Genomic DNA, 52,625 nt, shown 5'->3' with positions numbered 1-52,625 from the left:
TCGGCTCGAACGTGCCCGGCCACCCTCGCCCGCGCACCCCGCCGAGACCACACGGGTAAAACCGATGGCTGCGGCGCGATCCTCCTCGCCGTGAAGCGGTGGACTGCCTTAGTGACGCTTGAAATACTGCACCTCGCGTTCGTGCTTTTCTGCCGCTTCGCGGGACTTGAAGGTGCCCAGGTTGCGGCGCTTGCCGGTTCTGGGATCGACTTTGCGCGAATAGAGCCGGTATTCACCAGATTTCAGCTTGCGGATCATGGCGGGTCTCCTTGTGAACCAGGACTCTAATCCGCCTGAGGCCTTCGCGGTTCCGAGCAGGGCCATGCCGCCCGGTCGCGGCCCGCCGGCAAAAAAGCGCTGCTGTCGGTGAACCATTTCACGGACGCAAACGACCCAATGTCGGAAGCGACACCGTAACGACACGATTGAGTCGGATTATTTGTATTCAAATGACTTTCGCGACGTTATGCGGATGTCGCTGAAGTGCCGGATCTGAGGAGGGTGAGATGGTTACGGCGAAGCTTCACGGCGTTGAACTCGTCAGGGGCCAGAAGTGGACGGTGCGCGTCACCGCCTACGGCACAACGCTCATCTTTCCATTCGAAGCCGAGCAATATGCGCGCTCCTATGCCGATGGCCAGGCCTTCCGCCTCGGCGTAGAGGTTGTCGAACTCAAGGATTGCGCCTGAGGGGCCGAGCCGGCCATCGCTGAATGGCCTCAAGACCCGCACAGCTATAGAATAGGCGCATGTCGGCTATCGACTCGGCAAAGCAATGGGCGCGAGGGATCAAGCGCGATGTGGTGGCGCTGTGGATTGCGGCCCGCGATCCGCGTGTCCCCTGGTATGCAAAAGCCACCGCGGGTGCGGTTGCGGCCTATGCGCTGAGCCCCGTCGACCTTATCCCGGACTTCATCCCCATCATCGGCTACCTGGACGACTTGGTGATCGTACCTGTCGGCATCATGCTCGCGGTCAAGCTGGTCTCGGCCGATTTGATGCAGGAATTCCGCGAAGAGGCGGTGCGACGCGAGAAGCCGGTGAGCAAGGCCGGGCTCGCCTTCATGATCGCGCTCTGGGTACTGGCGGCGCTGGCGCTCACTTGGCTGTTCTGGCCAAAGCCGGCCTGAATGCTTGGGGCCCGACCAGACGGCCTCGATTGCATCGGCCTGTCGCGGCCATCTTTAGATTAGCGACATCTTGTATTTGTTGTAAATCAGGCTCATGCTTTTGGCGCGCGCGAAGCCACATGCGCAGTGTGCAGGTCAAAAAGGGCCAGGCGTGATGCAATTCGCAGTTTGCTACGACCACAGCGGGTTCGATCTGGCGCGGTCGATCCTCCTCGATGTCACGGCGTTCTTTGCGCTGATGGCGCCATTGGCGATCGCGCGACTGATCGAGATATCCCGACAGGACGCCGCCCGGCTACAGCCCGCCTGAAGCCTGAAAGGCACGGAATTCCTAACCGTCGCCGGCGACCTTTCGGATCGGCAGGTCGCCGAGCAATGCCGAACAGTCGATCACCTCCTGGAAGTGAGCCTGCGGATCGAGCACGAGCCATGAAGCGTGGGTGCGAAGATCCTTCAGCCTGGCATTCTTTTGCGCACGCGCCAGGCGCTCCGCCTCGGAAGCCTGAAAAGGGCTTTCGGCCTTGTGATGGTGAGGAGTCCTCGACATCGCGGCGGAAAACGCGCCGACTCCCCTTTTCGTTCCGCGAAAGCGGATGACCCTCTGCGCATTGCAATGACCCGTGGGGCCAGGCTGGCGGCACCGCGCAACGCTGCTACCGATGCGACAAACGAGCGGAAAGTGCCGGACCGGCGGTTGGGGTAGCCCGGCTTGCCTTGGCGGTAAAAGAGTACGGCTCTTTGACTGGCAAGCCGGGCTGAAGCGCCGACCTTTGGGTTTCCTTGGGGGGAGCCGGCGCAGGGATAGAGTGTCGGTTTCCCGCTGCGCCCGCAATTGTTGCTGAGGTCCTACGCGCCGGCGCAATGGTCCGACCGGTTGGAAGCCGCGGTGCCGCAATTCCAAGGCTGAAAACCGCGCAGACCTTCCTGGAATTGCTTCAGGCGCCCGAGCGCTCAAACTCGTGTAAGACGGCCGTCTTCTTGAAGCGCTCTTTTGACGAAAAGCTCGGCGTGTTGCGCCCATTCCGCTTCCGCGACGTCATTCTCGCGAACGGACTGCCTGAAAGCTTCCCGCAGTGCCTCGAGCTCAAAAATCGACAACCGCTGGTTTCTTTTTTGCTTTTTTTCGCCGACGTCCATACTGCGTTGCCAACAGCGTGATGAAGCCCATTGTATATGCGGCGGTTGTTCGACCCATCAACAGCTTGATCCTGACTTCTTTTGGGGGCAAATTTTTGCCGCGACGTCCGCAGTTCATGTCGGGAAAGAGGGCCCGCCCGCCGATATGGACGGGTTGCAAGCCGGGCCGCCCGCGAGAGGTCGCCGCTATATGTCTACATCCACAACGATCGATGAAGAGACCGCGCCAGGCCAAGGCATCAGCGGTGTGGCGCTTTATCCCGCGGGGCATATGCCGTTGGTCCGGAGCCGGGGCTTGATTGGTGGTTGCGGCATTGCAAAAGAACCCGCGATTTCAGGTGGCAGCCGGCCCGCGTCTTCTCCGTCAACAGGAATGGCGCTGGCCTTGCCGCCCGGCAGAGCAAGCAGCCTTCTTGCTTGCGAATCAAAGCCCGCCCGTCGGCGTGCGCCCAAACCTGCTCTACCATTAACCTTCCCCACGGGCACGGACCAAGGTCTGTGTCGCAATTGCCTCCCCTCACCTATACTGTCGCGGACGGGTGGGTGAATGGTGCCGATGTTTGGGAGGTATTTAACACGACCTGCACGAATCTGGAGCGGGCTCTCGCTGGCCTGGCAGTTCGTGATCGCGGGCGGTATCGGCCTTCTGGCGGTGATGCTCGTGGTCGGGCTGTGGGTGACATCGCAGATCCGTGACGGGGTCCTGCACAATTCCGCCGCCACCACCGCGCTCTATGTCGACAGCGTGATCGCACCCTTGCTGCCCGATATGCGCAAGAGCCAGGAACTCGACGACACCGTCAAGCGCGCGCTGGACGAGACGCTGGGCCAGGGCGCGCTCGGGAAAAGGCTGGTCTCGTTCAAGCTGTGGCGGCGCGACGGAACGATCCTCTACTCCAAGGATGCCAGCCTGATCGGCAAGCAGATCAGGCCCAACGCCAACCTCATCGCCGCTTTCGCCGGCAACGTCATGGTCAAATACAACAGGCTCGAGGACGAGGAAGACGACAAGGAGCGGTCGATGGGCGTTCCGCTCCTCGAAATCTACAACCCGGTGCGCGAGCCGTGGTCCGGCGACGTCGTGGCGGTCAGCGAATTCTACGAATTATCCGGCGACTTCGAGGAATCGCTCCACTCAGCTCTGCTGTGGACGTGGTTGGTGGTGGCGGCCGCCACCGCCGCGGCGCTCGCCCTGCTCTCCGGCATCGTTTTCCGCGGCAGCCGCACCATCGTCACGCAGCAGGCTGCGCTCGAGGCCAAGGTTTCCGAATTGCAGACGGCCCTGGCGCAGAACTCGTCGCTGCGCCAGCGCGTTCAACGCGCCTCGCGCCGCGCCACAGCGATCAACGAGCGGTATCTGAGGCGCATCGGCGCCGACCTGCATGACGGACCGGCGCAACTGGTGGCGCTTGCCGCGCTGAGGATGGACAGCCCGGCGCTGGTCGACCCGGCCACGTCGAGCACGCTGCGCGAAGCCGAGATCGCCGGCATACACAAGACGCTCGGCGAAGCGATGCGCGAGATACGCGGCATCTGCAACGGGCTGGTGCTGCCGCAGATCGAGGCGCAGGCCATCGCCGACATTTTGCGGCTGGCGGTAGCCGAGCATGAGCGCCGCACCAGCACCAAGGTGTTGCTAACCCTGCCTGAGCGCTTGCCGGAACTCGGCACCTCGGAAAAGATAAGCGTCTATCGCTTCGTGCAGGAAGGCCTGAACAACGCCTTCCGGCATGGCAAGGGCAAGGGCCAGCAGGTCAGAGCCACGACGAAAGGCGGCAAGCTTTTGGTCGAGGTGATGGATTCCGGTCCCGGCTTTGACCCGGCCCGAAGCGAGGGCCTTGGGCTTGCGGGTCTCAGGGAACGCATCGAAAGCATAGGCGGGCAGTTCGAGACGCTGTCCGGCCCGGAAGGAACAAGACTGGTGATTGCCTTGTCTGTCGAGGAGCAACCGTGAGCACATCCATCCGCATCGCAATAGTGGACGACCACCCCCTGTTTCGCGAGGGCGTGGCGCGCAGCCTCGGCGAAATCGGCGGCTTCGAGCTTGTCGGCGAAGGCGCCAGCGCCGAGGACGCCGAAAGGCTGGCGCGCGCCAGCGCGCCCGATATTCTCCTGCTCGACATCAGCATGCCAGGCGGCGGTCTCAACGCGCTCGCCAGTATCCTTTCAGCGATGCCCGAACAGAAGATCGTCATGCTCACGGTATCGGAGACCAATGCCGATGTCGCCCAGGCGCTGAAGGCCGGCGCGCGCGGCTATGTACTGAAAGGCGTGGGCTCCAAGGCGCTGGCCGAGATCCTGCGCGATGTCGCCAACGGCCAGAGCTACGTATCGCCGAGCCTTTCGGCCAGGCTGCTCTCCGACCTTTTGCAGCCCACCGGCAGCAAGCCCGATCCGCTCAGTCAGCTCACCGGCCGCGAGGCCGAGATCCTGAAACTGGTCGCCGAAGGGCTGAGCAACAAGGAGGTAGCCGCCCGGCTGTCGCTGCAGGAGAAGACGGTCAAGCATCACATGACCAGGGTGCTCGCCAAGCTCAACGTGCGCAACCGCACCGAGGCGGCGCTGCTGATGCATGAGGCGAGGGAAAGGCACTAAGGTACTGGGGAATTTAAGAATTGATGAATTGAGGAATTGAGGAATCGGGGGAACTGGATAAGAGAGGACTCTTCAGTTCTTCAGTTCTTCAATTCCCCAGTTCTTCAACTCTCAACGCTCACAAGTTCAGCAGGCGCGACAGGTCCTCCTCCGTCGCCTGCCGTTCGATGATGGTGCGGCCTTGCGCATCCGTCATCTCGAAACGGCCGTTCTGGACCTGCTCCTTCATACCGTTGCGATGAATGACGGTGACCTTATCGCCGTCGATCGAAAGCGTGTCGCCGGTCGCGGCATTGGTGTAGCTATTCTTGCCGCCGGGATTGGTATTGCCCTTGCCGCTGTTGTTGCCCGGCCCGGCATTGGGGTTGCTCGCGCCGGCATTGCTATTGCCGTTGTCGCCCTGGCCATTGCTGTTGCCGTTGTCGCCACTATTGCCGGAATTCGAGCCGCCGGCGGAACCCGAATTGCCGCCACTGCCATTGCCGCCGTTCCCGCCTCCATTGCCATTGCCGTTGCCGGCATAGGCCGTGGCGGCGACGATCCCGGGCACGCCACCAAAGGTGACATGCCATGGCGCAAGCACCAGCGCCAGCGCGCTCGAAGCGCGCAGGAAAAACCAGACCATCCTGAATGACCTGGTCGCCTTCATGGCCTAGTTGGGCGCGATCAAAGGCGCAACGGCGCCGTCGTCGTTTTCGCCCTGATCATCATTGTCATCACCCTGATCGTCGGCGGTTTCGCCATGATCATGTTCGCCGTGGTCGTCGCCATCGCCATCATGGTCGCCACCCTGGCCATCATGGTCGCCGCCGTCGCCACCACCGTCATGGCCGCCGTCGCCGCCACCGTCATGGCCGCCATCGCCGCCACCGTCATGGCCGCCATCGCCGCCACCACCATGGCCACCTTCGCCACCGCCACCTTCGCCCTCTGCGTAAGCCGCTGACGGGACCAGCTTGGCGCCGTCGAGCGCCAGGTGATAGGGCGCCACGGTCAGCGCCAGTGCGGTCGAAGCGCGCAAGGCGAACCAGACGAGCTTTCCGAAGGGAAGGTTTTGCATCTTTTCTCCTCGTTCCGGTTCCGCCTCGGCATGCCGAAATTCCGCTCGCGGCATGCCGAGGCGGAACCGGTGTGTTGATCCGGCGAGAATTCACATTCCGGCGGGGCGACGAAAGCGGCCCACGACCCTTGCCCCCACCCGTCGGACCATTTCGGGCGCCATAGCTGACCAATGTCGCAACGGACAGGCTTTGCCGGCGCAAAAAATTACCCCCGCACGAAGGCGGGGGCAAGGTGAGTAGCCAAGTTCCATCGCAAGACGATCAGGACCGCAGAGACGAAGCAAAAGGTGGCAACCTGATTTTGCAGCGCTGACCTTCGGTCCCTTAAGATCTAATCCGGATAAAACCTCACTCCCACAAACTCTGTCTCACAAATTCTTCAGGCGATTGAGATCGGCCATGGTGGCCCTGCGGTCGACGATGGTGCGTCCGTACTTGTCTTCCATCCTGAACCGGCCGTTCTCGATCGTTTCCTTCATTCCATTGCGGTGCGTGACCTGGATGCTGCTGCTGGTGGCCTCGACCTTGTCGCCGGTAACGGCGTTCACATGACTATCGACATCCGCGGTGCCTGCCGCGCTGCTGCTCGCGCCGTTATTGCTCTTGCCGTTGTTGCTGCCGCTATTGCTGTTTCCGTTGTTGCCGCCGCTATTGCCGTTTCCACTGTTGCCGCCGCTATTGCCGCCACCGTTCCCGCTGTTGCCGCCGCCGCTTCCGTTTCCACCACCGCTGCCGCCATGACCACCGCCGCCTTTGTCGGCATAGGCCTTGGTCACGACGAGACCATCGACGGAGAGACTGACAGGCGCGACGACAAGCGCCAACGCAGCCAGCGCTGGCAAGACTAGCCTGCAGCCCCCGCGCGATGTGCGCATTCGGTTCTCCCCATGCCAGCCCTTCAGCCCGTCGGCCGAACTACCCCACCGGCAATATCGCAGCATAAGCATCCCCAATCAGCAGTGCATAAGGAAGTGGCCCACGACCCATGTCTTGTCCATTCGGACCTATTGCAATTTTGCTATAGGACTTAGGTCTTATTTCAACCACCGGATGCGGTCGGATGTTGCCGCCACGGGGGTGTTTTTCCAAAGCCAACCAACCCCTTAACGAGCTGCGGGTGCCGAAGCGGTTCACCGTTTCACGGAAACGGCAAACCATCGCACGTCCTTGTTTCGAAGCAGCTCAGGATGGATTACCGCTGCGAGGCGCCGAGCCTGCCGTCTCGCGCATTTTCCGGGATTGCCCCGGTCCGAAAGATGGATTCAGGCCGGCAAAGGCACCGGCCGCCGCGCCGCGACTGCCGTGCCGAAGGCGGCAGCAATGACGGCAGCGACGCCCGCGCATTGCAAAAGGTTGAGCTTCTCGTGCAGAAACAGGAAGCCGGTCAGCGCGCCGCCCGCCGGCTCCAGGCAAACCAGCATGCCGTAGACCTTGGCCGGCATGCGCGCCAGCACCAGCATTTCCAGATAGAAGGGCAGCGCGCTGGAGAACAGGCCGACCACGGCCGCGCCCGCCATGATGTGCGGGTCGGCGAGATAGGGTTGAGCGGCGCTGAAGCCGAAAGGCAGCGCCAGCACGGCGGCGATCGCCATGCCATAGGCGGAGGTGCGCACGCCGAGCTCGGCGCCGGCCTTCTGCGCGAAGATGATGTAGAGCCCCCAGCAGGCGCCCGCTGCGAGCGCCAGCACCACCCCCAGCGGATCGAGCCCGCTTCTGGCATCGGCAAAGGGCGAGAGCAACACGATGCCGGTTATCGCCAGCGCCACCCAGACGAGGTCGAGCATGCGCCGGGAGCCGAGCATAGCGACGAACAGCGGCCCGGTGAATTCGAGCGCCACGCAGATGCCGAGCGGAATGCGCTGGAGCGCTGCGTAGAACAACATGTTCATGGCACAGACCGTGATGCCGTAGGCGGCGAGCCAAGGCAGGGTTTTCCGCGAGGGCAGCACCTTCCAGGGCCTCAGCACCGCCGCCAGCATCAGCGCGCCGATGGCGAGCCTCAGCATGGTCGTACCTTCCGAGCCCAGCACCGGGAACAGCCCCTTGGCAAAGGCGGCGCCGACCTGAACGGACAGGATGGCGCCGAGCAGCCCCAGAACGGGCATTGCGCCGACATGGGTTTCCGGCTTCGCGGTCTGCGTCGAGGTCAATCCTGGCTCCATCCCTGGTTCGGGAATGGAGATAGGGCGCGGGCACCGCGCTGTCGTGAGGCAGTGCGGGGCGGATGGTGGGACAAGAGAGTGAGGTTTACGCCTTCGTCATCCTGGCGCGGAGCAAGGAGCGAAGCGACGCGCAGACCCAGGGTCATGCCATGGCGCTAACGCGTTGCAACGCGTACGGAATTCTGGACCGCCGCGCTCCAAGTCGAAGGTACGGCGTGAATCCTGGGATCAAGCCGAGGATGACGAAGCGTAAGCGCTGGCCCCACTCCGGCCGCAGCACGGCCACCTCTCCCCCGCCTTTGGCGAGGGAGAGAAATGCGCCGGCGTTATCCCGCCATGGCGAGCGGCGCGGCACTCTTGTTGGGGATCTGGATGTCGATCTCCAGCGTCGACATGGTCGCGCCGCGGTCCATCGAGACCTGGAGGTAGTCCTGGTCGATCTGCACATGCTTGGCGATGACCGCCATGATCTCCTCGCGCAGGATGGAGACGAGATCCGGCTGGCCGCGGCTCTGGCGCTCATAGGCGAGCAGCAGCTGCAGCCGCTCGCGCGCCACCGGCGCGCTGGTGCGCCGCTTGAAGAGATCGAGGATGCTCATGCGGCCCTCCTTCCGAGAAGCCGGTCGAGGAAGCCCTTGCGTTCGAAGGGGACGACCACCGGCAGGTCCTCGCCTTCCAGGCGTCTTGCCGCTTCGAGGTAAGCCTTTGCGGCACCATTGAGCGGTTCCGAGAGCGTGACGGGCGAGCCAAGATTGGAGGCCCGCAGCACATCCTGGCTTTCCGGGATGATGCCGAGCAGCGGCGTCGAGAGGATCTCCAGCACGTCGTCGATCGACAGCATCTCGCCGCGCGCCGCGCGCGCCGCGTCATAGCGCGTGACCAGCACGTGTTTTTGCACCAGCTCGCCTTGCTCGGCCTTCATGGTGCGGGCATCGAGCAGGCCGATGATGCGATCGGAGTCGCGCACCGACGAGACTTCCGGATTGGTGACGATGACCGCCTCGTCGGCGAAGCGCATGGCGAGCTGAGCGCCGCGCTCGATGCCGGCAGGGCTGTCGCAGAACACATAGTCGAACACCGATCGCAGCCGGGCGATGACTTCCGCCACGCCCTCTTCGGTCAGCGCGTCCTTGTCGCGCGTCTGCGAGGCGGGCAGCAGGTAGAGAGACTCCAGCCGCTTGTCGCGGATCAGCGCCTGCGAAAGCTTCGCCGTGCCCTGGATAACGTTTACGAGGTCGAACACCACGCGGCGCTCGGCGCCCATGATGAGGTCGAGGTTTCTCAGCCCGACGTCGAAATCGACCAGCGCCACCTTCTTGCCTGTCCTGGCCACGGCGGCGCCGAGCGCGGCCGTCGAGGTTGTCTTGCCGACGCCCCCCTTGCCCGATGTGACCACGACTACCTTGCCCATATATCCAGCCTCCATTGGCGGTTTTTATTCTCTGGCCGTGCCAGGCACGGCGGGATCTTTCGCTTTTGGTGCACATCGTTCTCCCAAGACCGCTGCACTTGGGGCGACATGCACCGACAACCTTCGCACGCGAAACCGGTCCGAAGCTTGCGGCCAAGAACTCAGCCGAGCGGCACCACGCACAACGCATCATTGTCGAGGAAGGCCTGCACGGCCTTGCCGCGCGAGGTGCCTTCCATCTCCTCGGCCGTGGTGTACCAGCCGTCGACGGCGAGCAGCTCGGCCTCGTTTTTGCGGCAGAAAATGCGGGCCGAAATATTGCCTTCCGAGCCGGCGATCGCCCGACCGCGCAGCGTGCCATAGACATGGATCGAACCGCCGGCGACGATTTCCGAGCCGGACGCAACCGAGCCCAGCACGATCACGTCGCCATGCGGATGGAAGACCGACTGCCCGGAGCGGATCGGCGCCTTGATCATCAGCGTGCCGGCGGCAGGCGCCGGCACGGCGCCCTGCCCTGGCCTTTCCGGTTCGGCCTGGGCCGGCTCGATCCTGACCGCTTCCAGCCTTGCCAGTTCGGGATCCACCGGCTCATCGCCGGTCGCCTGCAGAACCTCGGCAGGCGCCGCCGCATGGATCGTTTGCCGGGTCACCTCGGCCCGCTCCCCGGCGACGGCCATTTCCAGCTCTTCCGCCCGCGCCTTGCGCGCGGCCCTGCCAAGCAGGCCCTCGGCGGTCGCCTCCTTGGCGCCGGCCAAGAGCGGCGGCAATTCAGACCCGAGCTCGGCGCCTTCGAGCTCGATGGCATAGACGCGGATGCCGCGCGAGCCGAGCACGCCGACAAGTGCTGCGATCTCCTCCGGCCCCGGTTGCAAGGTGTTCAAATCCAGCACCACCGGGCGGCCGTTGAAATAGCCGGGCGAATTGGCGATCCAGTGATCCAACCCCTCCAGCCAGTCGGCGATCGGCGCTTCCGGCGTCAGCGTGAAAGCGACGAAGGAACGGGCGCGAAAGCGGATCGATTTGTTGTGCAAAGGGGCGGCGAAGGTCACGTTCGGGCGAATCCTTACTCAATGGTTAAAGGGTGCCGGGCTAATGGTTAACAAAAGGTTAATTTTGGGGATTGGAGCCGTTAATAGCTGACGCGGCTAACTGCTGTGGCCGGGCGGTCACAAGACCAGCCGCCGCCCCGCAATTCGCCGAAGATCGAGGCTCCGACGAGCCAGGCGTGTGAAGCGCCTAATATACGAAGCGACGCGCGCGGACCATCTTCTTGCCCGGAACTTTCCACTCTCTTCAGGGAGGATACGAGCATGGGCATTGACCGGCTAGACAGCAAGCGAGCAGGCAAGACAGGTGCCGCAATGGCAGTCCTGATGGTGCTTGCAGGATGCATGACGCACCAGCCGAGCGGAATAGACGCATACCAGACGAGCAGCACAGACCAATGGCTGACGACCGCCGACGCGGACAAGGTCGTCAGCGCGATGAGCGCCAAGGGAATGATGCCGGCGACCATCGACTGCCGGTTCGACAACACCGCGCCAGGCCAGGTGGCCTACCGCTCGAAATTCACCTGGAAGCAGGCGCCTGCCAACACGCGCTACCACTGGGAAGTCGGCGACCCGACCTACCTCGCAAGCAAGGATGTCGCATCCAACCGGACCGGCCTGCGGCGGGTGTATGCGAAGACGGTGCGGGATACGGCCACGGGGCAGAAGGTCGGCTGCTCGATCTGGGCGAGCTGCAGCTAGAGAAGCGAATTGCCGATCGGCGATCGAACCTCTGCACAAGTCGCGGTTGGCAGCTCAACGGCTCTCATTTGCAGCGGTTTGGCTGGCCAGACAGGAAACAAAGGCGCACGATACGATCTCGCTGGTGCGGCGAGGACAGTCCGGCTTGATCTCTTGCTGAGTAGGGTCGGGCTGTCCAGGAGCCTCTCCTTGATCTTGCACCATGCGTACGGAGCTTTGCTTGCAGCTGGTTTCCCAGCCCGTCGCCTAACATCGCGACATTCAAGCTACTTCCCGTTCGCCCACCCGAGAGTCCCACTACAAACAGTGCTTGCTATGTTGCGCGCCCCGGCCTAAGCGCAGTGATGGCAAATGAAAAATTCGACCAGTCGGTGACGATCATCGTTGATCCGGCCGGCGGACGGGAGGCAATCGGCGATGCCGCCGCCTGCCTGGACTTCCTGCTTCGAAGATGGCGCGGCAAGCGAAGCGACAAGCACCGTGCAGCCATTCAGGCCTGCACGGATGTAAACAGTGGGCGCCGACCGGCTTCATTCGCGCGCAAGGCGTTCATAGCAGCCGCCCGCGAGGCGGCCATTCTTGTGACGCCTTAAGGCTGCTCGCGCGGTCTGAAATTCTTACTTTCGATGTCGATGATCTCGCCGCAATTTTCACACTCCATCTGGGTGTGAGCGCGTATCCAGCCCACACGCGTTTTCGCCTGGTGATGGCACCGCGGGCATTCCACATCGATTTCGAAGTGATCGGACTCTCGTTGTGTCATTGCGGTTCCAAGGCCGGCCTGCCTAACGCGACATCATCGGTTGTCAGTGCTCCCCTCCCGCTCGTCTTCCGGATCCACCACTTTCTCTTTCGCCACCTTGGCCGCGAGCTTCGCCTCTTTCTTTGCCGCCTTCGCCTGATCGCGTTTGCTGCGCTCGTATCGGTAGTTGGGTTTCATCGCCATGGTATTTCTTCCGGTTTAGGCAATTTGCGCCTTGGGACTTGGACATGCCCAGGAGCGGGAAAGACAGTTCGCGAGACATAAGGCCCAAGCAAGAGGCACTTGTCAGGCGGCCATCATGTCAAATCAGGCGATTGCGTTCTGCGATCTGACGTGCCCGCCGCAAGGTGCCGTCAGTGTCGGCGAGCTTGCGCCTTGCTGCCTCGTCCTTCCTGACCGTCAGCCGAGCGGACATGATGCTTGAGGACCTGACAATCGGCTTGATCGCGGCGGGCGGCGTCTCGGGGGTTTTCATGAAACGCATCGGCACTATCCTTTCTTGTAGCAGCCAGGCTAAGACTATTCGCGGCTGCGCGCTTTCCTCGACATTGGCTTTCTGCCTATCGGAAGCCGGAAGCCGTGAGCGTGTAGGAGTTTCGGCGCTCGCGCGCATATGCTTTGCTGGCGGCATCCTGGATGGAACTGCGCAAGGCGTCGAATGCCGAAAGATATGCCATCTCGGCCGTTTCCTTGCCCCCAGCATCGCCAAATGTCCCAAGGACCTCGACCTCGACGAAGAAGCGGACCTGGAACATACCGTCATGGCCAATGAAGCAGACGGCGCGGCGTGTTTGATCGAAACTCCGGCTGGGATTTGGAAAGGCGAGCGTCATGGGTTGCCCACCCGTGTTTCAGCGTGTTCAGCTGCTGCCGGCCTGGTTCTATTCCATTCCTTTCGAGCCTCGACATTGCGACGGTTGAGATTCAGCATGCTCGTCGTCGCATGCGCACGCGTCAGTCCGACCATCGGAGCGCCGTCGACATGCGCCGGAATCCCGGTGAAGACATGGTAAACGGTCCAGGAATGATCCGCTTCGACGCGGCGGCCGTATTGATGATCCCTGAAGGCGTGACCCGACAAGCCTCTGTTGTTTGGGGAACAGCCGGATACGGCCTTGTGGCCCGCCTCGGTCTCGCCGTTGGCCATGGACCTGTTCATACCTGTCTTTCCTCGCCTTCCTGCGCGGCGATAATCTCCGAATAAAGCGCCGCGCCGTCAGCTTCGGAGATCGTGACCGCATCCGGCCACTGCGGCATGTTCAGCGTCCTCGCCAGAAGCCGCGCGATCTCGATTGCATCGTCGAGACCCGTTGCCAGCACCGTCTCGCGGCCGATGACGGCATGCGCGTCATCGCTGACGCGCGTGCGATAGAATTCGATCACGACCTTCATCGAGACCCGCCGCGCGATGGCATCGAGCCCTTCGCGCCGAGGCCGGCGCCTTGATTGAACGGGCTCTCAGGCCTGGTCGGAATTCTTCCCTGCTTCGGCGTCCTCATTTCGCGATTGGAGCGTTGCCGTCCCTTGGCCATGTCCGAACGTCCTTTCGATCAGCATCAGGCCGGGATCCGAGGCCGGGGTTCCGGCCGATTCCAGCCTATCCTCGGTCACCACGCGCTCATGCGGTTCGGTGTCGCTGCGGATGCGGTATTGCGGCGAGTTTTCTTTTGGCGGCAGCGTGCCGGTGACGTGGTAGACCTCCGCGGTCAATGTCCGGAAATCTCCCTTCAGACGGACCGCCTGTCCGATGTCGAACAAGCGCGGCGGGGCGCCGTGCCGTATCGGCCGTGTGTTGCGCTGCATAAGGCTTGTCATGATGGTCTCCGGTCGTCTTCGAGCGCCGCCTCGAGAGAGGCCGGTTGATCGATGCTTTTACCGTGCGAACCCCATTGGGCGGAGGATCGCCGGCAGGTGAATGAAAGAGGCCGCGTTGCGTCGCGGGAAAGACCCTTCCGGGCCTCCTCGTCGAGATCGGTAGATACTCTGCGGTCGCGGCGCGTCTGAAGCGCGGCAGCACCAAGGAGAGCCGAAGCAGACGACGACGATGGACGCGATGCGAATGGCCACGATTGCAGCTTTCCCGTGAAAACATGCTAGGATGGACTTCCGCGTTATTCAGTCGAACCGCTGGAACGATTTGCGGTGCTGCCAGTACATCCGTGGTCAGCGCCCTGCGTCGTTCCAGGGTTCAAACGAGCAAGCTGCCGCGCCGGACCGGCGCAACGCTTCGCTGTCGAAAATTCGGAAAGGATTGGCGCGGCTCCGACGGGGCGAAAGCCAAACTCAACCAAATCAACACTTTTTGTATGCGCCTCAATTGCGCTCAAAGCAAGACTTACACGTCTATTATTTTTTTTCCAGGTAAATAGAAATCTCGGGTCCGAGCCTGAAACAGCGGTAAATCGATTTCTAGGCGCTCGCCTAAAATCTTCGGATTATTTCACCCAAACATTTTTGAGCTTCCCCGGAATTATTTTTTCACTCCTATCGGCCACAACCAAAGCCGTCTACACGACGACAGGCTTGGCCAGAAAAAAGCCACCGAAAATCCGGGCACATAGCGGCTATATGGTCGTCCGGCCACCGCTTCCTCCGAGGCGTTTGCGTTAAAGGGTGAACCGCTACAGGTCACTCTCCGGACGCCACCTTGGGCTCCGCGCGAGATCCGCGACCCTCCGGCCGGGCCAAGCCGCGGATGGCAGGGCCGTTGAGCACCGTACCGTCCGGCGCGAACTGCGAGCCATGGCAGGGGCAATCCCAGCATTGCTCGGTCGAATTCCAGTGCACGATGCAGCCGAGATGGGTGCAACTGGCCGAATGCCGGTGCAGCTTGCCGTCGCGGTCGCGGCACACGGCGAACTTGCTCAAGCCGTCCTGCAGGATGCCGCCTTCGCCAGGCTTGAGGTCGCCGGCCGACTTGACCTCACCGGGCAGCAAGTAGCCGGCGAGGTTCTTCACTGTTGTAAGGTTCTCATTGACGTAGTGCGCGAGCGCGGCGGGCGGCTTCCGGTCGGGAGCATAGACGGCTTCCCATGGGTTCGATCCGGCCACGATCAGATCGCGGATCAGCAGTCCGGCCAATGCACCATGCGTCATGCCCTGGCCGGAATCGCCGGTGGCCATGAAGACGTTGCCGTTGCCGGGGCTTCGGCCGATGAAGCCGCAATAATCGATCGTTTCGAGAACCTGACCGGACCACCGCGCTCTTTCTCCACCAAGATCGGGTACCAATGCCCTGATCCATGCTTCAAGCGCGGCAAAGCGTGCCTCGCCGTCATCCGCTTCGCCCGATTTGTGATCGCGGCCGCCGGCGATGAGACAGTCCGTCTTGCCGGGGCCTGGATTGAGGCGGACGTAATAATAGGGATCGTCCATGTCCCAGTAGAGGGCATCCGGGAGGGTTCCCCTGGCGATGTCGAAAGCCATGGCATAGGTGCGGTAAGGCGCCATCTTGCTATGGATCTTGACCCATGTGTTGATCGGGGAATTGGTGGCAAACACCGCGTTCGAAGCCGTGACGGTGGAGCCGCCGTCGCATTTCAGGCGAACCTGCTCCCCCTCCTCGATCTCGACCACGGCACTGTCGGCGAATGCCTTGCCGCCTCGCTTCTCGAAATCACCCAGCAGGGCGCGCAAATATTTCAGCGGGTGGAAGGTGGCCTGTCCGGGGTAGCGCAGGATGGGCGCCGATTCATGACCCTTGAGCGGCACGCCTTTGCCATGCTCAGCCTCAGCGCCGATCTTTGCCGCAGCCGCATACTCCTTATTGCATTCTCTGGCGGCCTGCTTCTCGTCCATCCATGCGGCCGGGAAAAGGAAGCCGTCCAGCCGTCGGAAATCGCAGTCGATCTCCAGGCTGGCAACGTGCCGTTCGATGCGGTCGACGGCGGCTTGCTGGCTCTCCTGAAATCCGCGCGCCAGCGCCTCGCCGCGCATATCGATCAGCGCGCTCAAGCCATCGTCGCAGATCGGCGCCAGATGGGCGGTCGTGCGCGATGTCATGCCTCCGAGCAACGGGCCGCGATCCACGAGCACCACCTTGCGCCCTGCCAGCGCCAGTTCATAGGCAATCGAAACCCCGGCGATGCCGGCTTCAACGACGGCCACGTCGCAATGCTCGTCCTGCTCGAGGCGGGGCGCGCCGGGAAAGCTGGCGTCGAGCACCCAAAACGATCTGGTCGCTTCGCTGCTGACGTTCATCGCGCGCCCCGTCGAGACGATATCGGACGGCCGGCGGCCAATGCTGCGCAGCGCAGGTTGTAGGTCATCATGACCGGCTCCATCCTCGCGGCTAGGTGCTCTTGAGCGTTCCGTTCATCCCGTTCGGGTAAAAGCCGCCCTTGCTCACACCTGATTGGTCGGTCAGATAAACAATGCGCAGCACCTCCTGCGGGGTCCTTGTGAAGGCAATCGCATCCGGCGTCGAAGGAACGAAGTTGGCCTTGCCGTCGACATGAATGCCCTGGTCCTTGTCATCGGGCCCGTCGATCTTGTCGCGTGCGTCGGAAATCGCATTCGCCGCCTTCCAGGCCTTCTCGCCCATGCGATAGAGCGACGACCGCGCCATCCCCATGTGGTAGGCCTCGACCGCGAGGATTCCAGCCGCGGCTGCCAGGAATTCCTTGTTCTTCAGGACGGTTGCCGCACCGGCGTAGGCGGTGACGCCGACATCCTCGAACAGCATGCCGCCAAGCACGAAGTTCATCTGGTTGCCGAAGGGGTCGAAGTTGGCACCGAGCCCGGCCGCCTTGGCGACCGCGGCAAAGCCGGCATCAAAATCGATCGCCGGCCGGTCCACCGCATTCGACGCCAGGGTCTTTCGGTAGAACCTGACATGGGCAAGTTCATTTTCCGCGACTTCCCGCAAAAATTCAGCCAGTGCGGGTGTTTCGAAGGGAACCTTCTTGCCGCCGACGACGTCGCCGGGCTTGGAACCGGCATCTGAATCGTCGATGCCTTTTCCTGTGGTGCCCCGGAGGTAGTATTCGGCCTCCATATATTCCAGGTTCAGCGCGAACCGGAAAATGTCTTCGTCCTTTATGTCATCCTGTGCGAAAGCAGGCGAAACGGGGGCGACGCCGGTCGCTGAAGCGAGCGTCGCTCCAAGACCAATTTGCAATGCGCCGCGGCGAGAAACATGAAGTGAAGGGGTGGCATGGATCATAGCTTCCTCCCGAAGCCCGCCATGAACCGGTGTGGCCTCAAACGAGCGGGCCGTCCTGTCAACTCCGCCAAACGCGGAATGTTCCTGAACCGAGCCGGTATGGTTGTGGACCCGGGCGATTCGATGGGCGTGCCGGCGTGACTCCCGGGCTGCGGTTCCTCTATAGGACGAGCTTCACGTCCGACGCCGGATCCATTTCATGGCCCTCCTCCCCTCTCTCCGCGCCGCCCTCCCCAACGCCACCATCTGGGACGCCGCCGAGCTCGCCTCGCGCGATCCTGGCTTCGACACCCGCAATTTCGGCGCCTCGGCTCTGGTGCGTCCGCGCGATGTCGAAGAGGTCGCGGCGCTGGTGAAATTCTGTTCGGAGCGTGGCATCAGTCTTGTCGCGCAGGGCGGGCGCACCGGGCTGGCGGGCGGAGCAGCCACTTCCCAAGGGCAGGTGATCTGCGACCTTGGCGGGCTTAACAGAATAGAGGACATCGATCCGTTCACGCGCGTGGCGATCGTGCAGGCGGGCGTGACGCTGGGCGCGCTGCAGGAGGCGGCAGCCCAGCATGGGCTCGACCCGGGCATCGACCTTGCCGCGCGCGGCAGCGCCACTATCGGCGGCATGGTTTCCACCAACGCCGGCGGCATCATGGCCTTTCGCAACGGCACAATGCGCCACCGCGTGCTTGGCTTGGAGGCCGTGCTGCCGGACGGGCGGTTGTTTTGCGATCTCACCCGGGTGCTGAAAACCAGCGCAGGCTACGATCTGAAGCATCTCTTCATCGGCGCGGAAGGCACGCTCGGCATCGTCACCCGCGTGGCGCTGCGGCTCGATCCGGTGGCCGGGGCGAGTGCCACCGCGCTTGTCGGCGTGCCGAATGCGGCCAGCGCCCAGCACATCGTGCGGCATTTTTTGACCTCGACCAGCGCGAGGCTCACGGCCGCCGAGATCCTGTGGCGTAATTTTGCGTCCCTCATGCAGCAATCGCTGAACTATGCCTCGGGCAGCCTGCCGCTCGATGCGCCCTGTCTGCTGGTGCTGGGCCTAGGCGCCAACTCGATCGAGGCGGCGAGAAGCGCGCTCGAGGGCGGGCTGGCGGCGATCTGGGAAGAGGTCGGCATCGTCGACGGGTTGGTCGCGAGCTCCGAGGGCCAAGCCGCAGCGATGTGGCGGCTGCGCGAGGAGACCGTTGAGATCGAGCGCGCGCACCCTATGGCGCCCTCGTTCGACGTCTCCGTGCCGGCCGGCGCGCTGGACGCCTATGTGGCGCGCATCGAGGCGGGGCTGAAGAAGCTCGACGCCTCATATGCGCCCTATGTCTACGGCCATCTCGCCGACGGCAATCTGCATATCTCTCTCAATTGCGAAGGGCCGGTTCCACATGAGCGGCATGAGGCGATCGAGGACGTGCTCTATGAGGGGCTGCGCGAGGCCGGCGGTTCGTTCTCAGCTGAGCATGGGGTGGGGCTGGAGAAACGCGAGGCCTATGAGCGGCATGCTGATCCGGTGAAGCGGGATTTGGCGAAGGCGATCAAAGAGTTGATCGATCCGGGCAATGTGATGAATCCGGGGAAGGTCGTGGGCTGAGTTTGGCGGGGGAGCGCGAGGGGCTAGAGCGAACCTGCCTGTGTCGCAGCCCCTCTCCGGTCGCTTCGCGATCACCTCTTCGCTGTCGCGGGCCAGAAACACTACTCGCACTGGCGGCGCGGGCCGCCGTCGAAGGGCTGGTAGGTGTTGTCCTGCGGATCGTAGGAGCGGTAGCGGCTGAAGCAATCGTCGATATGGGCGGCCGAGATCTGCCGGCCCTGTGCCCGCACGGCCCCGGCCTCGGGCGAGATCTCTTCCGGCGGGCCGCCATAGGTGGTGACGTAGCCGTCGACCGACGGCGCGTAGCCTTCCATCTCGGCCTGGTCGTCGCTCGTCTGATCATCGGCCGCGGCGGTTTGCCGATCAGTCCCGACGGCTTGGCCACCCTGGCCTTGCCGATCGTTTGAGCCGGTCGAGGCGGTGCGGTCGCCCATCGCGTCGTAATAGGGTGAGATGCAGGGGCGCAGCTCGCCGCTGTAGGAGCGGTAGCTGTTTTCTGCCGGACGGTAGCTGCGATAGCGGGCCGAGCACCATTGCAGATGAGCCACGGGCAATTGCTGCTCGGCCTGCTGATCGGCCGGAGCCGGCTGGGAAGACTGGGTCGCGTCAGGCTCGGCCACGGGATGGTTCGGCTGGGCGGTCGTGGGCTGCAACTGCTGTGGCTGCGCGGGTGCGGTCGGCGCCGCGAGCGTCGCCGTCTGCACTGCGCTGTCGGTCTTGGCCGGCTCGCCCGCTGGGGCGGGCGCGACGGCAGCCTGCTGGGCGGGAATGCGCTGAAGGTTCTGCTTTTGCGGATCGACCGGCTGAGCGTCCTTGGTCCAGAGCTCGGAAACGCCGATCGCCGGGGTCGCCTGGCGCACTGGCTTGGCGGCGAGCAGCCAGGTGGCGAAGGCGAGCCCGCTGGCGAACACGGCAAGGGTCAGCACGAAGCCGCCGACAATTCCCAACAAAGCCTTCATCGCTGATAGAATGCGAGGCGCGGAATCCGGTTCCCACAGCAAGAGGGCGATGTTGCGACCCGGCGGTAACAAACGAAGGGCCCCGCGTGCTCCGGGGAGGAGCACGCGGGGCTTCGAGAGGATCGCTAGGTGAACCCAGCTGGGGACTAGGCAGCTAAGGGACTTTACGATGATCCAAACGGATCGATGACAGTGTCGCGCCTTTGGTGCGACGCCGCATCGTGCAAACAGAGGAATAAAAGCAGGTCGTTCACATGGCAGTCCCACGCCTCGGACTCGCAGCCGGCGGCGGCCGGTCAGGCCCGGCAGATTGCCCCCAAACGAGACGGCGGGGCCGCGCTTGAGCGGCATGCGGGCGCTCAGCAGTCCGCCACTACCTCCCTGTAGCTCCTCGCCTTGCCGTCCTGGCCGCGAATGCGCCAGGTTCCATCCTCGCAGCCCTCGATATGGCTCGACGCCAGCGGCACCTTTCCGCCGCCCTCCGGCAGGTCGATGACGTAGGTCGGGTTGCAGATGGCGGAGAGCCGCCGGCGCAGCTCGGCCACCAGCGCCTGGCCTTCGGCAATCGTGGTGCGGCGGTGCGCCATGCCGCGCGCGAGGTCGCCATGATGCAGGTAATAGGGTTTTACGCCCAACCGATACATCAGCTCACGGCAAAGCTCTTCCAGCACCTCGATTCGGTCGTTGACGCCTTTCAGCAGAACGCTCTGGTTGAGCAGCACGAAGCCCGCCTGCCGCATCGCCCTGCAAGCGGCCTCGGCCGCCGGCGTGAGCTCGCGCGGATGGTTGAAGTGCGTGACAACCGTCACCATCAGCCGGCCCTGCAGCGCCTCGACCAAGCCGGAGGTTATGCGCGACGGCAGCACCACGGGCACGCGGGTATGGATGCGCAGAAGCCTGAGATGCGGGATCGCCTCCAGCCGGGCGCGGATTTCAGCCAGTGCGTTGTCGGGCAGCGACAGCGGATCGCCACCGGTCAGGATCACCTCGCGGATTTCCGGGTGCCCGGCTATGTAGACCAGCGCCGGCTCCAGCGCTTCGCTTGTGTAGCCGCGGCCGATCGAGGTCAGCGATTCCTTGCGGAAGCAGAAGCGGCAATAGACCGCGCATTGATAGGTCGGGAACAAAAGCACGCGGTCGGCATGGCGGTGCGTCAGGCGCGGCACCGGGCTGAAGGCATGATCGCCGATCGGGTCGTCGAGCTCGCCTTCGGTGGCGACGAGCTCGCCCGGCGACGGGATCACCTGTGCGCGGATCGGATCGTTGGCGTCGCCCCAGTCGATCAAGTCGAGATAGGGTTTGGGCACGCGCACCTTGTGCGCCGCCGCGGCTTCTTGCATGACGGCGCGCTCGGCGGCCGAAAGCGGCAGCGAGGCGAGGTCGCGGACATGGCGCACGCCGGCGCGGACTTCGGCTTGCCAGGCGGCGTCGGGGGCGGCCGGCTGTTTGAGATTAGTGGTCATTGCGGTTCTCTGGTTCGCCGTCCCTATCGGCCGGATGGTCGATGTGGTCAACCGCATACCGCGTTACGCCGTGTTGGGAACTTGGAACTCTCACCGCTTGAGCTTCGCAATCGCCTCCGCCGTCACCGGCGTGAAGCAAGCAGCTCGGCGAAATCCTCGGTGTAGACCGTGAGCTTGATGCCCGTGACTGTCTCGTAGAAGTCGACGAGCCGCTTGCCGCAAGGCATTCAACTGCCGCAAGGCTAGATATCGGCGTAGATCTCCAGCACATTGCCGTCGGGATCCCGAAAGAACAGCGTGCGGTGACCCCAGGCCCGGTCGGTCGGCCCACTTTCGATCGCCACGCCCTTCTCACGCAACGTCTCGGCGCATTGGTCAACCTGGCTAGGCGTCACCCGGAAGGCGAGCTGCATGGAGAGCGCGCCCGCCGGGGTCGGCAAGTCGTTGAACATCACGCCGCGCTCAGTGAGCGCCAGGAGGCACGAGCCGACCTGGTAGGCGATCCAGCTCTCGCCCAGGCTGGAATGGACGCGAAAGCCCATCACGTCCTCGTAGAAACGCCGCATCTCCTTCATGTCGCGGGCGAAGAGGACGGTGTAGTCGATATTCCTGATGTTTTTCAGCGCATTCATTTGCGGAATCCTTAGTCTGGCGCCGCGTTCCGACGCGGCGTGATTGTCGATGCGCTGCCTCATTATACTGGTAGCAAGGTGGTACAAGATGAGCGGCGCTGCTAGTAGCGTCGCCACCCCCTTCGAGGCACGAGCATGCTGGAACAGACCACCGAGATGGATAGGCGTAAGGAACTCGGCCGCTTCCTGCGCGCCATGCGCGAACGCGTCGAGCCGTCACGGCATGGCATCCGCACCGGCACGCGACGGCGCGCAAGCGGGCTGCTGCGTGAGGAAGTCGCGCTGCTCGCAGGGATCAGCGCCACCTGGTATACGTGGCTAGAACAGGGCCGCGAGGCCAATCCTTCCGCGCAGGTGCTCAATGCGCTCGCCGACGTGCTGGACCTCGTGCCTGTGGAACACCAGCACCTGTTCAAGCTCGCAAAGCCGGAATGGCGGCCTGAGGCGACGCCGCTCGACGGCCCCTCGCCCGATCCTCGCATTGTCGGATTGCTCGCCACGCTCTCGCCCAACCCGGCCTATGCGCTCAACCGCGCCTGGGACTTCATTGCCTGGAACGACGAGGCGGCGGATTCGTTCGGCGGCTTCGATCAGGACGATCCCGCAAGGCGCAACCTGCTGGCGCGGTTCTTCCTCGATCCCGCCTGGCGCGGCCTGTTCGCCGACTGGGAAGTGGTAGCTCGCTCGGCGATCGCGCAATTCCGCGCCGCGACCGTCGAATAAGCGTCTGCTGCCGACATCCGCGCCGTGCTCGATCCACTCAAGGCGCTGAGTCCCGACTTCGCGCGCCAATGGGCCGAGATGCGGGTCGAGGAAGCGCCGATCTGGTCGAAGCGGATGGTCGGTCCGAGCGGCGAAATCAGGGTCTATGATTATTTTATGCTGACGGCCGTGGGCGTGGGCAAGGAGATAACGCTGAGCCTTTATCGGAAGCGTGGATAAGGAGCTCCCCGTAAAACGGGGAGAAAGACGCTGCCGCAATCGACCAGCGCCCTCCTTTCATGCAATCTCCTCCGGCGGCGATCATGGGGAAATGATCCGCCGCCGAGGGAGGATTGCCATGACCGACACGCCAGCGGCGCTGCCGCGCTATGAGGATGCCGTTGCGCAATTCCGCATCGAGGACGAGATCGCACGCCTCCACGGCGATCCGGCGACCGGCATCAACGCCTATGTCGAATGCTGCGGCCGCTATACCGGCGAAAACCGGCTGGCGCTGCGCGCGATCTCGGCTGCCGGTGAATTGCGTGAATACTCCTTCGACGATCTGGCCGACATGGCGGGCCGCGTCGGCACCCTGCTCAAAGGTCTCGGCGTGCGCCCTGGCGACGTCGTCGCCGGCATGCTGCCGCGCATCCCCGAATTGGTGGCGCTGATCCTCGGCACGTGGCGGGTCGGCGCGGTCTACCAGCCGCTGTTCACCGCTTTCGGGCCGAAGGCTATCGAGCATCGCCTGAACTACAGCAAGGCGAAGCTGGTGGTGACCAACCCCGCAAACCGCGCCAAGCTCGACGAGGTGAAAAACCGTTCGCGCATCGCCACCATTCTTGGCCCCGGCGATGCCCTCACAGCAGGCGACGTCGATTTCCGCGCGGCGCTGGAGGGCGCCTCTCCCGATTGCGAGCCGGTCATGCGCAAGGGCACCGACCTGTTCATGATGATGTCGACCTCCGGCACGACAGGACATCCGAAGGGGGTGCCGGTGCCGCTCAACGCGCTGCTTGCCTTCGGCGCCTATATGCGCGACGCGATCGGGCTTCGGCCCGACGACATCTTCTGGAACATCGCCGATCCCGGCTGGGCCTATGGGCTCTACTACGCCATCACCGGGCCTTTGCAGCTCGGCATCGCCACCACCTTCTACGAAGGCGCGTTCAACGCCAAATCGACCTACGACATCATCGAGCGTCTGGGCGTCACCAGCCTGGCCGGCTCGCCGACAGCCTATCGCCTGCTAATGGCGGAAGGGCCCGAGGCCGCGGCCCGCGTCAAGGGCAGGCTGCGCGTGGTGAGCAGCGCCGGCGAGCCGCTCAATCCGGAGGTGATCCGCTGGTTCGACGCGCATCTTGCAGCGCCGATCCACGATCATTACGGCCAGACCGAGAACGGCATGATGGTCAACAACCATCATGGTCTGGCGCATACGGTTCGCGCCGGCTCGGCCGGCTTTGCCATGCCCGGCTACCGCATGGTGGTGCTGGACGAGGCAGGCAACGAACTCGGCCCCAGCCAACCCGGCGTGCTGGCGGTCGATATCGCCAACTCGCCGCTGCGCGGGTTCGACGGCTACCACCAGGCGGAAACGCCGGCGATCGCGGGCGGCTACTACCGCACCGGCGACACAGTGGAATATGAGACGGACGGCTCCGTCTCCTTCATCGGGCGGGCCGACGATGTCATCACCTCGTCCGGCTACCGCATCGGACCGTTCGATGTCGAAAGCGCGCTGATCGAGCATCCGGCGGTCAACGAGGCGGCCGTCGTCGGGGTGCCCGATCCGCAGCGCACGGAGATCGTCAAGGCATTCGTAGTGCTGGCGCCCGCCTTCAAGGGCAGCGAGGCGCTGGCCGAGGAACTCGCCCAGCATGTGAAGAAGCGGCTGTCTGCGCATTCCTATCCGCGCGAGGTCGAGTTCGTCAGCGAACTGCCGAAGACACCGAGCGGCAAGATCCAGCGGTTCTTGCTGAGGAAGGCCGAGGTGGAGAAGCGCAAGGCGGAATAAAGATTTGGCTCTCCATGATTTCCGCCACGCAAAAGCCGCCAAGTCGGGCGATGGCTCCCAAGGGCTTTGATCGCTAATTTGGGGTTGCAGCATGCGGTTGATCTTGACGCTTCTCATTGCGCTGGCGGGCAACGCGGCATATGCCGCCTCGCCGGAAGATGATTATATCGTCGCGCGCGACAAGGCGATCGCCGATATGACCGCGCAGGAAAGCGCCAATACGGCGATCGAAACTATCGATGCCCAGAACGAGAAGGCGCTGGCCGACCTCCAGCAGCGCCTCGCCGCCATCCTCGGTCCGCTCTCCGTCAAAGGCTTTCCGGCGACCGGTACCATCAATGTTCAAAGCCTCAACGCTTCCGATATCGGCTACGGCATGCTGGACGGGCTGCGATATGCGCAGAGCGACGACGGCCCAAGCATCGTCGCCTCGACGCGCGGGTTGACCGAGCGCTGGCTCAAGTCCAAATCGTCCGAAGCGGAAGCGGATTTCAAGCTGCCCGCCGACATCGGAGCGGCGTTGAAGCTCGACAGTTTTTATACCCAAGCCATCGGCAGCGACGCGGCATTCTCGGGCACGCTCGACTTTTCGCTGAAGAAGCCCGTCGGCGCCGATGCGGTGGTCGCGCGGCTTGGCGGCTGGACCCAGGACGTCGGACCGATCTACGATCAGCACGTCGTCGTGGCGGTCGTCAAAGGCGACCGCGTGCTGATTGCCGAGGCACCCGCCTCGCCCGCCGTGCCGAAGATCGCGGCCTGCGATTCAATCTGGGCAGCCGCCGACGCCGCCGCGCAGAAAGCCCAGCAGGCCGACCAGGGTTCGGACCAGGACGATCCGCAGGTCTCCGATCCCGCCAACGCCGCCTGGGAAAAGGGCGACGCCGACTACCGCGCCTGCATGGCCCAGCGCCTGCCCGGCGACCCGTCCTTCCCGGCGCTGCTCAAGCAGGCGCAGGACCTTGCCGACGACATGGCTGGGAAATAGTCCGCCAGGGCAATTCCAGGAAAGCGCAGCGGCTCTCGAAGTGGAGCGGTTTCAAACCATAGAGATAGAGCGGGCCGGCGCTGTCGAAGCCGAGCCGCTCGAAACCCTCAGCCTCCGTTCGCCCGCATGTTGCGCCGAGAAACGCGCCGCGCGACGGGGCGCGCCGCTTCCGCGATGATCCCGTTGGTTTGAGGCGCGGCATCCATGCGCGACCTTGCGTCGGTCACCCGATGCAGGCGCTCGTAAGGCAGCAATTCCCGGATGCGGGCGTTGAGCGCTTCGACTTCGGCGCGCAAATCCTCGCATTCCTGCTTCTGGATATCGAGCTGGATCTGCTCCGACGCCTGCTGCAGCGAAAGCCGTGAGAAATTGGTGCTGACCTCGGACAGGTTCTTCTTGTCGGCTTCGCTCTCGTCCTTGAGAACGGCGAGCCTTTTCTCCGCAATCTGGCGTTCGGTGACGGCGTCGTTCAGCTGCGCCTTTAACCTGGTGATCTCGTCCGTGGCTTCGCCATTGTCGGTCGAGACCTTGTCCAGACGCGACTGCAGTTCCTGGATCTCGGCACGCAAACCGCGCATTTCCGCGTGGCTGCGTGCCAATTCGGCGGTGCTGTCGCTCTCGGCGATCCGCGCCGCCTCGATTGTTTCGGCAAGCCTGGCCTGCGCTGCCTCGAGCGCTTTCTGCAGCCGGGTTTCTTCCTTTTCGTGGTTGCCGATTTGAGCCATCAGCTCGGCGATATGGGCGGTTTCGCTGGCGTGGGTTGCCGCGAACTCGTCGAACTTGTGCCGGGCCTCCGCCTCGCGCTTTTGCGCCTGCTCCAGATCGACCGAAAGGCCGACCTGCTTTTCGCGCAGCAGCTTGTTCTCGGCGCCGCGCCTGTCGACTTCGACGGTCTTGGCCGTCAGGGCTTTGACGATCTCGCCGAACTCCGTCTCGCGCCTGGCGGTCTCATTGCCCATCTCCACCAGCTCCAGGCGCACCGCCGCAAGCGCCGAGCGCAGCTGCTCCCGGTCCTGGACGAGGCTCGCCTCGCGCTGCTGCCACGCTTCGGCCGCGCCGTCGCGTTCGCGCTGCCGGCGGGCGGCGTCAAGCAATTGTTCCGACAAGGTCTTGTGTTCGGCGGTGAGAGCGAGGTTTGCCAGCTCCAGCTCGTTGGAGCGCAACACGTCGCGATGGAAGACGTTGAGGACTTCGCGCGTCATATGATGCGCAGTGGCGATCTCCGCCAGCTTTGCCTCGATCTCCTGCAGATGGCCCTGCCCGTCCCGGAAAAGCCCGGTGACGGCCTCCAGGGCGGCCAGCCGCGTCTGGGTATGCGGTGTCAGCCGCGATGCCGATGCGTCGGACGGCTCTTCGGCCGGCGGATTCTCGTCGCTTGCAACCAGTTCCCGACCGGCGACGGCGTCGTCTTCCGACGGCGGCTGTTCGTCATCTTTGAGAACGTCCTCGAACGCCTCCGCCAGATCCGATTGGAGTTCCTGAAATTCCTTATCGACGTCCTCGGCCCGCTTGATCAGAGACTTGAAATTCATCACGGCACATCCCTTACGCTCGACGACACATCTTTTACGCTCGCCCCCGGGCGTACTTAACGAATTACTAATCTATCGCGTTACCTTCCGTTCGGGAAGCCTGTGCAAAGGAAACCAAAATTAAGGTTATCGCCGGTCCCAATCTGATGCGGATCCGCGCTAGGTGAGCCCCTCTCCCGTTCCTAACATATGTTAGCTTTCTCTCCGGATAGGTGCTGAAAGCATGCGCAGCAGAAGGGAAAGACAGCGAGCTGCTTGTCATCATTCAGATGAGCGATGCGAAGACTTCTGGACGGAAAAAAGAAGCTCCCGCCGTATAAATTTTCTCTTCCTCGGCCGCCCATGATCGATCGAGTGGAGTTGCTTGCGCGAGCATCCGGTTGCCGTGGCTCTATGGGAGTCGACGCGGGAGGCGGATGGGCCGACCTCCCGCGTCGGTGCATCAACTCTTGATGTCGATGCGCTTGACCTGCGACTGCGCCTTCTCGCTCTTCGGCAAGGTGACGGTCAGCACGCCGTTCTTGAAGCGGGCATCCACCTCGTCTTCCTTGACCTCGTAGCCGACCGGGATGCGGCGCTCGAAGCGGCCGTAATAGCGCTCGGAGAACTGCCTATCCTTGTCCTCCGTCTCGGAGCGCTTCTCGCCTCTCAGCGTCAGCACGCCGTCGTCGAGCAGGACCTCGATGTCTCTCTGTTCGAGGCCCGGCACCTCGGCCATCACCTTGATCTCCTTCTCGCCGTTGGAGATCTCGACGCTCGGCCAACCGGCGCCGAGGGCGGAGACACCGCCAAAAGACGGCAACCGGCTGTCGAAGCCGCGGAAAACGTCGTCAAACAGGCGGTTCACCTCGCGATGCAGCGACAGGAACGGATCGCGCTCACTGTCGCGGAATATGCTTGGAAGCTGGTTGCCGTTGCTCCGGCCCCAGGGGATCAGATCACGGACACTCATGGTTTGCTCCTTTCTGTTCATCGGCTCGAAAAGCACCTACGCGCCGGGCAGCGCCCGGCGCATAGCGCGGATGCGCTCACAAGAAGCCCTCAGGCAGCGTGCTTCTCGCCTTCGATCTTCTTTGTCGTGCCTTTGAGCGTTGCCTTGTCGGCCGCGATCTCGATCCGCCGCGGTTTCATCTCTTCTGGAATTTCGCGCTTCAGATCGATCGTCAGCAGCCCATTGACCAAGCTGGCGCCAACGACCTTGACGTGGTCGGCAAGCTCGAAGCGGCGCTGGAATGCACGGCCGGCGATGCCACGATGCAGGTACTCGCCCTTGTCCTCGCCGGCTTTCTGGCCAGAGACCATGAGCATGTTCTGCTCCTGGGTAATGGCCAGTTCGTCCTGCGAGAACCCAGCCACCGCCATACTGATGCGGTAGTCGTCGTCTGCGGTCTTGGCGATGTCATAGGGTGGCCAATTATCGACGGTCTCGATCCGGCTCGCCGTCTCGAGCGCGTTCAGCATTCGATCGAAGCCGATGCTCGACCGGAACAGGGGACTGAAGTCAAACGTGGTTCTCATAGCTACATCCTCCATTGAGCAACATAGATACGAGGGGCGCCAAGGAAGCGGCGCCCCTTGACCTTGCCGGTCTCTCTCAAGCACCGGCGTAATCGATCTGGGAATTCAACACGGGCACGTCAAGGCCCCGCTTCGAAGCAGCCTTCAGGTCGTGAAAGTCAGTCCCTTCGTCTGCATGCAGGCAGGCAAATCATGAGTTGGAGGCGGCCGCACAACCACGACCGCCTCGGGGAGCTGATCTTCAATGGATCGCGATGATCCCGTCGATGGCCCGCCATTCCGACGCCCTGATGAGTCGATGGTGAGCGACACGGACAGAATGCAAGGCGCCAGCTAGCTCGCGCTGCCAAAAGCCCAGAAAGCCCCTCAGCGCCGGGAAATCCGGGGCAAGATCATAGTCCTGCCAGACGTAAAGCTGGAGCAGGCTGGGATGGTCGGGCAGATGATAATGGATCTCGGCAGTGGTCAAGCCATAGCCATTCATCTGCAAGCGGAATTCCCTGCTGACCACCATCGCCTTCGGGCCCTCACGCGCTCAGCCGGTCGACCACCTGCCGGTGGTCGTCATCGGCAGGGCCGCTGGGCGGCGGAGCCAGCGCATCAAGCCGGCGCAGCGCATCCATGATGTCGTCGAAGGAGACAGGCCGCTCGGTGCCCGGCGGCTGGCGCAGCGCCGGCATCGATTCCACGGCGCAAGCATCGGACGCCCAGGACGAAAGGATCGCCCGCTTTTCCCATATGTCGAGCGAGCCGTCTTCCAGCACATCCCGCGGGTGCTGAAAATGCCTGGCCGGCGACAGCAGCCGGTCGAGCGAAAGGTCTGATAGTTCGGGAGCTAGGGAAGGAATGATCGGCGAAAGCGTCTGTCGGTCCATTTCTGTCCTCCGTCTCCAAAAACTCCTTGCTTCGGGTTCCAATTTCTCAGCGGTTCCGGCGCTGCCGGGCGCCGATAATCTTGTTCAACTCAGTCGCGAATTCAAGCCTCTTCGTTATCGGAGCGTTATCGGAGCGGTCCAATTTACCGCATGTTTTCAGCGCGCTAGCACTCAACGGTCGAGAGTGCCAAAAAATTTGCGGTACCCCCTTGAAAGTAGATGAAGGCAAAATTAGCTCGACATGCGCGCGATGCCGAAAGGGTCGCGCGAGCCCCGCTCCGGTCCTGCCGGTCCGGAGCGGAGGAACTGCTCGCAATCTGTTTGTCCTGAAGGAGAACGATATGACGTTCCGTCCATTGCATGACCGCGTGCTCGTGCGCCGCATCGAGGCCGAAGAGAAGACGGCCGGCGGCATCATCATCCCCGACACTGCCAAGGAAAAGCCGCAGGAAGGCGAAGTCATCGCCGTCGGGCCAGGCGCCCGCGACGATAGCGGCAAGCTCGCGCCCCTCGACGTGAAGGTCGGCGACCGCATCCTGTTCGGCAAGTGGTCCGGCACCGAGATCAAGCTCAATGGTGAGGACCTGCTCATCATGAAGGAAAGCGACGTGATGGGTGTGATCGAGCAGGCCGCGACGCTGAAGAAAGCCGCCTGACCGGGGCTTCGATAGAACCGCAACCCAGTCAATGAAAGCTGCCTAAACAAGGAGTGATCCAATGGCTGCCAAGGAAGTCAAATTCCATTCCGACGCCCGCGAGCGCATGCTGCGCGGCGTCAACATCCTCGCCGACGCGGTGAAGGTGACGCTCGGTCCGAAGGGTCGCAACGTCGTCATCGACAAGTCGTTCGGCGCGCCGCGCATCACCAAGGACGGCGTCACCGTCGCCAAGGAGATCGAGCTCGAGGACAAGTTCGAGAACATGGGCGCCCAGATGGTCCGCGAAGTCGCTTCGAAGACCAGCGACATCGCCGGCGACGGCACCACCACTGCCACCGTGCTTGCCCAGGCGATCGTTCGCGAAGGGGCTAAGGCCGTTGCCTCGGGCATGAACCCGATGGATCTGAAACGCGGTATCGACAAGGCGGTGGATGCTGTCGTCGCCGAACTCAAGGTCAACGCCCGCAAGATCACCAGCAACGACGAGATCGCACAGGTCGGCACCATCTCGGCCAATGGCGATGCCGAGATCGGCCGCTTCCTGGCCGAGGCTATGGAAAAAGTCGGCAACGAAGGCGTCATCACCGTCGAGGAAGCCAAGACGGCCGAGACCGAGCTGGAAGTCGTGGAAGGCATGCAGTTCGATCGCGGCTATCTCTCGCCCTATTTCATCACCAATCAGGACAAGATGCGCGTCGAGCTCGAAGAGCCCTATGTGCTGATCCACGAGAAGAAGCTCAGCAATCTTCAGGCCCTGCTTCCCGTGCTCGAAGCCGTGGTCCAGTCCGGCAAGCCGCTCCTGATCATCGCCGAGGATGTCGAGGGCGAGGCTTTGGCCACACTGGTGGTCAACAAGCTGCGCGGCGGGCTGAAAGTCGCCGCCGTCAAGGCGCCGGGCTTCGGCGACCGGCGCAAGGCCATGCTGGAGGACATCGCCATCCTCACCGGCGGCACGGCCATCAGCGAGGATCTCGGCATCAAACTGGAGAACGTCACGCTGGAGATGCTCGGCCGCGCCAAGAAGGTCGCGATCGAGAAGGAAAACACCACCATCGTCGACGGCGCCGGCAAGAAGGACGAGATCCAGGGCCGCATCACGCAAATCAAGGCCCAGATCGAGGAGACCACCTCCGACTATGATCGCGAAAAGCTGCAGGAGCGGCTGGCCAAGCTCGCCGGCGGCGTTGCCGTGATCCGCGTCGGCGGCGCGACGGAAGTCGAGGTCAAGGAGAAGAAGGATCGCGTCGACGACGCGCTGCACGCCACGCGCGCCGCGGTAGAGGAAGGTATCCTGCCCGGCGGCGGCGTTGCCCTGCTCAGGGCGGCCAAGGCGCTCGACACAGTCGCCGTCGACAACCCGGACCAGAGATACGGCGTCGATATCGTGCGGCGCGCGATCGAGGCTCCGGCGCGCCAGATCGCCGAGAACAGCGGGTCGGAAGGTTCGATCATCGTCGGCAAGCTGCGCGAGAAGACCGAATTCGCCTATGGCTGGAACGCCCAGACCGGCGAATATGGCGACCTCTACAAACAGGGCGTCATCGATCCCGCCAAGGTCGTGCGCACCGCGCTGCAGGATGCGGCCTCGGTTGCCGGACTGCTCGTCACCACCGAGGCCATGGTGGCCGAGAAGCCGAAGAAGGAGGCCGCTCCGGCCATGCCGGCCGGCGCCGGCATGGACTTCTGAGACGCCGACGGGAGCCCGCTTCTGGCAACGGGAGCGGGCGTTTCGAAACGCACGATGGGAGGCCCTTATGGATATGATGAGCGGCAATGGCTCGGTTCCGGCACCGACGCGCCCGGCAAGCGAATTCCTCGCTTATGAAGCCGAATGTCGAAGCGCATTGAAGCCGTTGCTGGCAGACTTGCTCGACACGGCCGAATCCGCCGGATGGAACCGGCGGACCGTCGCCTCAACGCTGATGTTTCTTGCCGCACAGCACGTGTCGGCCACCGAAACATCCGCGGGCGGCTAGCGAAGTCGGGCCTCGCCTCCAAGGCGGGGCCCATGTGACTGCGAACGGACGAGGATTGCCATGATTGCAGGACGATTGCGCGAATGCCTGAGAATCTTGCGATGGGAAGCTGCCGACGTCGCCGAGGAACTTGGCTGGCCCAGAAACGACGTGACGCGCTGGCTCGAGGGGCGCGCGCCGGTGCCGCTGGCGGTCGCCGCCTGGATCGAGGCCCTCGCTAAGGCACACAAGGCGCTGCCCCCGCCGCGCCTTAACCGACAGAATTCAGCGACGCACACGCCGGCAGGCCCGGTGGTTGTGCAGGCGTTCAACGGCGTAGGCCAGCCGCGACCGCACGGCGTCGTCCTGCAACCACCCTACCCGCGCCGACATGTGCTGGCCGGGACGACCGGCCTTCGCCCGGGCGCCATGAGCATCCACTCGAATGAGGGTTCTGACCATGAACCACGACCGCTTTGAAGAGCCTGTCACCATCCTTGTCGGAATAGGTTTGCCGGTCCGGCTCGAGACCGTGATGGAAGCCTATGCCCTGCTGCAGGATTGGCCGGCCGCGAGCAGGAGCAGCGCGCATGCGATCGCGCTCAATTCCTGCAAAGCCGGCATTGCCGGCGAGATCGACGCGGAAACGGTGCGGGCAACCCTTGTTGCTTTCGCCCGCCGCCACGATATCCTGGCGCCGGACCTGGTTTCTCTGGCGCCTGCGGCGCTGGCAGGGAGCGCATCCACAAGCAACAATGGCTGAAAATTTGAAACCCGGCGCCTGCTGGCGCGGCGGACAACGCAACGAGCGCAGGAATTCTGAATGACGACGGACACCAAGGCAAAGGAAACCAGGACATTCGAGGCGGACGTCTCGCGGCTGCTGCACATGATGGTGCACTCGGTCTATTCGGACCGAGACGTTTTCCTGCGCGAGCTGATCTCCAATGCGGCGGATGCCTGCGAGAGGCTGCGCTTCGAGGCGGTGAGCCGGCCAGAGCTTCTGGGCGACGATGCCAAGCCGCGCATCACGATTGCCGCCAATCCGGACAACAAGGAGCTTTCGGTCGAGGACAACGGCATCGGCATGAGCCGCGACGAGATGGCGGAGGCGCTGGGCACGATCGCGCGCTCCGGCACGCGCGCCTTCATGGAGCGCGTCGAGGCCGGCAACGCGGCGGAAGACACGCAGCTGATCGGCCAGTTCGGCGTCGGCTTCTATTCCGCCTTCATGGTCGCAGACCGGGTCGACGTCATCAGCCGCCAGGCCGGCAGCAATGAGGCTTTCCGCTGGTCGTCCGACGGCAAGGGCACCTACGAGATCGCGCCAGCGCCGATCGAGGCAGCACCCAAGCGCGGCACGCGGGTGGTGCTGCATCTGATGGAGGACGCCTCGTCCTACACCACGCCCTATCGGCTCGAGGGCTTGGCGAAGTCGCAATCCGGGCATGTGCCGGTGCCGATCACATTTGTCGAAAAGCCCGGCGCCGAACCGCGCGACATTGCCGACGGCACGGCGCTTTGGGTGCGGCAAAAGAGCGAGATCAAGCCGGAGGAATATACCGACTTCTACCGCAGCATCGCCGGCCAGTATGACGAGCCAGCCTCGACCATCCATTTCCGCGCCGAGGGCCGGCAGGAATACAGCGTGCTCGCCTTCCTGCCGGGATCGCGGCCGTTCGACCTGTTTGACCAGGACCGCAAGGGCCGCATGAAGCTCTATGTGCGGCGCGTCTTCATCACCGACGAAGCCGATCTGCTGCCGCGCTACCTGCGCTTCGTGCGCGGCCTGGTCGATTCCGCCGACCTGCCGCTCAATGTCTCGCGCGAGATGATCCAGGAAAGCCCGTTGCTCGCAGCGATCCGCAAGGGCGTGACCAACCGCGTTCTCGGCGACCTCGCCAAGACGGCCGAAAACGATGCCGAAGCCTATGCCAAAATCTGGGAAAATTTCGGCGTCGTCCTCAAGGAAGGTCTCTATGAGGATTACGAGCGACGCGAGCAGCTGCTGAAGCTTGCCCGCTTCCGTTCGACGACCTCAGGCGAAGGCTGGCGCAGCCTTGCCAACTATGTCGCAGCGATGAAGGAAGGACAGAAAGCGATCTTCTTCATGGCCGGTGACGATCGCGCCCGGCTCGAAGCCTCGCCCCAGCTCGAAGGTTTTCGCGCACGCGGCATCGAGGTGCTGCTCCTCACCGATCCCGTCGACAGCTTCTGGGTGACGATGGCGCCGGAATTCGACGGCAAGCCGTTCAAGTCGGTGACGCAGGGCGCGGCCGAGCTCGCCGATATCGCGCTGCCCGAAGATGCGGCGAAGCCCGACGCGGAGACGTCGTCGGATATCGCCGCCTTCCTGGCTTTCGTGAAAACGACGCTTGGCGAGGAGGTTTCGGACGTGAAGTCCTCCGACCGGCTGACCGAAAGCGCCGTCTGCCTCGTCGCGCCGGAGCATGGCCCGGACCGCCAGTTCGAGCGGCTGCTCAACGCCGCCGGCCGGCTCGACAAGGCGGCCAAGCCAATCCTCGAGATCAACCCGCGCCACGAGCGCGTGGCGGCGCTGGCAAAGCTCGGCGACGACGAGAAGGCGTTCAAGGAAGACGCCGCGCATCTGCTTTACGACGAGGCACGTGTGCTCGACGGCGACAAGCCGGCCGACGCCAAGGCGTTCTCGGCGCGGCTTGCGCGGCTGATCGATCGCGGGCTGGCGAGGGGTAAGCGCCGGCGCTCGCCCGACAGGGGGAATGCGCCGCCGCCGATTGCGTAGGGTCTTGCCCTACCCCCTCAGCCCCGGCGCTTCCTGGCCGGTGCGGGCGACATATTCGGTGTAGCCGCCGCCGTAGATGTGGACGCCGTCGGGCGTCAGCTCGAGCACGCGGTTCGACAGCGCCGCCAGGAAATGGCGGTCGTGCGAGACGAACAGCATCGTGCCTTCATATTGCGATAGCGCCTCGATCAGCATCTGCTTGGTGGTTATGTCGAGGTGGTTGGTCGGCTCGTCGAGCACCAGCAGGTTTGGCGGATCGAACAGCATCAGCGCCATCACCAGCCGGGCCTTCTCGCCTCCGGAAAGCACGCGGCACTTCTTTTCGATCTCGTCGCCGGAAAAACCGAAGCAGCCGGCCAAAGCCCTGAGCGGCGCCTGGCCGGCCTGCGGAAACGAGTCCTCCAGCGTCTGGAAAACGGTGCGCTCGCCATCGAGCAGCTCCATGGCGTGCTGGGCGAAATAGCCCATCTTGACGCTCGGGCCGCGCGCGACGGAGCCTTCGTCCGGCTCGGAGGCGCCGGCGACCAGCTTCAGAAGCGTCGACTTGCCGGCGCCGTTGACGCCCATCACACACCAGCGCTCGCGGCGGCGGATCTGGAAGTCGAGGCCCGAATAGATATTGCGGCTGCCATAGGCCTTGTGGATGCCCTTCAGCGTCGCCACGTCCTCGCCGCAGCGCGGCGCCGGCTGGAATTCGAAAGTCACGGTCTGGCGGCGCTTCGGCGGTTCGACACGGTCGATCTTGTCGAGCTTCTTCACCCGGCTCTGCACCTGCGCCGCATGGGAAGCGCGCGCCTTGAAACGCTCGATGAAGGCGATCTCCTTGGCCAGCATCGCCTGCTGGCGCTCGAACTGCGCCTGCAGCTGCTTGTCGGCCAGCGCGCGCTGCTCCTGGTAGAATTCGTAATTGCCGGAATAGGAGGTGAGCGCACCGGCGTCGATCTCGATGATCTTGGTGACGATGCGGTTCATGAACTCGCGGTCGTGCGAGGTCATCAGCAGCGCGCCGTCATAATCCTTGAGGAATTTCTCCAGCCAGATCAGGCTTTCGAGGTCGAGATGGTTCGACGGCTCGTCGAGCAGCATGACGTCGGGCCGCATCAGGAGGATGCGGGCGAGTGCCACGCGCATCTTCCAGCCGCCGGAAAGTTTTGAGACGTCGCCGTCCATCATCTCCTGGCTGAAGCCGAGGCCGTCCAACACCTCGCGCGCCCGGCCATCGAGCGCATAGCCGTCAAGCTCCTCGAAGCGGTGCTGCAATTCGCCGTAGCGCTCGATGATCTGATCCATGTCGTCGGCGCGGTCGGGATCGCCCATGGCGTGCTCGAGCTCGCGCATTTCGGCGGCGACCGCGCTGACCGGCCCGGCGCCTTCCATGACTTCGGCGACGGCGCTCAAGCCGCCCATATCGCCGACATCCTGGCTGAAATAGCCGATGGTGACGCTGCGATCGACCGAGACCTGGCCCTCGTCCGGCTGCTCCTGGCCAATGATCATGCGAAACAGGGTCGTCTTGCCGGCGCCGTTCGGGCCGACCAGCCCGACCTTCTCGCCCTTCTGCAAGGCGGCCGAGGCTTCGATGAAGACGATCTGTCGGCCGTTCTGCTTGCCGATATTTTCGAGACGGATCATGGGACGGTCCGGGAAACTGCGCTGACGTGGCGGGGATTTGCCCGGGGCATTACGCGAATGCGGGCACGAGGGGAAGAGGCAGAAGCGCCGCATGCCGCGCTCGGTGTATTCCCTTTGTGGCAGAACCCAGCCGAGGTAAAATTGATTCGCGTCGCCGACAGATCGAGCGCTTAGTGCTGGAGCCAACCACTTGATGGGCTCTGGCAAGGGAGGTCAACCATGGCCATGTACCTGACGCGCTTCAGCTACACGCCCGAGACATGGGCGCGAATGATCGAAAACCCCGAAGATCGCCGCAAGGCAGCCAGCTCATACATAGATTCGGTGGGCGGAAAGCTGCACGGGTTCTGGTACGCGTTCGGCGAGCACGACGGCTGGAACCTGTGGGAAGCGCCGGACAATGTTTCTATGGCGTCCGTCGTGCTCGCCATCGGTGCCGGAGGGGCGCTCAGCTCCTGCGAGACCACCGTCCTCCTCAGCGTCGAGGAGACGATGGACGCGCTGGGCAGGGCGAAATCGATCCGTTATCGGCGGCCGGGAGCGTAGAAAAAACGCCGCCTCGGGGAGTGTCACCTCGCGTCATGGAAGATGATGCCGAGCGTATGTCGCCTGCCCGAGCGCAGGCGGCTAACGCCGTGGCGCAGGTTGACGCGATAGTAACCTCGCGTGCCCTCCACCGGCCGGTTGTGCACGGCGAAGATTACCGCATCGCCGCGCTTGAGCGGCACCACCTCGGCGCGGCTTTGCATGCGCGGGCGCTGCTCGGTGAGCACGAATTCGCCGCCGGTGAAATCCTCGCCGGGCTCGGACAGCAGGATCGCCACCTGCAGCGGAAAGGCAAGCTCGCCGTAGAGATCCTGGTGCAGGCAGTTGAAATCGCCGGGGCCGTATTGCAGCAGAAGCGGCGTCGGCTTTACCTGGCCCTGATCGTGGCAGCGTTTCAGGAAGGCGGCGTGCTCGGCCGGATAGCGCTGGGCAACGCTCATCTTCTCGTTCCAGTCATTGGCGACCGTGGCGAGGCGCGGGTAGAGCGCGGTGCGCAGTCCGTCGATCAGGTCCGGCAGCGGATATTTGAAATACCGATATTCGCCCTTGCCGAAGCCGTGGCGCGCCATCACGACATGGCTGCGGAAATGCTCTTCATGCGGGTAGAGCGCGGCGATATCGGCGCATTCTTCCGCCGACAGCATGCCGGGCATGACGGCGCAGCCGTGGGCGTTGAGGTCAGAGACCAGCGCGCGCCAATCTTGTGCTGCGACGCGGGATTCGGCGGAGCGACTGGCGCGTTTGGTGTTGAGGGAATGGATGGTCATGGCTTGGCTCCTTCGCTTGGTGTCAAAGTGGGGCGAAGGATGAGCATCGGCCACCCGATTCCTGCGGGGGTGGGCGCCGGCTTTCCCTTCTCCCCTTGTGGGAGAAGGTGGCGTCGCGCAGCGAGGTCGGATGAGGGGTGCTGGAAGGAATGAGGCGGCGGCGATTTCAATCTTATCGCCAAGCTGGAACACCCCTCATCCGTCTCGGCGCTAACGCGCCGATCCACCTTCTCCCACAGGGGGAGAAGGAGAAGTCGCGCCTCACTGCCTCCGATACATCTCCAGCTCCGGATCGAGATCCACCTTCACCGCATTGGTGAACACGCAGGTCGCCACCATGATGCCGGCGAAGGCGGTGAGGTTGACGAGCAGCGTCTCGTCGTAGCGCGCCTTGAGCGCGGCCCAGGTTTCTGCCGGAACGGCATTGGCATCGGCGGCGACCGCGATGCCGAAGGAAATCAGCAGCGTCTCGTCGGCGGTCGGTTCGATCGCTTCGGGGTCGATCCCGTTCTCGATCAATGCGCGGCGAAAAAAGGTCACGGGAATCTCGGCGCGCATCGTTTCGGCGACCGCTCTCGACAACAGCCAGATGGTGCGGTCGTCGAGTGTGGGCTTGAGAAGGTCGCGCAGCGTGAACCATTCGGCGTAGATGCGGTGGGCGGCCGGCGAGTGGAGCAGGATGCGCTTCATGTTGGTCATGCGGCCGCGCAGCGCGAGCTCGCGGTCGTGCTCGGCGCGGATGTCGTCCGAGGCGGTCGCGTAGTCGATCGGCGAAAGATACGCCATTGCGCTCACCCCAGCGTGGAACGAAGCGCCGGCGCGCCGCGCAGCGTGTTGGAGACGGTGCAGATGTTTTCCGCGTCCGCCAGGATTCGCTCTTTCGTCGCGTCATCGAGGTCGCCGGCGATCTCCAGTTTGACGATGAATGTCTCGACCCGTGAGGGCTCGTCCGTCGCCTTCTCGCCGCTGACATCCGCCCTCACCTCGCCGAGCCGGTCGGCGACGCCGAGGCGGGTGGCGGCGATGCGGGCGCTGAGCACCATGCAGGCGGCCAAGGAGGCATGGAGCAGGTCGAGCGGGCTGAAGCCGGGCGCGCTGACCTGCGTGACCACATCGACCGTGCCACCGGTCGGCGTCGTGATCACCGGCAGCCCGCCCGGCGGCAGGACGGCGAGCGCGCCGGCATTGCGGGTTCTGACTTTCAAGTCTGCCATCGTGTCGTCTCCAGTTTGGAGGCCATTGATAGCGGACGGGAATTCACTGAGCCAATCGCCGAGGCAGGCCGTGGGCGATTGGCGTTTCCTCGCCTCCATGAAATGGGGGAGAGGTGGCTCGGCGAAGCCGAGACGGAGAGGGGGAGCGTCCTGCGAAGCCCCCCTCGCCGTCCACTTTGCGGACACCTCTCCCCCGCCTCTGGCGGGGGCGAGGAACCCGGGTTCTGAGAGGCTACTTCGTCAGATCGAGCGCTGCCGTCAGATCGCCCATCGGCGGCTGGTCGTGGTTGCGCAGCGCCTTGTCGCGGGCGACGATGCCGGGCAACACAGGCAGGTCGTAGCGGGCGGTGATGAAACGCAGGATCGAGGTCGTGTCGTACTGCGTGTGATCGACCATCCCCATCTTCGCATAGGGCGAGATGATGAAGGCCGGGATGCGGTTGCCCGGGCCCCAGCGATCGGCCTTGGGCGGCGCGACGTGATCCCAGAAACCGCCATTCTCGTCATAGGTGACGACCACCAGCATATGCGCCCATTGCGGGCTCTTCTCCAGATGCGCGACGAGGTCGGCCAAATGCTGGTCGCCGGAGGTCACGTCGGCATAGCCGGCATGTTCGTTGAGGTTGCCCTGCGGCTTGTAGAAAGAGACCGCCGGCAGCTTGCCGTCGTCGATCGCCTTGATGAACTCGGTGCCGCCGAGCCCGCCATCCTTGATGTGCTCGGCCCGCGCGGCCGTGCCCGGCGCATAGGCCGCGAAATAGTTGAAGGGCTGGTGGTGGAACTGGAAGTTCGGCACGGGCATCGCGTTCTTGCCGTCGAGCGCCGCCTGCCAGGCGCCCGAATACCACGCCCAGGAAATGCCCTTGAGCGACAGCAGATCGCCGATGGTGATCTCGTGCTGCGGCGGCAGCGTGGTCGGCTGTGCCGGATCGGCCAGCGCCTTGTCGCCACCCTCGGCCGGCTTGTTGGCGCTTGGCTGGTAAGGCGGCTGCATGGTGTTGACGGCGTAGAAGTCGGGCGTGATGGCGCCGTCATTGGCGAATTTCGGCACGCCGCCCAGCGCCGACGGCGGCGAATTGTCGGCCGGTTTCAGCGTCACGCCATCCGGCTCGACGACGGCAATCTGGGCCTTCACCGGGCTGGTGTCGGCATTTGGATAATAAGGCGCGCAGGCGCAGGCCAGCATGAAATGGTTGAGGAAGGAGCCGCCGAAGGCGCCCTGGAAGAAATTGTCCGCCAGCACGTATTTTTTGGCGATCGCCCACATCGGCAGGATCGAGCCGTCATAATGGCCCATCACCAGCGCGCCGGAATCGGCCCAGGCGACGAACTTGTCGTTCCGGCCGCCGTCGATCTGCATCTGCTCCTGATAGAAACGATGCCACAGATCATGGGTGATGACGCCGGTATTCTCGTTGAAGCCCTTGGGATCGTCGATGGCGAATGTCGCATTGGGCAGATGCGCGCTCTGCGCCTCCGTCACCGCCGGCGTGACGCCCTTGCCGGTCAGTCCGCCCCAGGCCGGCGGCAGTTCGGAAAGCGGCTTGCCGTCGCGGTCGAGCTGGCGCGCCTGTTCAGGCGAAACGTTGGCCAAGCCGTTGGCGCCGGGGAAGCCGCCATAGAGATTATCGAAGCTACGGTTCTCGGCGTAGATGACGACGACGGTGTCGATCTTGTCGTAACCGGCAGGCGCCGCTTGGGCAGCAGCAGAGAGCGATGCCAGCGCCGTGGAGGCGAGGCAAAGGGAGAGAAAGGACCGGATCATGGAAAATGCCTCGTGGCTTGGGAATGGCTGGAGGACGGCAATGCAGGAACGCAACACTGCATCAATGCCCAGCTACTTCGACGCCTTGTCACCTTTGTGACAGTTCGGCCCCGGCCGAACACGGTTTCGTGAGCGGGAAGACCGGTCATCAATCCGTTGCACTCGATCCTTACGCCGCCAAAGAAACTGGGCGGAGAAATCAGGGATATCGCGGAAGACGATGGGACATCGGAAAAATCACGCGATCGCCATTGCAGCGGCCACGATCGTCGCCTCCACCACGCCCGCCAACACCGAGGAGCCATCCGGTGTCCATCCCGGCCCGATGACGCGGCAGGAAGCCTTCGCCCGCGCCGAGGCGCTGACGGCGCTGGGGCGACAGATGTTCTTTGATCCGTCGCTCTCGGCCTCAGGCAAGCAGGCCTGCTCATCCTGCCATGATCCCAACCACGCTTTCGGGCCGGCCTCGGCGGCACCGGTCGAAATGGGCGGAGCCAATCTTGACCAGCCCGGCGTTCGCGCCGTGCCGTCATTGCGCTACCTGCAGGCGGCGCCCGCCTTCACGGAGCACTTCTACGACTCCGAGGACGAAGGCGACGAAAGCGTCGACAATGGCCCGACCGGGGGGCTGACCTGGGACGGCCGCGCCGACCACGGCAAGGACCAGGCGAGAATCCCGCTGCTGTCGTCCTTGGAGATGGGCAACAAGGACGCGGCCCAGGTGGTCGCCAGCCTGCGCAAGGCGCCTTATGCCGGCGCCTTCAAGGCAGCCTTCGGCGCCGATGTCTTCGACCATCCGCAAGACGCCTTCGACGCCGCTGTGGAAGCGCTGGGCACCTTCGAGCAGAGCAGCGCCGATTTCTATCCCTATTCCAGCCGCTACGACGCCTTCCTTGCCGGCAAGGCGCAACTTTCCGCGCAGGAATTGCGCGGCCGCATGCTGTTCGAGGACGCAGCGAAGGGCAATTGCGCGAGCTGTCATCTCAGCGAACCGGCCAATGACGGCGAGCCGCCGCAATTCACCGATTACGGCCTGATCGCGATTGCCGTGCCGCGCAACCCGGCGATCTCCGCCAATGCCGATCCCAATTATGTCGACCTCGGCCTGTGCGGTCCGCTGCGCACCGATCTCAAGGACCGCGCCGAATATTGCGGCCTGTTCAAGACGCCGACGCTGCGCAACGTTGCCTTGCGGAAAAGCTTCTTCCACAACGGCTATTTGCACACGCTGCGCGACGCGGTCGCCTTCTACGCCAGCCGCGATACGGATCCCGGGCGCTGGTATCCGAAGAAGACCGACGGCACGGTCGACAAATTCGACGACCTGCCAAAGGCTTACTGGGGAAACCTCAACACAGACCCGCCCTTCAACGGCAAAAAGCCCGGCGACAAGCCGGCGCTGACCGATGCCGAGATCGACGACATCGTCGCCTTCCTCGGCACGCTGACCGACGCCGACCAGGCGGGGCAGTAGGGCAAGCAGCCAAGGAGATTGGTGGCTTGCAGCCGCAGCGGTGCTATCCACCGTAAATGTGTGCCAATGTGAACCACGTCATAGGAACGCCAAGTCGCGCCTGCTATATTGCCCATCTCTTCACAGATGGAGTCTCCGATGAGGTTCGTCCCGGTGCAGGAGCCGCCTGGCAGCAGCTGGACGGTGTTCGATGCGGCCAATGGCGCGCCGGCCGAATATGCCGGCCGGGTGCTTATCGGCCTGACATCGTGCGAAGCCCGCTGGTTTGCCGCCGTGGGCAACGGCCGCGCCGCTTGGCAGCGGTCCATCACGCCAGGCGTGCAGCTGCGGCTGGTCAGCGGGGGCGGTTGCCAACCCATCCGGGAAAGGCATGGCCAGACAGGTAGTTAGGACGCCGCGCTGCCAGATTGATTCAGGCAGAGCGATCTCCCATCGATTGCCTTCTCACCTCGCTGGCGCATAGCGGCTCACCACCATGCCGCAGGCATAGGGCTTGGAGCCGAGGAGCCTCAGCCTGCCAAAGCCGCCCTTGTCGAAAATGCGGCGGCCACTGCCCAGAACGGCCGGATTGACGAAAAGCTGGAACTCTTCGACAAGGCCGGCGGCGATCAGCGCCGAGGCGAAGCCGGCGCCGCCGAACACGGCGATGTCGCCGCCCTCGCCTTGCTTCAGCGCGTTGACCTCAAGCGGCAAGTCGCCGCTTACGACGCGCGTTCGTTCCCAGCGCGAGGCGCCGAGCTTATCGCTCGCCACCACCTTTTCGGCCTCGACGATGCGCTGGGCGAAGGCAAAGAAGCGGTCCTTCGGATATTTCCTCGCCGCGTTGCCCCAATGGGTCATATACCCTTCCTCAGCCATCTTGCGGCTCAACAGGATGGTGTCGATGGTCGTGAAAACGGCGTTGAAGTCCCGTTTAAGCTCCTCGTCCCATGCGCTGTCGTCGCCCCATTCCCAAAGCTGCCAGCGATGGCCCTCATTGGCGCCGACAAAACCGTCGACCGACATCTGCATCTGCAGGATAAGCTTCTTCATGTCCGGTCTCCCTCGTCAGGAATTGCTGCCTGTGAAGGCTCGGGCCGCGGCGGGCGAACGGGCGAAAGCCTGCGCCCAGGCTTCGAAGCTGGTCGGGGTGGCATTTTCGGCTGAGGGTGCTTCCAGCGCCCAGCGCTCGCCTCTGTTGAAGCTTGCCGCCGTCTCGCCCAGCGCATCGGCAAAACTCGCCGATATGCCATTGGCGACCATACCGGCCCGCGCATCGGCGAACGGCGCTTCATGGTAGGCGACCTCCTTGCCGATCGCCCTGCCCAGGATCGCGGTAGCCTGTTCGAGCGTATAGGAGCCGCCGCCGTGCAATTCGACAACGCGCTGGATCGGAAAGTGTTCGGCACTCAATAGAGCGGCGGCGCGTTCGCCAACGTCCTTGGCGGCAATCAGCGGCATAGGCAGGTCGCCGCGGAATGGCGAGGCGAAGACGCCGGACGCCGCCTGCTCGACGAAGCCCATGCCCTTGATGAAATTCTCCATGAAGAAGGAGGCGCGCAGATAGACGAGTTCCTCCAGGCTCAGCGCGGCAAGCCGCTTTTCCATCAGCGCGGCGCCAAGCGACGTACCCATTCTGAGATGGGCATTGAGGCCGCTGAGCAGCACGATCCGGCGCAGGCCCGCCTTGGCGATGGAGGATGCCAGCCGTGCGCCGACCTCGTCCTCAAAACGATGCAGATCGGGCGCGGTGACATCGAAGGGGATCATCACGTAAGCGCTGTCGGCACCCGAGAAGGCGGCGTCGAGCGCCGCCTGATCGTCGAGTGCGACGCCGAGGCTACGGGCGATGCCGCGCACCTTGTGCCCTGCGCCGGTCAGTCTGGCCGAGACCTCGGCGCCCACTTCGCTGGTTGCGCCGACGACCACCATCGTACGCTTGACTTGCCGGTTCATATCGACCTCCTCTCGTCAAATGATTTACTTCTGGAACCATTTGACGCAAGGCAAGAACGATGTCAATAGTAAAGTGATTTAAAAATGGAACCATACTGATGTCGACCAAGGAACGATCCGGCTGCCCGATCAGCCTCACGCTCGAACTGCTCGGCGACCGCTGGACGCTGCTCATCATTCGCGACCTGGCCTTCGCCGGGAAAAGGCACTTTCGCGAGTTCCTGGAATCCGACGAAGGCATCTCGTCGCGCACGCTGGCCGAGCGGCTGCAGACGCTGGTCGACGAAGGCATCCTCACCCGCAGCGACGACCCGAGCCACGGGCTGAAGGCGATCTACCGGTTGACCGAGGCCGGCATCGACCTTTTGCCGGTGCTGGCAACGCTCGGCGCCTGGGGCAGCAAATACCGCAAGGCCGACGATAAGCTGGCCCGGGTCGCCAACGATCTGGCGGCCGGCGGTCAGCCGGCGCTTGAACGGATGAAAGAGAGGCTCAGAGCCGAGCACCAGGGATAGGTCTGTTCCGACCTCGGCGATTGGCGGTCCGGCTACCCCTCGCCCGTCAGCGAGCCCGCCCGTGTGGGAGCGGTCGGACCGGCTCTTCGGCCGGCGGCTCGCCCGGCAGCCCCAGTCGCAGCCGCTCCTCCTCGGCGAAGATCTCGGCCTGCGCGTGAATGTCGAACACTTGCTGCTTCAGCCTGCCGCCGTCGACGACGCGCACGATCCATTGGCCATTAACGGTTTTTACGCGGACACTGTCTGGCTCGCTTGTTACCATATACAGCTCCTGCTCTTCATTCGAAGAACTGCCTATCTCTTATCCACAATACAATCTAGCGCGCCTGGAATTGCCGAAAAGCGTGGCTTATTATTCTTTAGTGCAAGAGCACCCGCCGTTATTCGACATATTTGCGACCTTTCACGAATAAAAGCGAGCATGGCGGCGAAGGCATGCCCTTGCGCCTAGGTGCAGCCGAGTTCGACTTCGACATGGCGTTCGGTCTGCGAGACGATGCAGTAACGGAATTCGAAGGCGTCCGAGCGGTACTGCAGATTTAGGCAGTGCGGCGGTTGGCCGTGGGCGAGCGCGGAAGAATTCGCCGCATAGGCGGCGGCCCGGCAGCCTTTGGGGGGGTGATACTGGGTTCGGCGGCCGGGCCTGACCGGAGTTTGCGAGGCCGCCGGCTGCTACCAGCATGCGCTTGGGCCCGGCCAAGGACAAGAACGACCTAGGCCCTAGGACCAAAGCTGCAAGGAGGATGGTCGAGACGACAATTGCGCTTGGACCGACTGGAAATAGTGTGCCGAACGCCGGCCGCGTCAAAAGCCGAAGAAATGCCGGCCGATGAGATAGCCAAGCGCTGCGACGAGCAGCGGAAACAATGCCGGCGCGGCCTTGCCGAACAGCGAGGGGTTCATCTCCTTGGCAGGAGCGCTGGGTTTGGCATTGCCGAGGTTCTTGGTCATGGGCTCATTACCGGTTGGGGCTAGGGTAATTCCGGACGGAAAACCGTGACACACTTTTTCCTGGAATTGGCTCCAGCTGCCGGCCAAGCCATTAAATTAGAGGCCGCTTATTAAATTTCCGGCAAGCCCAAAACTACAATTCGCGGCAATTTATTCCGATTGCTGGGTACGCTCGGCAAGCGCGAAGGCCTGAAGGTTGCGCGACTTGCCGGGATCCTGGTCGGCGTTGGCGATAATGGCGTGGAAGGCCGCGCGGGCAATATCCCTCTTCTTGGCGTCGGGATGCAGTTTTCGCACCGCCTTGAGCAGGTCTTTCGGTTTCATATCGGGTGTGACGACGCGCATCAGCGTATCGCCTATGGCCTGCAATTCGCTGGCATCCATAATGATGAACCCTGCTTTAGCGCATCCAGCCTGGCATATAGCGGTGAGAGCGCGTCATTTTTGTGATGCCCCTCGCGGACTCGGAGCCGCCTCTCTCAGAAATCGCGAGGCGGCGCCAAGCCGCCGGCAGACGCTACGCGGCGGCCTGGAGGGGATTGTTCACAATGCGCGTCCATGTCGCCGCGGTCATCGCCCGGCTGGCCCTTGGCCCCGCCGGCGCCGCCTTGATGGAGACGGCGCTCCGCAATGTCTCGCAAGCACTGACCTTGGGCGCACAACTCAGCGGCAAGACGAGGTTGGTCCCTAGTTCGGCTAAGGCGCGCCTCGCGCATCGTCTTCCGCGCGAATTTTCCCAAGCCTCGGCTGGACTGGCGATGGCAACCGATCGTCCGGCCGGATGCTATCCTGCTAGGCAGGTATCAAGACGGCGATGCGATGCACGCCCACCTCCTTGCTTGTATTCGTCGCCTCGTCGGTCTTGCCCTTGGAACAGGTGTATATGTCGCCTTCCTTGAGCTTGAATTCCTTGTCCTTTTTCTTGATCGTGAAAGCGCCCGACGTAATCGTGCATACCATGTCGTTGTCCATCACCATTGCGGGCGCGTGCGCTCCGGGCTGGAAGACAACGTCGACAATCGAAATGCTCTTGTAGGCGGGAATGTCGGAATTGCCGGTGCCGACCTCAACCACTCTGATGCCGGGCGCTATCTCCTTGCCATCCTTCGGACCGTATTTCTTGGTCTTTGCGGATGCCATCAGGGTGAACAAGGGCGTGACCGCGGCGGCCGTCATGCTGAGAGCAATTGCAGACCTGCGATTCATGGTTTTCATCGCATCCTCCCAATATGTTGGCTACGCACGAAAGTGCGTAATCGTTATATATTAGCACAGACGCAAGTATGATGCTGGGAATTCGGAAGCGCAGGCCCGCACCGTGTTGGTTAGGAACGTTCCGCTAAAAGCAGCGTCCTGACGTGGTTCGGCCAGTCCGTTGGTCGGCGCGGCGTTGGGAACCCCGGCATTGTCGCCGAGTTTAGAGTCCGAGGCGAATTGCGATGGAAGACAGACCGCCAGCCGAAAACCCGAGAAGGACCCTCGTCACCGTGCTGGCAATCTGCGTTCTCATCATCGTCCTGTTTTTTATCGGCTTCAAATTTTCGGGACCTGACCAGGGCGCTCTGATCGTGCCAGGGGCAGTACATCAAGGCAGCAAGTGAATGACTGACTGTTCTGTGCCGCAGCGAGGTCCCCCCGCCCGCCTGGCAGGGTGACTTCGTAGGGCAATCGTCGCGAATGTGGCGGCAAGCCAACTGCCACCGAACTCCTCTTCGCCTCGCCCACAGGTCTTGCAACTGAACGCGTCCGGCCTCATTCGACTTTCCGCCGGAACTTCGAATGGCAGCTCGTGCAGTCCTGCAGAATGAGGTGCAGGAGATGCTCCGCCGGCATTTTTGCGGGATCGGCCTCGGCGGCGCCTGGGCGCTTGCCAAGCAGGCTGCCGCCGTCTACGGGCGGTCCCGTCATTCGCATGTCGGCAGTAATCTCGGCGGGCGCGTTCCCGGCCTTGGCGTCGAGCGCATCGGCAAGCCGGCCGATATGGCGGGCGAGCTCCTCGAACTCCGGCCGGGCCTGGTCGATCTCCCGTTTGGCGGCCGACGGCGCGCCAACTGTGCCCCGCGGGAATTCTGCAATCAGAGCACCGCCGGTGCGGGCGCTGAGTGTGCCCGCCGCTGCCTTGAAGGCCGCCCGCTCATAGGCGCGCTTGCCGTCGAACATCTCGGCAATCGCCTTGGCTGCGGCGGCCATCTCCTTCATCGCGGCCTGGCGCGTCGTAACGATCGCGTTGTCCGGGTCCCGAGCCAGCGACGGTGCGGCTACCGGCAACACGGCGAGGGCCAGTACCGCCGCCGCGCAAACGATGCCAGACCTCATGCCTGCACGTCGACGACGCCCATCATACCCAGCTGCTCATGCTCGAGGATGTGGCAGTGATACATGCGCGTCCCTGGCCGCTCCTGGCGCGTGACGAGCCGCACCGTCTCCCCGCGCGCCACGTTGACCGTGTCCTTCCACGCCAGATAGGGCGGCTTCGAGACCTTGCCGTCGCGCTCGCGCTCGATGAGCTGGAACTGCGTGCCGTGGAGATGGAAAGGATGGTCCATGTCGGCCTGGTTGACGATCTCCCAGAGCTCGGTGTCACCGGCCCTGGCGACGATATCGACGCGCCCCATGTCGAACGCCATGCCGTTGATCAGAAAACCCATTTCCATACCGGTGGGCTTCATCGCCATGGTCTCGCTGAAGACGAGACGGCGGCTAACCGTCGGCTGGCCAAATCGCGCGATCGGCCGCAGCCGCTCGGGCAGCGGCGGCATCGGCTCGGCCTGCGTGTCCGAGACGTCGGCCGTCAGCAGGGCGAGCCCTTTGTCCTCCGGCCGGCCCGGCCCCATCCAGCCGCGGTCGTAGTCGAGCGTGGTGAGGGTTGCTGTCCCCGGCTTGTCGAAAGCGACGACCAGCTCGACGCGCTCGGCCGGGCTGAGCAGGATCTCGTCGGCCGCCACCGGCGCCTCAATCAGCCCGCCGTCGCTGCCGATCACCGTCATTGCCGCATTGACGAAAGCAAGCCTCAGGAAGCGCGCATTGGTGGCATTGTAGAGCCGCAAGCGCCGTTTCGTGCCCATTGCCACGGCGAGCCGCGGGTTCTTCTGGCCGTTGACCAGCACGTGATCGCCGACGCGGCCGTTCATCATGTCGGTCATGGTGTTTTCGGGCATTGAACCGTCGGCGGCGAGGCGAAGGTCGGTTAGGAAGAGTGTGGTGTCTCCATAGGCGGCCGGGATCGGATCGGCCTTGGCCTTGACGACGAACGCACCGGCAAGGCCGCGATAAACCTGCTCGGCCGTCCGACCATGCGGATGCGGATGATACCAGTAGGAGCCGGCCGAGCCTTCGGGCAGTTCGAAGGCGTAGACACGGTCGGCGCCCGCCGCCACCGGGTCCATCGGATTGCCATCTTGGTCCGCCGGCACCGGCATGCCATGCCAGTGGATGGTGCTTGGCTCGCCCTCGATCCGGTTCGCGAAGGTGATCTCGACGCGATCGCCCTCCTGGGTCTCGATCAGCGGTCCTGGGCTGATCCCGTTATAAGCAAGAATCGGCGTGTCCCGGTCGGCGGCAAAGCGCGCCGTGGCCGACTCTGCTGTCAGCCTCGCCTTGAACAGACCGGGCCCGGCCGCTTCATTCGCCAGCAGCGGCAATTCGCGCAAGGGCTGGTTCTGGGGCAGCGCCACGGGGCCTTGACCCATCGCGCCCATGTCATGGCCGGCATGGTCCATACCGGGCATGTTCGACATGCCGTCCGTCTTCATCTGCGCCAGCGCGCGCGGGCTCGCCAGAACCGTCGCCAGGCTTGCCGCCAGAAAACCGCGTCGATGCATTTTTCGCTCCTCGATCTCGATTGAGAGCCCGCCGCAGCAGGCCTCGCCGCCGACGCTAAGGGTTCCAGTTGCTGGAAGGTCAAGCTCGATCGAAGGCTGAGCCGCAAATTCCGCAAGATGGATCGTAGTGGCCTCGGCCGCGTTCATCCGCGGGGATGCAACCAGCCGTTTCATCGAGCAGAGGCCACATCATGCTCCTCCAACCGATCGATTATTTCCTCGTTGCCTGGTTCGTGCTCGCGGCCGCTTCGACGCTCTATGTCGGGTTCGACCAATACCGCAACAATCCCGAGCCGGTGGTGATGAAATGGGGCTTCATCCTGGTGACGCTCTATATGGGCCCGCTCGGCCTGCTGCTTTATGTGCTGGCCGACAAGGAACCGCGCCCCGGCGAGCATGAGGCCTTCACAAAGCCTCTTTGGAAGCAGGGCATCGGCTCGACCATTCACTGTGTCGCCGGCGACGCCACCGGGATCATCCTTGCCGCGGTCGTCACCGCCACGCTCGGCCTGCCGATGTGGCTCGACCTCATCGTCGAATATCTCGCCGGCTTCGCCTTCGGCCTGTTCATCTTCCAATCGCTGTTCATGAAATCGATGATGGGCGGCAGCTATTGGGAGAATGTGAAGAAGAGCTTCCTGCCCGAGTTCATCTCCATGAACTTCATGATGGCCGGCATGGCGCCGGTCATGAGCTTCCTGATGATGGGCCGCGACATGCGCGCCATGGAGCCCACCGAACTTCTGTTCTGGGGCGTGATGTCGCTGGGCGTCATCGCCGGCTTCACGCTGGCCTATCCCGCCAATGTCTGGCTGGTCGCGCGCGGCCTCAAGCACGGGCTGATGACCGAGCGCCCGCAACCGGCCGAAGCGAGCGGGCACGGCCATGCCCGGCAGGGCCACGAACCGGCGGGCGAACAGCGCGCCGCCGGCCATCACATGCGCTCTGACGCGACCACACCGCAAATCGCGGCGCTCGGTACGGTTTCCGCTCTGGCCCTGGCGATCGGCATGGCGGCGCCTGCGAACTGGCTGAACCTCAGGCTCTCGGCCCGCGACGTCGGCGGAGTGATCATGCCCCAGGGCATGATCATGGATCGCGACACGCCGGCCGATACCATGCGCGACATGGCGGCGGCCGATCCTCGGCTGGTGAGCGCATCTTACGGTCTGGCTGCGAAGGGCGACCAAGACCTGCCGTTCCGCATGGAAAACGGCGTGAAGGTGTTCGAGCTGAGGCCGTCGGTGATCCGCTGGCATATCCTGCCGGACGTGACGGTCGACGCCTATGCCTATAACGGTCAGATTCCGGGCCCGCGCATCCATATCCGTCAGGGCGACCGGGTGCGCATCAACGTCACCAACGCCTTGCCGAAGGAAACAACGGTGCACTGGCATGGCCTGATCCTGCCCAATCAGATGGACGGGCCGGCCGAGATCACCCAGGCGCCGATCGAGCCCGGGCAGACCTATTCCTACGAGTTTACCGCCACCCAGCACGGCACATACTTCTATCATCCGCACGCCAAGCCCGACCGCACCCAGGCACTCGGCCTCTATGGCGCGCTGATCATCGATCCCGCCAGTCCCGCCGACGAGGTCGCCGCCGACCACGACTATGTCATCGAGCTGCAGGAATGGCTGGTCCGCGAAGGCCTGACCTATCCTGCGATGCCGATGGACGGCGGCATGCCGAACTTCTTCACCATCAACGGCAAAGCCTATCCGTCGACAGATACGATCCATATGAAGGTCGGCGAGACGCTAAAGGTCCGCTTCATCGGCAGCAACAACGGCTTCATACACCCGATGCACATCCATGGCGGTCCGTTCGAAGTGGTCGCCCGCGACGGCGAGACGATTCCCGTCGCCGCACGTTTTCTTGCCGATACGGTCAATGTCGGACCGGGCCAGCGATATGATGTCGTCTGGACAGCGAGGCGTCCGGGCAGGTGGCTGATTCACTGCCACATCCCGCATCACACCACGAATAACAATGCCGAGGAGAAGGGCGGCGGCGGTCTGATGGTCGTCATCGACGTTCGCTGATGAAGACCGGACCGTCGGTCGGCTACATTGGGCACCGAACCGAGCACCGAAAAGCTTCTGCCGGCAAACAGCCGAGGTTCGCGGCTTATCGGCGCAAAGGCGTCGGCGCGGCGCTGCGAGCGGCCGGCGCGCAATGGAACATTCCACCGCCGCCGGGGTTTCATGTTCTCTGTCGCGGCTGGCCAGCTCCGTTGGTCAGGGTCGGTCGGCCCAGCTAGCTTGGAGGTGTCGCCATGACCCACTATCCGCGCAGCACGGCAAGCATCGGCGGCCATCCGATCCATCCGATGCTGATCCCCTTTCCCATCGCGTTTTTCGTCGCAACTTTCTTTTGCGACTTGATCTTCTGGCGAACCGGCAACCCGGGTTGGGTAAGTGGCTCTCTCTGGCTTCTCGGGGCCGGCCTGATCATGGCGGCCCTGGCCGCTGTTGCCGGCCTGACGGATGTGTTGGGCGATAACCAGATCCGCAATCTTCAGGATGCATGGCTTCACGCCGGCGGTAATGTGCTGGTCGTTCTCATACAGCTCTACAATTGGTATTCGCGCTATGCCCATGGCGATGCAGCCGTAATTCCGGTCGGCCTCGCGCTGTCCCTGCTGGTGGTTCTCATCCTTCTGTTTACCGGATGGAAGGGCTGGGAGATGGTCTATCGCCACCATGTCGGCGTCGCCGACAGCCCTGACGAACGGCGCTGACGTTTCCGGCTTCGTCGCTGCAGTCAACGGGTGGCTTTTTAGGGCGATCCCCGCAATAAGGAGACCGCGCCGGCCGCCGGCACTCCCCAAAACCTGGTCCAAAGGTTTTGCGACTGGCTTGTTCCGCAATTCTTCAGACCGTCGCATTTTGACCCCAATCGGCCTCTAGCCGGCTGGAGGTGCTGCGGTTCCAGCCTTCACGTTTTCTTGACAGAGGCCGGAAAAACGGGCAGCAAAGCGGGTGAGGAAGAGCATTTTTACCGTGGCGCAGACCGTGGAGGGCTCTTTTTTCGTATGGACCGTCGCCAAATCGGCGATTGGTGGAGGGATTGGTTAACCAACTTTGTCCATCTTTTGAATCAATCGGCAACAGACGCGTGAAGGTGCAGGGGGCACCAGCGAACTGTGATCGTGACGGGTGCCAGGTCCGCAAACCGGCA

At 63.5% G+C, this 52,625-nt stretch carries 65 protein-coding genes (1 of these 65 cut by a window edge); 27 read left to right on the top strand and 38 right to left on the bottom strand.

The genetic code is table 11. From position 1 onward, the window contains the following. On the top strand, window positions 1–59 hold the 3' portion of the coding sequence (locus LB535_RS18840) for a hypothetical protein (protein WP_224633255.1). Its footprint begins 277 nt before the window's first position; the window shows 59 of its 336 coding nt (coding positions 278–336); the start codon falls outside the window, past its left edge; its stop codon occupies window positions 57–59. Between the two features lie 49 nt (window positions 60–108). On the opposite strand, the gene LB535_RS18835 is transcribed toward LB535_RS18840, so the two are convergent. Then, window positions 109–258: a hypothetical protein gene (locus tag LB535_RS18835; RefSeq protein WP_095770090.1), complete on the bottom strand. Its 150-nt coding sequence runs from the start codon at window positions 256–258 to the stop codon at window positions 109–111. Between the two features lie 248 nt (window positions 259–506). Here LB535_RS18835 and LB535_RS18830 point away from each other — a divergent pair, with 248 nt between their 5' ends. The 3 genes from LB535_RS18830 to LB535_RS18820 all read left to right on the top strand — a co-directional run bounded on the left by LB535_RS18830 (window position 507) and on the right by LB535_RS18820 (window position 1,439). Then, a complete protein-coding gene (locus LB535_RS18830) occupies window positions 507–689 on the top strand; it encodes a hypothetical protein (protein WP_036258067.1) in 183 nt (60 codons plus the stop codon). A 59-nt stretch (window positions 690–748) separates the two neighbouring features. Then, on the top strand, window positions 749–1,129 hold the full coding sequence (locus LB535_RS18825; RefSeq protein ID WP_224633254.1) for a YkvA family protein: 381 nt from the start codon (window positions 749–751) through the stop codon (window positions 1,127–1,129). Window positions 1,130–1,283: 154 nt separating this feature from the next. After that, window positions 1,284–1,439 carry a hypothetical protein gene (locus LB535_RS18820; protein WP_181170782.1) on the top strand — a complete coding sequence of 52 codons (156 nt, stop codon included), beginning with the start codon at window positions 1,284–1,286 and terminating at the stop codon, window positions 1,437–1,439. Between the two features lie 21 nt (window positions 1,440–1,460). Here LB535_RS18820 and LB535_RS18815 read toward each other — a convergent pair whose 3' ends face one another. Further along, window positions 1,461–1,676, bottom strand: coding sequence for a hypothetical protein (locus LB535_RS18815; protein WP_224543958.1), 216 nt, complete (start codon window positions 1,674–1,676; stop codon window positions 1,461–1,463). 314 nt (window positions 1,677–1,990) lie between these two features. Between LB535_RS18815 and LB535_RS18810 the strand changes: the two genes are divergently transcribed. From LB535_RS18810 to LB535_RS18800, 3 genes are all read left to right on the top strand, one after another. Beyond that, window positions 1,991–2,287 (top strand): hypothetical protein, encoded by a 297-nt coding sequence (locus LB535_RS18810; protein ID WP_224633253.1) that lies wholly within the window; start codon window positions 1,991–1,993, stop codon window positions 2,285–2,287. Window positions 2,288–2,822: 535 nt separating this feature from the next. Beyond that, window positions 2,823–4,220, top strand: coding sequence for a sensor histidine kinase (locus LB535_RS18805; RefSeq protein ID WP_224633278.1), 1,398 nt, complete (start codon window positions 2,823–2,825; stop codon window positions 4,218–4,220). Continuing rightward, window positions 4,217–4,861 (top strand): response regulator, encoded by a 645-nt coding sequence (locus LB535_RS18800; protein WP_224524745.1) that lies wholly within the window; start codon window positions 4,217–4,219, stop codon window positions 4,859–4,861. Before LB535_RS18805 ends, LB535_RS18800 begins: the two co-directional genes overlap by 4 nt. A 118-nt stretch (window positions 4,862–4,979) precedes the next feature. Here LB535_RS18800 and LB535_RS18795 read toward each other — a convergent pair whose 3' ends face one another. From LB535_RS18795 to minC, 7 genes are all read right to left on the bottom strand, one after another. Further along, a complete protein-coding gene (locus LB535_RS18795) occupies window positions 4,980–5,486 on the bottom strand; it encodes a hypothetical protein (RefSeq protein WP_224633252.1) in 507 nt (168 codons plus the stop codon). A gap of 27 nt (window positions 5,487–5,513) precedes the next feature. Continuing rightward, complete coding sequence (locus LB535_RS18790) at window positions 5,514–5,921, bottom strand: hypothetical protein (protein ID WP_224633251.1); 408 nt, start codon at window positions 5,919–5,921, stop codon at window positions 5,514–5,516. A 369-nt stretch (window positions 5,922–6,290) separates the two neighbouring features. Further along, complete coding sequence (locus tag LB535_RS18785; RefSeq protein ID WP_095770097.1) at window positions 6,291–6,797, bottom strand: hypothetical protein; 507 nt, start codon at window positions 6,795–6,797, stop codon at window positions 6,291–6,293. Between the two features lie 387 nt (window positions 6,798–7,184). After that, window positions 7,185–8,072: an EamA family transporter gene (locus LB535_RS18780; RefSeq protein ID WP_224633250.1), complete on the bottom strand. Its 888-nt coding sequence runs from the start codon at window positions 8,070–8,072 to the stop codon at window positions 7,185–7,187. 338 nt (window positions 8,073–8,410) lie between these two features. Next, window positions 8,411–8,683 (bottom strand): cell division topological specificity factor MinE, encoded by a 273-nt coding sequence (gene minE, locus LB535_RS18775; RefSeq protein ID WP_042638296.1) that lies wholly within the window; start codon window positions 8,681–8,683, stop codon window positions 8,411–8,413. Continuing rightward, the gene (gene minD, locus LB535_RS18770; RefSeq protein WP_224633249.1) at window positions 8,680–9,495 is read right to left on the bottom strand and encodes a septum site-determining protein MinD; all 816 of its coding nucleotides are present in this window, start codon (window positions 9,493–9,495) and stop codon (window positions 8,680–8,682) included. Before minD ends, minE begins: the two co-directional genes overlap by 4 nt. Window positions 9,496–9,656: 161 nt before the next feature. Further along, complete coding sequence (minC, locus tag LB535_RS18765; protein WP_224633248.1) at window positions 9,657–10,547, bottom strand: septum site-determining protein MinC; 891 nt, start codon at window positions 10,545–10,547, stop codon at window positions 9,657–9,659. Between the two features lie 261 nt (window positions 10,548–10,808). Here minC and LB535_RS18760 point away from each other — a divergent pair, with 261 nt between their 5' ends. Next, window positions 10,809–11,249: a hypothetical protein gene (locus tag LB535_RS18760; RefSeq protein WP_224633247.1), complete on the top strand. Its 441-nt coding sequence runs from the start codon at window positions 10,809–10,811 to the stop codon at window positions 11,247–11,249. A 344-nt stretch (window positions 11,250–11,593) separates the two neighbouring features. Continuing rightward, a complete protein-coding gene (locus LB535_RS18755) occupies window positions 11,594–11,842 on the top strand; it encodes a DUF982 domain-containing protein (RefSeq protein ID WP_095770102.1) in 249 nt (82 codons plus the stop codon). Between the two features lie 203 nt (window positions 11,843–12,045). Here the strand turns inward: LB535_RS18755 and LB535_RS18750 are convergent, their stop codons facing one another. From LB535_RS18750 to LB535_RS18715, 8 genes are all read right to left on the bottom strand, one after another. Then, window positions 12,046–12,195 (bottom strand): hypothetical protein, encoded by a 150-nt coding sequence (locus LB535_RS18750; protein ID WP_181181241.1) that lies wholly within the window; start codon window positions 12,193–12,195, stop codon window positions 12,046–12,048. A 118-nt stretch (window positions 12,196–12,313) separates the two neighbouring features. Continuing rightward, the gene (locus LB535_RS18745; RefSeq protein WP_224633246.1) at window positions 12,314–12,496 is read right to left on the bottom strand and encodes a hypothetical protein; all 183 of its coding nucleotides are present in this window, start codon (window positions 12,494–12,496) and stop codon (window positions 12,314–12,316) included. A gap of 76 nt (window positions 12,497–12,572) precedes the next feature. After that, entirely contained in the window at window positions 12,573–12,845 is a 273-nt protein-coding gene (locus LB535_RS18740) for a DUF1488 domain-containing protein (RefSeq protein ID WP_140846928.1), read from the bottom strand. Then, window positions 12,842–13,159, bottom strand: a complete 318-nt coding sequence (locus LB535_RS18735) for a hypothetical protein (RefSeq protein WP_224633245.1) — start codon at window positions 13,157–13,159, stop codon at window positions 12,842–12,844. Before LB535_RS18735 ends, LB535_RS18740 begins: the two co-directional genes overlap by 4 nt. 8 nt (window positions 13,160–13,167) lie before the next feature. Next, entirely contained in the window at window positions 13,168–13,404 is a 237-nt protein-coding gene (locus LB535_RS18730) for a hypothetical protein (protein ID WP_224543967.1), read from the bottom strand. Window positions 13,405–13,470: 66 nt separating this feature from the next. Beyond that, window positions 13,471–13,827, bottom strand: coding sequence for a hypothetical protein (locus LB535_RS18725; protein WP_224633244.1), 357 nt, complete (start codon window positions 13,825–13,827; stop codon window positions 13,471–13,473). Window positions 13,828–14,640: 813 nt separating this feature from the next. After that, window positions 14,641–16,212, bottom strand: coding sequence for an FAD-dependent oxidoreductase (locus tag LB535_RS18720; protein ID WP_224633243.1), 1,572 nt, complete (start codon window positions 16,210–16,212; stop codon window positions 14,641–14,643). Between the two features lie 91 nt (window positions 16,213–16,303). Next, entirely contained in the window at window positions 16,304–17,176 is an 873-nt protein-coding gene (locus LB535_RS18715) for a ferritin-like domain-containing protein (protein WP_224633242.1), read from the bottom strand. 199 nt (window positions 17,177–17,375) lie between these two features. On the opposite strand from LB535_RS18715, the gene LB535_RS18710 reads away from it, so the two are divergent. Further along, window positions 17,376–18,755 (top strand): FAD-binding oxidoreductase, encoded by a 1,380-nt coding sequence (locus tag LB535_RS18710; RefSeq protein ID WP_224633241.1) that lies wholly within the window; start codon window positions 17,376–17,378, stop codon window positions 18,753–18,755. A 101-nt stretch (window positions 18,756–18,856) separates the two neighbouring features. Here the strand turns inward: LB535_RS18710 and LB535_RS18705 are convergent, their stop codons facing one another. From LB535_RS18705 to LB535_RS18695, 3 genes are all read right to left on the bottom strand, one after another. Continuing rightward, on the bottom strand, window positions 18,857–19,714 hold the full coding sequence (locus LB535_RS18705; RefSeq protein WP_318012313.1) for a BA14K family protein: 858 nt from the start codon (window positions 19,712–19,714) through the stop codon (window positions 18,857–18,859). A gap of 359 nt (window positions 19,715–20,073) precedes the next feature. Further along, a complete protein-coding gene (locus LB535_RS18700; protein WP_224633240.1) occupies window positions 20,074–21,177 on the bottom strand; it encodes a KamA family radical SAM protein in 1,104 nt (367 codons plus the stop codon). 242 nt (window positions 21,178–21,419) lie between these two features. Next, window positions 21,420–21,809, bottom strand: a complete 390-nt coding sequence (locus tag LB535_RS18695; protein ID WP_224633239.1) for a VOC family protein — start codon at window positions 21,807–21,809, stop codon at window positions 21,420–21,422. Between the two features lie 135 nt (window positions 21,810–21,944). Between LB535_RS18695 and LB535_RS18690 the strand changes: the two genes are divergently transcribed. The 4 genes from LB535_RS18690 to LB535_RS18675 all read left to right on the top strand — a co-directional run bounded on the left by LB535_RS18690 (window position 21,945) and on the right by LB535_RS18675 (window position 25,516). Continuing rightward, window positions 21,945–22,532, top strand: coding sequence for a helix-turn-helix transcriptional regulator (locus LB535_RS18690; RefSeq protein ID WP_224633238.1), 588 nt, complete (start codon window positions 21,945–21,947; stop codon window positions 22,530–22,532). A 24-nt stretch (window positions 22,533–22,556) separates the two neighbouring features. Beyond that, on the top strand, window positions 22,557–22,751 hold the full coding sequence (locus LB535_RS18685; protein ID WP_224633237.1) for a hypothetical protein: 195 nt from the start codon (window positions 22,557–22,559) through the stop codon (window positions 22,749–22,751). A gap of 118 nt (window positions 22,752–22,869) precedes the next feature. Next, complete coding sequence (locus LB535_RS18680) at window positions 22,870–24,531, top strand: acyl-CoA synthetase (RefSeq protein ID WP_224633236.1); 1,662 nt, start codon at window positions 22,870–22,872, stop codon at window positions 24,529–24,531. A 91-nt stretch (window positions 24,532–24,622) separates the two neighbouring features. Beyond that, a complete protein-coding gene (locus LB535_RS18675; protein WP_224633235.1) occupies window positions 24,623–25,516 on the top strand; it encodes a hypothetical protein in 894 nt (297 codons plus the stop codon). 107 nt (window positions 25,517–25,623) lie between these two features. On the opposite strand, the gene LB535_RS18670 is transcribed toward LB535_RS18675, so the two are convergent. The 5 genes from LB535_RS18670 to LB535_RS18650 all read right to left on the bottom strand — a co-directional run bounded on the left by LB535_RS18670 (window position 25,624) and on the right by LB535_RS18650 (window position 29,441). Further along, window positions 25,624–27,048, bottom strand: coding sequence for a hypothetical protein (locus tag LB535_RS18670; protein WP_095767142.1), 1,425 nt, complete (start codon window positions 27,046–27,048; stop codon window positions 25,624–25,626). A gap of 442 nt (window positions 27,049–27,490) precedes the next feature. Then, window positions 27,491–28,000: an Hsp20/alpha crystallin family protein gene (locus tag LB535_RS18665; protein WP_224633234.1), complete on the bottom strand. Its 510-nt coding sequence runs from the start codon at window positions 27,998–28,000 to the stop codon at window positions 27,491–27,493. 89 nt (window positions 28,001–28,089) lie between these two features. After that, entirely contained in the window at window positions 28,090–28,566 is a 477-nt protein-coding gene (locus tag LB535_RS18660; protein WP_140846972.1) for an Hsp20 family protein, read from the bottom strand. A 241-nt stretch (window positions 28,567–28,807) separates the two neighbouring features. After that, window positions 28,808–29,080, bottom strand: a complete 273-nt coding sequence (locus LB535_RS18655) for an usg protein (RefSeq protein ID WP_224633233.1) — start codon at window positions 29,078–29,080, stop codon at window positions 28,808–28,810. Window positions 29,081–29,093: 13 nt separating this feature from the next. Continuing rightward, window positions 29,094–29,441, bottom strand: coding sequence for a hypothetical protein (locus LB535_RS18650; protein WP_224524793.1), 348 nt, complete (start codon window positions 29,439–29,441; stop codon window positions 29,094–29,096). A gap of 341 nt (window positions 29,442–29,782) precedes the next feature. Here LB535_RS18650 and groES point away from each other — a divergent pair, with 341 nt between their 5' ends. From groES to htpG, 6 genes are all read left to right on the top strand, one after another. Further along, a complete protein-coding gene (groES, locus tag LB535_RS18645) occupies window positions 29,783–30,097 on the top strand; it encodes a co-chaperone GroES (protein ID WP_224633232.1) in 315 nt (104 codons plus the stop codon). A gap of 61 nt (window positions 30,098–30,158) precedes the next feature. Then, entirely contained in the window at window positions 30,159–31,787 is a 1,629-nt protein-coding gene (gene groL, locus LB535_RS18640; protein WP_224633231.1) for a chaperonin GroEL, read from the top strand. A gap of 67 nt (window positions 31,788–31,854) precedes the next feature. Then, on the top strand, window positions 31,855–32,076 hold the full coding sequence (locus LB535_RS18635; protein WP_095767137.1) for a hypothetical protein: 222 nt from the start codon (window positions 31,855–31,857) through the stop codon (window positions 32,074–32,076). A gap of 60 nt (window positions 32,077–32,136) precedes the next feature. Then, window positions 32,137–32,535 (top strand): helix-turn-helix domain-containing protein, encoded by a 399-nt coding sequence (locus tag LB535_RS29080; RefSeq protein WP_224607347.1) that lies wholly within the window; start codon window positions 32,137–32,139, stop codon window positions 32,533–32,535. Then, window positions 32,501–32,818, top strand: coding sequence for a DUF982 domain-containing protein (locus LB535_RS18630; RefSeq protein ID WP_411969586.1), 318 nt, complete (start codon window positions 32,501–32,503; stop codon window positions 32,816–32,818). Before LB535_RS29080 ends, LB535_RS18630 begins: the two co-directional genes overlap by 35 nt. Window positions 32,819–32,878: 60 nt before the next feature. Continuing rightward, window positions 32,879–34,819, top strand: coding sequence for a molecular chaperone HtpG (gene htpG, locus LB535_RS18625; RefSeq protein ID WP_224633230.1), 1,941 nt, complete (start codon window positions 32,879–32,881; stop codon window positions 34,817–34,819). Window positions 34,820–34,828: 9 nt separating this feature from the next. Here the strand turns inward: htpG and LB535_RS18620 are convergent, their stop codons facing one another. Next, complete coding sequence (locus LB535_RS18620) at window positions 34,829–36,451, bottom strand: ABC-F family ATP-binding cassette domain-containing protein (protein ID WP_224633229.1); 1,623 nt, start codon at window positions 36,449–36,451, stop codon at window positions 34,829–34,831. A gap of 219 nt (window positions 36,452–36,670) precedes the next feature. On the opposite strand from LB535_RS18620, the gene LB535_RS18615 reads away from it, so the two are divergent. Further along, window positions 36,671–36,997: a GYD domain-containing protein gene (locus LB535_RS18615; protein ID WP_224633228.1), complete on the top strand. Its 327-nt coding sequence runs from the start codon at window positions 36,671–36,673 to the stop codon at window positions 36,995–36,997. A 23-nt stretch (window positions 36,998–37,020) separates the two neighbouring features. Here the strand turns inward: LB535_RS18615 and LB535_RS18610 are convergent, their stop codons facing one another. From LB535_RS18610 to LB535_RS18595, 4 genes are all read right to left on the bottom strand, one after another. Then, window positions 37,021–37,764 carry a 2OG-Fe(II) oxygenase gene (locus LB535_RS18610; RefSeq protein WP_224633227.1) on the bottom strand — a complete coding sequence of 248 codons (744 nt, stop codon included), beginning with the start codon at window positions 37,762–37,764 and terminating at the stop codon, window positions 37,021–37,023. A gap of 261 nt (window positions 37,765–38,025) precedes the next feature. Beyond that, window positions 38,026–38,550 carry a hypothetical protein gene (locus LB535_RS18605; protein ID WP_224633226.1) on the bottom strand — a complete coding sequence of 175 codons (525 nt, stop codon included), beginning with the start codon at window positions 38,548–38,550 and terminating at the stop codon, window positions 38,026–38,028. A gap of 5 nt (window positions 38,551–38,555) precedes the next feature. Beyond that, window positions 38,556–38,978 carry an OsmC family protein gene (locus LB535_RS18600; RefSeq protein ID WP_224633225.1) on the bottom strand — a complete coding sequence of 141 codons (423 nt, stop codon included), beginning with the start codon at window positions 38,976–38,978 and terminating at the stop codon, window positions 38,556–38,558. 232 nt (window positions 38,979–39,210) lie between these two features. Next, window positions 39,211–40,743 (bottom strand): acid phosphatase, encoded by a 1,533-nt coding sequence (locus tag LB535_RS18595; RefSeq protein WP_224633224.1) that lies wholly within the window; start codon window positions 40,741–40,743, stop codon window positions 39,211–39,213. A 220-nt stretch (window positions 40,744–40,963) separates the two neighbouring features. Here LB535_RS18595 and LB535_RS18590 point away from each other — a divergent pair, with 220 nt between their 5' ends. Both LB535_RS18590 and LB535_RS18585 read left to right on the top strand, forming a co-directional pair. Next, window positions 40,964–42,217: a cytochrome-c peroxidase gene (locus LB535_RS18590; RefSeq protein ID WP_224633223.1), complete on the top strand. Its 1,254-nt coding sequence runs from the start codon at window positions 40,964–40,966 to the stop codon at window positions 42,215–42,217. Window positions 42,218–42,355: 138 nt separating this feature from the next. Further along, window positions 42,356–42,607, top strand: coding sequence for a hypothetical protein (locus tag LB535_RS18585; RefSeq protein WP_095767128.1), 252 nt, complete (start codon window positions 42,356–42,358; stop codon window positions 42,605–42,607). A gap of 54 nt (window positions 42,608–42,661) precedes the next feature. Here LB535_RS18585 and LB535_RS18580 read toward each other — a convergent pair whose 3' ends face one another. Together LB535_RS18580 and LB535_RS18575 are read right to left on the bottom strand one after the other, a co-directional pair. Continuing rightward, a complete protein-coding gene (locus tag LB535_RS18580; RefSeq protein WP_224633222.1) occupies window positions 42,662–43,249 on the bottom strand; it encodes a dihydrofolate reductase family protein in 588 nt (195 codons plus the stop codon). A gap of 15 nt (window positions 43,250–43,264) precedes the next feature. Then, window positions 43,265–44,152, bottom strand: a complete 888-nt coding sequence (locus LB535_RS18575) for an NmrA family NAD(P)-binding protein (RefSeq protein ID WP_224633221.1) — start codon at window positions 44,150–44,152, stop codon at window positions 43,265–43,267. A 98-nt stretch (window positions 44,153–44,250) separates the two neighbouring features. On the opposite strand from LB535_RS18575, the gene LB535_RS18570 reads away from it, so the two are divergent. Further along, window positions 44,251–44,667: a winged helix-turn-helix transcriptional regulator gene (locus LB535_RS18570; protein ID WP_224633220.1), complete on the top strand. Its 417-nt coding sequence runs from the start codon at window positions 44,251–44,253 to the stop codon at window positions 44,665–44,667. A 46-nt stretch (window positions 44,668–44,713) separates the two neighbouring features. Here LB535_RS18570 and LB535_RS18565 read toward each other — a convergent pair whose 3' ends face one another. From LB535_RS18565 to LB535_RS18550, 4 genes are all read right to left on the bottom strand, one after another. After that, a complete protein-coding gene (locus LB535_RS18565; RefSeq protein WP_140846115.1) occupies window positions 44,714–44,929 on the bottom strand; it encodes a hypothetical protein in 216 nt (71 codons plus the stop codon). Window positions 44,930–45,471: 542 nt separating this feature from the next. After that, window positions 45,472–45,618, bottom strand: a complete 147-nt coding sequence (locus LB535_RS18560) for a hypothetical protein (RefSeq protein WP_095767122.1) — start codon at window positions 45,616–45,618, stop codon at window positions 45,472–45,474. 150 nt (window positions 45,619–45,768) lie between these two features. After that, window positions 45,769–46,002: a hypothetical protein gene (locus tag LB535_RS18555; RefSeq protein ID WP_095767121.1), complete on the bottom strand. Its 234-nt coding sequence runs from the start codon at window positions 46,000–46,002 to the stop codon at window positions 45,769–45,771. 408 nt (window positions 46,003–46,410) lie between these two features. Beyond that, a complete protein-coding gene (locus LB535_RS18550) occupies window positions 46,411–46,833 on the bottom strand; it encodes a hypothetical protein (RefSeq protein ID WP_224633219.1) in 423 nt (140 codons plus the stop codon). A 224-nt stretch (window positions 46,834–47,057) separates the two neighbouring features. Here LB535_RS18550 and LB535_RS18545 point away from each other — a divergent pair, with 224 nt between their 5' ends. Then, window positions 47,058–47,219, top strand: a complete 162-nt coding sequence (locus tag LB535_RS18545; RefSeq protein ID WP_224633218.1) for a hypothetical protein — start codon at window positions 47,058–47,060, stop codon at window positions 47,217–47,219. Window positions 47,220–47,370: 151 nt separating this feature from the next. Here LB535_RS18545 and LB535_RS18540 read toward each other — a convergent pair whose 3' ends face one another. Continuing rightward, window positions 47,371–47,934, bottom strand: coding sequence for a cytochrome c (locus LB535_RS18540; RefSeq protein WP_224633217.1), 564 nt, complete (start codon window positions 47,932–47,934; stop codon window positions 47,371–47,373). Next, window positions 47,931–49,439 (bottom strand): multicopper oxidase family protein, encoded by a 1,509-nt coding sequence (locus LB535_RS18535; protein WP_224633216.1) that lies wholly within the window; start codon window positions 49,437–49,439, stop codon window positions 47,931–47,933. The genes LB535_RS18540 and LB535_RS18535 overlap by 4 nt, the downstream gene beginning before the upstream one ends. Window positions 49,440–49,630: 191 nt before the next feature. Between LB535_RS18535 and LB535_RS18530 the strand changes: the two genes are divergently transcribed. Both LB535_RS18530 and LB535_RS18525 read left to right on the top strand, forming a co-directional pair. Continuing rightward, a complete protein-coding gene (locus tag LB535_RS18530; protein WP_224633215.1) occupies window positions 49,631–51,487 on the top strand; it encodes a DUF4396 domain-containing protein in 1,857 nt (618 codons plus the stop codon). 233 nt (window positions 51,488–51,720) lie between these two features. Beyond that, window positions 51,721–52,185: a DUF2231 domain-containing protein gene (locus LB535_RS18525; protein WP_140846111.1), complete on the top strand. Its 465-nt coding sequence runs from the start codon at window positions 51,721–51,723 to the stop codon at window positions 52,183–52,185. Window positions 52,186–52,625: the final 440 nt, after the last annotated feature.

Source organism: Mesorhizobium sp. CA10 (assembly GCF_020165285.1).
Lineage (GTDB): Bacteria > Pseudomonadota > Alphaproteobacteria > Rhizobiales > Rhizobiaceae > Mesorhizobium.
This window is presented reverse-complemented; position numbering and strand designations above follow the sequence as displayed.

Excerpts from the sequence above, each read along its gene's own strand:
- LB535_RS18835 (WP_095770090.1), bottom strand. The coding sequence starts at position 258 with ATGATCCGCAAGCTGAAATCTGGTGAATACCGGCTCTATTCGCGCAAA.
- LB535_RS18830 (WP_036258067.1), top strand. The coding sequence starts at position 507 with ATGGTTACGGCGAAGCTTCACGGCGTTGAACTCGTCAGGGGCCAGAAG.
- LB535_RS18825 (WP_224633254.1), top strand. The coding sequence starts at position 749 with ATGTCGGCTATCGACTCGGCAAAGCAATGGGCGCGAGGGATCAAGCGC.
- LB535_RS18820 (WP_181170782.1), top strand. The coding sequence starts at position 1,284 with ATGCAATTCGCAGTTTGCTACGACCACAGCGGGTTCGATCTGGCGCGG.
- LB535_RS18815 (WP_224543958.1), bottom strand. The coding sequence starts at position 1,676 with ATGTCGAGGACTCCTCACCATCACAAGGCCGAAAGCCCTTTTCAGGCT.
- LB535_RS18810 (WP_224633253.1), top strand. The coding sequence starts at position 1,991 with ATGGTCCGACCGGTTGGAAGCCGCGGTGCCGCAATTCCAAGGCTGAAA.
- LB535_RS18805 (WP_224633278.1), top strand. The coding sequence starts at position 2,823 with ATGTTTGGGAGGTATTTAACACGACCTGCACGAATCTGGAGCGGGCTC.
- LB535_RS18795 (WP_224633252.1), bottom strand. The coding sequence starts at position 5,486 with ATGGTCTGGTTTTTCCTGCGCGCTTCGAGCGCGCTGGCGCTGGTGCTT.
- LB535_RS18790 (WP_224633251.1), bottom strand. The coding sequence starts at position 5,921 with ATGCAAAACCTTCCCTTCGGAAAGCTCGTCTGGTTCGCCTTGCGCGCT.
- LB535_RS18785 (WP_095770097.1), bottom strand. The coding sequence starts at position 6,797 with ATGCGCACATCGCGCGGGGGCTGCAGGCTAGTCTTGCCAGCGCTGGCT.
- minE (WP_042638296.1), bottom strand. The coding sequence starts at position 8,683 with ATGAGCATCCTCGATCTCTTCAAGCGGCGCACCAGCGCGCCGGTGGCG.
- minD (WP_224633249.1), bottom strand. The coding sequence starts at position 9,495 with ATGGGCAAGGTAGTCGTGGTCACATCGGGCAAGGGGGGCGTCGGCAAG.
- LB535_RS18760 (WP_224633247.1), top strand. The coding sequence starts at position 10,809 with ATGGGCATTGACCGGCTAGACAGCAAGCGAGCAGGCAAGACAGGTGCC.
- LB535_RS18755 (WP_095770102.1), top strand. The coding sequence starts at position 11,594 with ATGGCAAATGAAAAATTCGACCAGTCGGTGACGATCATCGTTGATCCG.
- LB535_RS18750 (WP_181181241.1), bottom strand. The coding sequence starts at position 12,195 with ATGGCGATGAAACCCAACTACCGATACGAGCGCAGCAAACGCGATCAG.
- LB535_RS18745 (WP_224633246.1), bottom strand. The coding sequence starts at position 12,496 with ATGCGTTTCATGAAAACCCCCGAGACGCCGCCCGCCGCGATCAAGCCG.
- LB535_RS18740 (WP_140846928.1), bottom strand. The coding sequence starts at position 12,845 with ATGACGCTCGCCTTTCCAAATCCCAGCCGGAGTTTCGATCAAACACGC.
- LB535_RS18735 (WP_224633245.1), bottom strand. The coding sequence starts at position 13,159 with ATGGCCAACGGCGAGACCGAGGCGGGCCACAAGGCCGTATCCGGCTGT.
- LB535_RS18730 (WP_224543967.1), bottom strand. The coding sequence starts at position 13,404 with ATGAAGGTCGTGATCGAATTCTATCGCACGCGCGTCAGCGATGACGCG.
- LB535_RS18725 (WP_224633244.1), bottom strand. The coding sequence starts at position 13,827 with ATGACAAGCCTTATGCAGCGCAACACACGGCCGATACGGCACGGCGCC.
- LB535_RS18720 (WP_224633243.1), bottom strand. The coding sequence starts at position 16,212 with ATGAACGTCAGCAGCGAAGCGACCAGATCGTTTTGGGTGCTCGACGCC.
- LB535_RS18715 (WP_224633242.1), bottom strand. The coding sequence starts at position 17,176 with ATGATCCATGCCACCCCTTCACTTCATGTTTCTCGCCGCGGCGCATTG.
- LB535_RS18710 (WP_224633241.1), top strand. The coding sequence starts at position 17,376 with ATGGCCCTCCTCCCCTCTCTCCGCGCCGCCCTCCCCAACGCCACCATC.
- LB535_RS18705 (WP_318012313.1), bottom strand. The coding sequence starts at position 19,714 with ATGAAGGCTTTGTTGGGAATTGTCGGCGGCTTCGTGCTGACCCTTGCC.
- LB535_RS18700 (WP_224633240.1), bottom strand. The coding sequence starts at position 21,177 with ATGACCACTAATCTCAAACAGCCGGCCGCCCCCGACGCCGCCTGGCAA.
- LB535_RS18695 (WP_224633239.1), bottom strand. The coding sequence starts at position 21,809 with ATGAATGCGCTGAAAAACATCAGGAATATCGACTACACCGTCCTCTTC.
- LB535_RS18690 (WP_224633238.1), top strand. The coding sequence starts at position 21,945 with ATGCTGGAACAGACCACCGAGATGGATAGGCGTAAGGAACTCGGCCGC.
- LB535_RS18680 (WP_224633236.1), top strand. The coding sequence starts at position 22,870 with ATGACCGACACGCCAGCGGCGCTGCCGCGCTATGAGGATGCCGTTGCG.
- LB535_RS18675 (WP_224633235.1), top strand. The coding sequence starts at position 24,623 with ATGCGGTTGATCTTGACGCTTCTCATTGCGCTGGCGGGCAACGCGGCA.
- LB535_RS18670 (WP_095767142.1), bottom strand. The coding sequence starts at position 27,048 with ATGAATTTCAAGTCTCTGATCAAGCGGGCCGAGGACGTCGATAAGGAA.
- LB535_RS18665 (WP_224633234.1), bottom strand. The coding sequence starts at position 28,000 with ATGAGTGTCCGTGATCTGATCCCCTGGGGCCGGAGCAACGGCAACCAG.
- LB535_RS18660 (WP_140846972.1), bottom strand. The coding sequence starts at position 28,566 with ATGAGAACCACGTTTGACTTCAGTCCCCTGTTCCGGTCGAGCATCGGC.
- LB535_RS18655 (WP_224633233.1), bottom strand. The coding sequence starts at position 29,080 with ATGGTGGTCAGCAGGGAATTCCGCTTGCAGATGAATGGCTATGGCTTG.
- LB535_RS18650 (WP_224524793.1), bottom strand. The coding sequence starts at position 29,441 with ATGGACCGACAGACGCTTTCGCCGATCATTCCTTCCCTAGCTCCCGAA.
- groES (WP_224633232.1), top strand. The coding sequence starts at position 29,783 with ATGACGTTCCGTCCATTGCATGACCGCGTGCTCGTGCGCCGCATCGAG.
- groL (WP_224633231.1), top strand. The coding sequence starts at position 30,159 with ATGGCTGCCAAGGAAGTCAAATTCCATTCCGACGCCCGCGAGCGCATG.
- LB535_RS18635 (WP_095767137.1), top strand. The coding sequence starts at position 31,855 with ATGGATATGATGAGCGGCAATGGCTCGGTTCCGGCACCGACGCGCCCG.
- LB535_RS29080 (WP_224607347.1), top strand. The coding sequence starts at position 32,137 with ATGATTGCAGGACGATTGCGCGAATGCCTGAGAATCTTGCGATGGGAA.
- LB535_RS18630 (WP_411969586.1), top strand. The coding sequence starts at position 32,501 with ATGAGGGTTCTGACCATGAACCACGACCGCTTTGAAGAGCCTGTCACC.
- htpG (WP_224633230.1), top strand. The coding sequence starts at position 32,879 with ATGACGACGGACACCAAGGCAAAGGAAACCAGGACATTCGAGGCGGAC.
- LB535_RS18620 (WP_224633229.1), bottom strand. The coding sequence starts at position 36,451 with ATGATCCGTCTCGAAAATATCGGCAAGCAGAACGGCCGACAGATCGTC.
- LB535_RS18615 (WP_224633228.1), top strand. The coding sequence starts at position 36,671 with ATGGCCATGTACCTGACGCGCTTCAGCTACACGCCCGAGACATGGGCG.
- LB535_RS18610 (WP_224633227.1), bottom strand. The coding sequence starts at position 37,764 with ATGACCATCCATTCCCTCAACACCAAACGCGCCAGTCGCTCCGCCGAA.
- LB535_RS18605 (WP_224633226.1), bottom strand. The coding sequence starts at position 38,550 with ATGGCGTATCTTTCGCCGATCGACTACGCGACCGCCTCGGACGACATC.
- LB535_RS18600 (WP_224633225.1), bottom strand. The coding sequence starts at position 38,978 with ATGGCAGACTTGAAAGTCAGAACCCGCAATGCCGGCGCGCTCGCCGTC.
- LB535_RS18595 (WP_224633224.1), bottom strand. The coding sequence starts at position 40,743 with ATGATCCGGTCCTTTCTCTCCCTTTGCCTCGCCTCCACGGCGCTGGCA.
- LB535_RS18590 (WP_224633223.1), top strand. The coding sequence starts at position 40,964 with ATGGGACATCGGAAAAATCACGCGATCGCCATTGCAGCGGCCACGATC.
- LB535_RS18585 (WP_095767128.1), top strand. The coding sequence starts at position 42,356 with ATGAGGTTCGTCCCGGTGCAGGAGCCGCCTGGCAGCAGCTGGACGGTG.
- LB535_RS18580 (WP_224633222.1), bottom strand. The coding sequence starts at position 43,249 with ATGAAGAAGCTTATCCTGCAGATGCAGATGTCGGTCGACGGTTTTGTC.
- LB535_RS18575 (WP_224633221.1), bottom strand. The coding sequence starts at position 44,152 with ATGAACCGGCAAGTCAAGCGTACGATGGTGGTCGTCGGCGCAACCAGC.
- LB535_RS18570 (WP_224633220.1), top strand. The coding sequence starts at position 44,251 with ATGTCGACCAAGGAACGATCCGGCTGCCCGATCAGCCTCACGCTCGAA.
- LB535_RS18565 (WP_140846115.1), bottom strand. The coding sequence starts at position 44,929 with ATGGTAACAAGCGAGCCAGACAGTGTCCGCGTAAAAACCGTTAATGGC.
- LB535_RS18560 (WP_095767122.1), bottom strand. The coding sequence starts at position 45,618 with ATGACCAAGAACCTCGGCAATGCCAAACCCAGCGCTCCTGCCAAGGAG.
- LB535_RS18555 (WP_095767121.1), bottom strand. The coding sequence starts at position 46,002 with ATGGATGCCAGCGAATTGCAGGCCATAGGCGATACGCTGATGCGCGTC.
- LB535_RS18550 (WP_224633219.1), bottom strand. The coding sequence starts at position 46,833 with ATGAAAACCATGAATCGCAGGTCTGCAATTGCTCTCAGCATGACGGCC.
- LB535_RS18545 (WP_224633218.1), top strand. The coding sequence starts at position 47,058 with ATGGAAGACAGACCGCCAGCCGAAAACCCGAGAAGGACCCTCGTCACC.
- LB535_RS18540 (WP_224633217.1), bottom strand. The coding sequence starts at position 47,934 with ATGAGGTCTGGCATCGTTTGCGCGGCGGCGGTACTGGCCCTCGCCGTG.
- LB535_RS18535 (WP_224633216.1), bottom strand. The coding sequence starts at position 49,439 with ATGCATCGACGCGGTTTTCTGGCGGCAAGCCTGGCGACGGTTCTGGCG.
- LB535_RS18530 (WP_224633215.1), top strand. The coding sequence starts at position 49,631 with ATGCTCCTCCAACCGATCGATTATTTCCTCGTTGCCTGGTTCGTGCTC.
- LB535_RS18525 (WP_140846111.1), top strand. The coding sequence starts at position 51,721 with ATGACCCACTATCCGCGCAGCACGGCAAGCATCGGCGGCCATCCGATC.